Origin of the sequence: Massilia sp. CT11-108 (assembly GCF_047302915.1) — a bacterium.
Classification (GTDB): Bacteria; Pseudomonadota; Gammaproteobacteria; order Burkholderiales; family Burkholderiaceae_D; genus Telluria; species Telluria orientalis.
On sequence record NZ_JBKYMO010000008.1, the window covers coordinates 1 to 44,396 of the forward strand.

General features: G+C 63.1%; 37 protein-coding genes and 1 pseudogene. 11 read left to right on the top strand and 27 right to left on the bottom strand.

All coding sequences use genetic code 11. The features are described from left to right. From ACEN88_RS02010 to ACEN88_RS02070, 13 genes and pseudogenes are all read right to left on the bottom strand, one after another. Positions 1 to 506 (bottom strand): WD40/YVTN/BNR-like repeat-containing protein (locus tag ACEN88_RS02010; RefSeq protein WP_413337147.1); only part of this gene is annotated, 506 nt, incomplete at its 3' end. A gap of 13 nt (positions 507 to 519) precedes the next feature. After that, positions 520 to 2,877: an efflux RND transporter permease subunit gene (locus tag ACEN88_RS02015; protein ID WP_413337182.1), complete on the bottom strand. Its 2,358-nt coding sequence runs from the start codon at positions 2,875 to 2,877 to the stop codon at positions 520 to 522. Between the two features lie 43 nt (positions 2,878 to 2,920). Beyond that, positions 2,921 to 4,546, bottom strand: a complete 1,626-nt coding sequence (locus tag ACEN88_RS02020; RefSeq protein ID WP_413337148.1) for a DUF1302 domain-containing protein — start codon at positions 4,544 to 4,546, stop codon at positions 2,921 to 2,923. A gap of 316 nt (positions 4,547 to 4,862) precedes the next feature. Next, positions 4,863 to 5,350 (bottom strand): annotated as a pseudogene (locus tag ACEN88_RS02025) (MFS transporter); the annotation flags it as partial. Positions 5,351 to 5,451: 101 nt separating this feature from the next. Continuing rightward, the gene (locus ACEN88_RS02030; RefSeq protein ID WP_413337149.1) at positions 5,452 to 6,906 is read right to left on the bottom strand and encodes an NAD-dependent succinate-semialdehyde dehydrogenase; all 1,455 of its coding nucleotides are present in this window, start codon (positions 6,904 to 6,906) and stop codon (positions 5,452 to 5,454) included. 10 nt (positions 6,907 to 6,916) lie between these two features. Further along, on the bottom strand, positions 6,917 to 7,711 hold the full coding sequence (locus ACEN88_RS02035; protein ID WP_413337150.1) for an aldolase/citrate lyase family protein: 795 nt from the start codon (positions 7,709 to 7,711) through the stop codon (positions 6,917 to 6,919). A gap of 9 nt (positions 7,712 to 7,720) precedes the next feature. Further along, on the bottom strand, positions 7,721 to 8,524 hold the full coding sequence (hpaH, locus tag ACEN88_RS02040; protein ID WP_413337151.1) for a 2-oxo-hept-4-ene-1,7-dioate hydratase: 804 nt from the start codon (positions 8,522 to 8,524) through the stop codon (positions 7,721 to 7,723). Positions 8,525 to 8,541: 17 nt separating this feature from the next. Beyond that, positions 8,542 to 8,937, bottom strand: a complete 396-nt coding sequence (locus tag ACEN88_RS02045) for a 5-carboxymethyl-2-hydroxymuconate Delta-isomerase (protein ID WP_413337152.1) — start codon at positions 8,935 to 8,937, stop codon at positions 8,542 to 8,544. 8 nt (positions 8,938 to 8,945) lie between these two features. After that, the gene (hpaD, locus tag ACEN88_RS02050) at positions 8,946 to 9,794 is read right to left on the bottom strand and encodes a 3,4-dihydroxyphenylacetate 2,3-dioxygenase (RefSeq protein ID WP_413337153.1); all 849 of its coding nucleotides are present in this window, start codon (positions 9,792 to 9,794) and stop codon (positions 8,946 to 8,948) included. A 22-nt stretch (positions 9,795 to 9,816) separates the two neighbouring features. After that, positions 9,817 to 11,280, bottom strand: a complete 1,464-nt coding sequence (gene hpaE, locus ACEN88_RS02055) for a 5-carboxymethyl-2-hydroxymuconate semialdehyde dehydrogenase (protein ID WP_413337154.1) — start codon at positions 11,278 to 11,280, stop codon at positions 9,817 to 9,819. Positions 11,281 to 11,283: 3 nt separating this feature from the next. Further along, positions 11,284 to 12,033 carry a fumarylacetoacetate hydrolase family protein gene (locus tag ACEN88_RS02060; RefSeq protein ID WP_413337155.1) on the bottom strand — a complete coding sequence of 250 codons (750 nt, stop codon included), beginning with the start codon at positions 12,031 to 12,033 and terminating at the stop codon, positions 11,284 to 11,286. Beyond that, positions 12,030 to 12,428: a fumarylacetoacetate hydrolase family protein gene (locus ACEN88_RS02065; RefSeq protein WP_413337156.1), complete on the bottom strand. Its 399-nt coding sequence runs from the start codon at positions 12,426 to 12,428 to the stop codon at positions 12,030 to 12,032. The genes ACEN88_RS02060 and ACEN88_RS02065 overlap by 4 nt, the downstream gene beginning before the upstream one ends. Continuing rightward, positions 12,371 to 12,598, bottom strand: coding sequence for a hypothetical protein (locus ACEN88_RS02070; protein WP_413337157.1), 228 nt, complete (start codon positions 12,596 to 12,598; stop codon positions 12,371 to 12,373). The genes ACEN88_RS02065 and ACEN88_RS02070 overlap by 58 nt, the downstream gene beginning before the upstream one ends. Before the next feature lie 110 nt (positions 12,599 to 12,708). Here ACEN88_RS02070 and hpaR point away from each other — a divergent pair, with 110 nt between their 5' ends. Beyond that, complete coding sequence (gene hpaR / locus ACEN88_RS02075; RefSeq protein ID WP_413337158.1) at positions 12,709 to 13,206, top strand: homoprotocatechuate degradation operon regulator HpaR; 498 nt, start codon at positions 12,709 to 12,711, stop codon at positions 13,204 to 13,206. A 43-nt stretch (positions 13,207 to 13,249) separates the two neighbouring features. On the opposite strand, the gene ACEN88_RS02080 is transcribed toward hpaR, so the two are convergent. The 3 genes from ACEN88_RS02080 to ACEN88_RS02090 are packed head-to-tail and all read right to left on the bottom strand — an operon-like array spanning position 13,250 to position 16,143. Then, positions 13,250 to 13,480, bottom strand: coding sequence for a DUF2783 domain-containing protein (locus tag ACEN88_RS02080; protein ID WP_413337159.1), 231 nt, complete (start codon positions 13,478 to 13,480; stop codon positions 13,250 to 13,252). Continuing rightward, positions 13,477 to 15,168, bottom strand: a complete 1,692-nt coding sequence (locus ACEN88_RS02085; RefSeq protein ID WP_413337160.1) for an FAD-dependent oxidoreductase — start codon at positions 15,166 to 15,168, stop codon at positions 13,477 to 13,479. Before ACEN88_RS02085 ends, ACEN88_RS02080 begins: the two co-directional genes overlap by 4 nt. 12 nt (positions 15,169 to 15,180) lie before the next feature. Next, positions 15,181 to 16,143, bottom strand: a complete 963-nt coding sequence (locus ACEN88_RS02090) for an MBL fold metallo-hydrolase (RefSeq protein ID WP_413337161.1) — start codon at positions 16,141 to 16,143, stop codon at positions 15,181 to 15,183. Positions 16,144 to 16,238: 95 nt separating this feature from the next. Here ACEN88_RS02090 and ACEN88_RS02095 point away from each other — a divergent pair, with 95 nt between their 5' ends. Beyond that, positions 16,239 to 17,162, top strand: coding sequence for a LysR family transcriptional regulator (locus ACEN88_RS02095; protein WP_413337162.1), 924 nt, complete (start codon positions 16,239 to 16,241; stop codon positions 17,160 to 17,162). Positions 17,163 to 17,168: 6 nt separating this feature from the next. Here ACEN88_RS02095 and ACEN88_RS02100 read toward each other — a convergent pair whose 3' ends face one another. Next, positions 17,169 to 18,071, bottom strand: a complete 903-nt coding sequence (locus ACEN88_RS02100; RefSeq protein ID WP_413337163.1) for a LysR family transcriptional regulator — start codon at positions 18,069 to 18,071, stop codon at positions 17,169 to 17,171. Between the two features lie 111 nt (positions 18,072 to 18,182). Between ACEN88_RS02100 and hmgA the strand changes: the two genes are divergently transcribed. Genes hmgA through maiA form a run of 3 tightly spaced genes read left to right on the top strand, consistent with a single transcriptional unit; the run spans position 18,183 to position 21,448 of the window. Beyond that, positions 18,183 to 19,493 carry a homogentisate 1,2-dioxygenase gene (hmgA, locus tag ACEN88_RS02105; protein WP_413337164.1) on the top strand — a complete coding sequence of 437 codons (1,311 nt, stop codon included), beginning with the start codon at positions 18,183 to 18,185 and terminating at the stop codon, positions 19,491 to 19,493. A gap of 2 nt (positions 19,494 to 19,495) precedes the next feature. After that, complete coding sequence (gene fahA / locus ACEN88_RS02110) at positions 19,496 to 20,800, top strand: fumarylacetoacetase (RefSeq protein ID WP_413337165.1); 1,305 nt, start codon at positions 19,496 to 19,498, stop codon at positions 20,798 to 20,800. Between the two features lie 3 nt (positions 20,801 to 20,803). Beyond that, positions 20,804 to 21,448 carry a maleylacetoacetate isomerase gene (maiA, locus tag ACEN88_RS02115; protein WP_413337166.1) on the top strand — a complete coding sequence of 215 codons (645 nt, stop codon included), beginning with the start codon at positions 20,804 to 20,806 and terminating at the stop codon, positions 21,446 to 21,448. Between the two features lie 85 nt (positions 21,449 to 21,533). Here maiA and ACEN88_RS02120 read toward each other — a convergent pair whose 3' ends face one another. The 9 genes from ACEN88_RS02120 to ACEN88_RS02160 all read right to left on the bottom strand — a co-directional run bounded on the left by ACEN88_RS02120 (position 21,534) and on the right by ACEN88_RS02160 (position 31,414). Continuing rightward, on the bottom strand, positions 21,534 to 22,325 hold the full coding sequence (locus ACEN88_RS02120; protein ID WP_413337167.1) for an SDR family oxidoreductase: 792 nt from the start codon (positions 22,323 to 22,325) through the stop codon (positions 21,534 to 21,536). Between the two features lie 51 nt (positions 22,326 to 22,376). Then, positions 22,377 to 23,117 (bottom strand): 3-oxoacyl-ACP reductase FabG, encoded by a 741-nt coding sequence (fabG, locus tag ACEN88_RS02125; protein WP_413337168.1) that lies wholly within the window; start codon positions 23,115 to 23,117, stop codon positions 22,377 to 22,379. Positions 23,118 to 23,180: 63 nt separating this feature from the next. Continuing rightward, a complete protein-coding gene (locus ACEN88_RS02130) occupies positions 23,181 to 24,509 on the bottom strand; it encodes an MFS transporter (RefSeq protein WP_413337169.1) in 1,329 nt (442 codons plus the stop codon). A 49-nt stretch (positions 24,510 to 24,558) separates the two neighbouring features. Next, on the bottom strand, positions 24,559 to 25,497 hold the full coding sequence (locus tag ACEN88_RS02135; RefSeq protein ID WP_413337170.1) for a 3-keto-5-aminohexanoate cleavage protein: 939 nt from the start codon (positions 25,495 to 25,497) through the stop codon (positions 24,559 to 24,561). A gap of 200 nt (positions 25,498 to 25,697) precedes the next feature. Continuing rightward, positions 25,698 to 25,922 (bottom strand): hypothetical protein, encoded by a 225-nt coding sequence (locus ACEN88_RS02140; protein ID WP_413337171.1) that lies wholly within the window; start codon positions 25,920 to 25,922, stop codon positions 25,698 to 25,700. 157 nt (positions 25,923 to 26,079) lie between these two features. Continuing rightward, positions 26,080 to 27,699, bottom strand: a complete 1,620-nt coding sequence (locus ACEN88_RS02145) for a methyl-accepting chemotaxis protein (RefSeq protein ID WP_413337183.1) — start codon at positions 27,697 to 27,699, stop codon at positions 26,080 to 26,082. A gap of 111 nt (positions 27,700 to 27,810) precedes the next feature. Then, the gene (gene pcaC, locus ACEN88_RS02150; RefSeq protein ID WP_413337172.1) at positions 27,811 to 28,179 is read right to left on the bottom strand and encodes a 4-carboxymuconolactone decarboxylase; all 369 of its coding nucleotides are present in this window, start codon (positions 28,177 to 28,179) and stop codon (positions 27,811 to 27,813) included. 57 nt (positions 28,180 to 28,236) lie between these two features. Further along, entirely contained in the window at positions 28,237 to 29,319 is a 1,083-nt protein-coding gene (locus tag ACEN88_RS02155; protein WP_413337173.1) for an SMP-30/gluconolactonase/LRE family protein, read from the bottom strand. A gap of 163 nt (positions 29,320 to 29,482) precedes the next feature. After that, positions 29,483 to 31,414: a helix-turn-helix domain-containing protein gene (locus ACEN88_RS02160; RefSeq protein ID WP_413337174.1), complete on the bottom strand. Its 1,932-nt coding sequence runs from the start codon at positions 31,412 to 31,414 to the stop codon at positions 29,483 to 29,485. A gap of 220 nt (positions 31,415 to 31,634) precedes the next feature. On the opposite strand from ACEN88_RS02160, the gene ACEN88_RS02165 reads away from it, so the two are divergent. From ACEN88_RS02165 to ACEN88_RS02175, 3 genes are all read left to right on the top strand, one after another. Beyond that, positions 31,635 to 32,447 carry an EAL domain-containing protein gene (locus ACEN88_RS02165; protein WP_413337175.1) on the top strand — a complete coding sequence of 271 codons (813 nt, stop codon included), beginning with the start codon at positions 31,635 to 31,637 and terminating at the stop codon, positions 32,445 to 32,447. A gap of 181 nt (positions 32,448 to 32,628) precedes the next feature. Continuing rightward, positions 32,629 to 33,723 carry a porin gene (locus tag ACEN88_RS02170; RefSeq protein WP_413337176.1) on the top strand — a complete coding sequence of 365 codons (1,095 nt, stop codon included), beginning with the start codon at positions 32,629 to 32,631 and terminating at the stop codon, positions 33,721 to 33,723. Positions 33,724 to 34,172: 449 nt separating this feature from the next. Then, entirely contained in the window at positions 34,173 to 37,313 is a 3,141-nt protein-coding gene (locus ACEN88_RS02175) for a TonB-dependent receptor (RefSeq protein ID WP_413337177.1), read from the top strand. On the opposite strand, the gene ACEN88_RS02180 is transcribed toward ACEN88_RS02175, so the two are convergent. After that, complete coding sequence (locus ACEN88_RS02180) at positions 37,310 to 38,347, bottom strand: LacI family DNA-binding transcriptional regulator (protein WP_413337178.1); 1,038 nt, start codon at positions 38,345 to 38,347, stop codon at positions 37,310 to 37,312. The genes ACEN88_RS02175 and ACEN88_RS02180 overlap by 4 nt on opposite strands. Before the next feature lie 517 nt (positions 38,348 to 38,864). Here ACEN88_RS02180 and ACEN88_RS02185 point away from each other — a divergent pair. The 3 genes from ACEN88_RS02185 to ACEN88_RS02195 all read left to right on the top strand — a co-directional run bounded on the left by ACEN88_RS02185 (position 38,865) and on the right by ACEN88_RS02195 (position 44,287). Further along, positions 38,865 to 39,752: a LysR family transcriptional regulator gene (locus ACEN88_RS02185; protein ID WP_413337179.1), complete on the top strand. Its 888-nt coding sequence runs from the start codon at positions 38,865 to 38,867 to the stop codon at positions 39,750 to 39,752. Positions 39,753 to 39,869: 117 nt separating this feature from the next. Next, positions 39,870 to 41,210: an enolase C-terminal domain-like protein gene (locus ACEN88_RS02190; RefSeq protein ID WP_413337180.1), complete on the top strand. Its 1,341-nt coding sequence runs from the start codon at positions 39,870 to 39,872 to the stop codon at positions 41,208 to 41,210. Between the two features lie 140 nt (positions 41,211 to 41,350). Beyond that, the gene (locus ACEN88_RS02195; RefSeq protein WP_413337181.1) at positions 41,351 to 44,287 is read left to right on the top strand and encodes a TonB-dependent receptor; all 2,937 of its coding nucleotides are present in this window, start codon (positions 41,351 to 41,353) and stop codon (positions 44,285 to 44,287) included. The last annotated feature ends 109 nt before the right edge of the window (positions 44,288 to 44,396 follow it).

The window sequence follows — 44,396 nt, forward strand, 5'->3', positions numbered from 1 at the left end:
ACGCACGACGGCGGCGCCGGCAGGGTCAGGGGTTCCCAATGGGCGCCGCCGTCGTGCGTCGCCAGCACCAGCGACCACAGGCCCACGGCGATGCCTTCCCGCTCGTCGAAGAAGTGGACGCCGAACAGCGGCCGGTCCTCGTTCGTGTCGCTGCGCTGCACGGTCCAGGTCTCGCCGCCGTCGGACGTACGCAGGATCACGCCCCAGTGGCCGACGGCCCAGCCGTTCTTCGCATCGGCGAAGGACACGGCCGTCAGGGTCGACGATACCGGCACCGCGCGCGCCTGGCGGAACGTCTTGCCATGGTCGTCGGACAGCAGCACGACGCCGTAGTCGCCGACGCCGACGATGCGCGCGCCGGCATGCGTCGCGCCGAGGATGGTGGCTTCGCCGGCGTACGCGGTCGGCACGGCCGGCTGCTGCCTGAGCGCGGGCGCCGTCGTGCCTTCCGCATGCGCGCAGGCGGCTGCCAGTGCCAGTACGAGGGAAAGAGAAAAGCGTGTCATGTCGGTTCCTCGATCAGTGGGCAAGAATGCCGGGTGCCTGCACGGGCTTGCGGCGCGGGAAAAGGCGCTCCAGCCAGACCGCGAACGCGGGCAGCGCCGTCATCGCCATCACCATGTTGATCATGAACATGAAGGCGAGCAGCTTGCCCATGTCGGCCTGGAACTTCAGGTCGGAGAACGCCCAGGTGGCGACGCCGATCGCGAGCGTGATCGCCGTGAAGATCGTCGCCGTGCCGACTTCCAGGATCGAGTGCTCGATGGCCTTGACGATGCCCTGCCCCTGCGACAGGTGCAGCTGCAGGCGGTTGTAGATGTAGAACGCGTAGTCGACGCCGATGCCGACCGCCAGCACCATCACCGGCAGGGTGGCCACCGTCAGGCCGATGCCTTCCACTTTCATGAACCAGTAGCCGATGAACGTGCCGACCGTCAGCGGCAGGCAGCACGCCAGCACGGCGCGGAAGTCGCGGTAGACGACGGCGACGAGGATCACGATTGCGGCGTACACGTACAGCATCATCGGCAGCTCGCTGTGCTCGACTTCCTCGTTGACGGCGGCCAGTGCGCCGGCATTGCCCGACGCGAGGCGGATCGTCACGCCCGGCAGCACGTTCGCCTGGCGGAACTGCTTCACCGCCGCGATCACGCGGTTGATCGTCGTCGCCTTGTGATCGGCCAGGAACAGGTGCACGGCCGTCATGCTGCAATCCTTGGTCATGAACCCGCGCACCCGGCCGATCTCGGTCGACAGCGACGCATAGTTGGCCGGGTCGATCGGCACGACGGCCATCTTCGGATTGCCCTCGTTATAGCCTTCGTTGTAGCTGCGCAGCTGGCCCGCGTAGGAGCTCACGGACAGCACGCCCGGCGTATGCTGCAGGGCCCACACGAACTTGTCCTGGTAGGTGCCGATGGCGACGTTCTCGCAGGAGCCCGGCGGCGCCTCGAAGATCACCGTCAGCCAGTCGAGGCCCGTGTCGTAGCCGGTCGAGATGGCGACGGCGTCCTGGTTGAAGCGCGCTTCCGGACGCAGTTCGGGCGCGCCCGGCTGCAGGGTGCCGATCACGCGGTCGCGGCTCTCCCAGGCGGCCAGGCCGAACACGCCGGCGGTGATCACGATGACGACCAGCGCATTGCGCGGCTCGGCCACGCGTGCCAGCGTACGGAGCCAGTTCGAACGCTTCTCGCGCTGTTCCATGGCCTTTTGCGCATATTCCTTCGTGAACGTGAAGTACGACGCGGCGATCGGCAGCATGGCGAGGTTCGTCGTGATCTTGAAGAACACGCCCAGCGACGCGGTGATCGCCAGTTCGCGCACCATCGGGATCGGAATCAGGATCAGGGTGATGAACGAGACGAACGCCGTCACCAGCGCCAGCACGCCGGGGATCAGGAGGCCGGTAAAGCTCGCGCGGGCAGCCTGCTCCGTCGTCTTGCCGTGCGAGAGCTCGCGCATGATGAAGTTGATCTGCTGGACGCCGTGCGACACGCCGATCGCGAACACGAGGAACGGCACCAGCACGCCCAGCGGGTCGAGACCGAAGCCGAGCAGCTTCAGCGCACCGAACTGCCAGACGAGCGACGTCAGCGAACAGACGATGGGCAGCAGGGTAAAACGCACGGAGCGGCAATACCAGTACACCGCCAGTGCGGTCAGCAGCAGCGCGACGACGCAGAACTGCAGCACGGACCGGGCGCCGTCCGCGATGTCGCCGATCTGCTTGGCGAAGCCGATGATCTGGATCTCGAAGTCCTTGTCCTCGAATTTTTTGCGCAGCTGCTGCTCGAGCAGGTGGTTGTACTGGACGTAGTCGATCTTGTTGCCGTCCTTGTCGACCTCCGCCAGCTCGGCGATGATCATCGCGCTGGTCTGGTCGCGCGAGACCAGCGTGCCGACGAAGCCGCCCTGGTTCGTCGAGCGCTGGATGTCCGCGATCAGTTCCGGCGTCAGCAGCTCGGGCGTGATCGTCCCGGCGATCACGGGATCGGCCCGGAAGCCCTCCTCCGTGATCTCGTTGACGAAGCTGTTCGGCGTCCACAGCGACTGCACGCCGAGGCGGTCGATGCCGGGCAGGTAAGTCACGGCCTGGGTGACGTCGAACAGGCGTTTCAGGCCCGGCGCCGTCCAGATCGTGCCGTGGCGCGCCTTGACGACGACGTTCAGGCGGTTCGCGCCCAGCACGTCGTTGCGGTATTTCTGGAACGTGGTGATGTATTCATGGCCGATCGGCAGCTGCTTTTCGAAGCCGGCCTCCATGCGCAGCTGCACGGCGAAATACCCCATCGCCGCGGTGAACAGCGCGAGCCAGAGCAGGAACGGCGTGCGCCAGCGGAAGCACGCGTCTTCCAGGGATTTCAACAGGCGCGGCAGGCGGCCGGGCGTGCCGGGTGACGTGGACACGATGACGCTCCCTTCAGAAGTTACGGGAGACGTAGGCGCCGACGAAACCGCGGTCGCGCAGCGGCTGGTCGAACACGCGCTCGCCGCCCCAGAAGCGGCCATAGTTCACGGCGAACTGCCACGTGGCCGGATTGCGCATGAACGTGAGCGTCAGGTTGGCGGACTTCGCGCCGTTCATGAACAGGCCCATGGTGTTGGGCGTGCGGCCGTTCACGGCCTGGAAATAGTAGATCTCCGGGACCACCTGCCAGCCCGGCACGATGGTGCCGTCGTACACCCAGCTGAAGTCGACGTTATAGCCCCACGACGTCTTCGTGCCGACGGATTCCGGCGTGCCCGCGGCGTTGAACTCCTGGCCCCAGCCCCACAGCCCTGCCGCGACGGGATCGGCGCCGTACATCGATTTCAGGTGCGGGTAGCGCACGACGACGGTTTCGGCCATGAGGGTGGCCGTATCGGCACCGCCCAGCGCCTTGAGGATGCCGCCGTATTCGCTCGGCGTCAGGCTCAGCATGCCCGTCACGTGCCACTGGAATTTCTTCTCGTCGACGTAGCAGTTGCCGCGGTTGTAGCTGCAGCCGCTCGCCGCCGGGTTCAGCGCCACCGGATCCTTCGGCCGGTACGACAGCTCGGTGCCGATCGACCAGTCGCCGACCGGGAAGTTGGCGCTGATGCCGTACAGCGTGCGGCCTTCCGGGAACACCCATGCCGGGCCATTCGCGACGCTGAGCTGCGGCGCCTTGTCGTGGTAGCGCATCGCATAGAAGCCGACGTTCAGCGACGTGCCTTCCGGCTGCCAGCGCAGCGACGCGCCGTACTGCCCGCCGTTCTTCGCCTCGTGCTTCGCGAAGCCATATTCCGCATAGCCCTTGCCCAGGCCGTTCGCGACCGACCAGTAGCTGCCGGTCGGCGGGAAGTAGTTGTCGTTCCAGTTGGCCTGGACATAGCCCTCGAAGTTCAGGCCGTGGCCGAGGCCCGTGGCGAAGCTGGCGATGGGCGCCGGCAGGAACACTTCCTTCAGCTGCGTACCCGGCTGCGACAGGCGCATGATGTCCTGCGCGTTCGTCTGGTTGATCCCGCCCGGCAGGAACAGGCTTTCGCCCCAGCTGATCACCTGGTTGCCGACGCGGACGCGGGCGCGTTCCTCGCCCAGCGAGAATTCCTTGCTGACCCAGAAGTCGAGCAGGCGCGCCTTGAAGCGCAGGTCTTTTGCGGCCGAATCGGTCAGCGAGCCTACGTCCGGCGGGTTCGCGGCGCTGGCGTGGCCGGTGGTGCGGGTCGACGCGAAGTCGCGGATCCAGCTCACGCGGCCGAGGAATTTCCAGTCGTCCGGCAGCTTGAGCAGCAGGTCGTGCGTGCCCTTCAGGTACGTGGTGAACGCGTCGCCGCGGTCGTAGTTCAGGTCCCCCTGGTCGCCCAGGCCGCTGGTCGGCGCCAGGCAGCCGGCCGGTGCGCCGTCGCCCGTGGCGCCGGCCGTGACCAGCGTGCAGGCCTGCTTCTGGGCGCGGATGCCGATGCCGGCCGTGACCGTCGAATCGAAGGAGCCGGAAATCGATCCGGACTGGAACGTGGCCGCCTGGGCTGCGCCGGCCCAGGCAAGGAACACGGCGAGTGCTGCGCGCGTCTGTTTGGTTGTCATCCTGTTTCCCGTCTTGTTATGCATGTTGTGGTTCGCTGTCGATGCCGGCGGCTGCCGGGGTACGATGCATCCTAATGGTGGTGTTTCGGGCGCCGGTATCGAAAACTGGCAATTCGCCGCTCACGCCCGGCACGATGAGGACGCCGAGGATGTGGAGTGCGTTGTCCATGCTGCCGGTGGCCGTCTTGATGCCGCTCGCGCGCGCCTCGGCCGACAGGTGCGACGCCGGGATCGCCCAGAAGATCGGCATCGCGGCGAACAGCAGCACGGTCGCCGTCGACAGCAGTGCCAGCGCGCCGATCGCATTCGGGATCACCGAATACAGGCCGCCCAGCACGCCCGCGACCATCACGCCGGCGAAGAAGATCGACATGACGGACGCGCGCCGGCGCGGCGGGAACCAGTAGGTCAGGTACAGCACGATGCCGGGGAAGAAGCCGGCTTCGAACACGCCGAGCAGGAAGCGCAGCAGATAGAACTGGTCGGGCTCGCGACGAACATCATCGCGACGGAAGCGGCGTCCCACGACAGCATGATGCGCGCGAACGTCTTGCGTGCGCCGTATTTCGCCGGCAGCAGGTTGCTGGGCACCTCGAACAGCACGTAGCCGACGTAGAACACGCCGGCACCCAGGCCGTACATGGCGTCCGTGAAGCCGATGTTGATGCGGTCGAGGAAGGATACGACGTAGCAGATGAAGAGGAACGGGATGATGCGGCGGGATATCTTGCGGTAGAGCGCGTCGTCGGTGCCGTCGGCGGTTGCAAACGGCCCCCCGTTCGCTCGGGCGGTAGCGTGAGCCATGCGTGTCTCCGGATTTTATTATGGAATCCATGGCAGGAGCGCATGAGGTATGTGACAATCTCATAGCGCTCATACCTGTTATGAACGCCATGAGTGCAGCGTCAGAGTCCGCCCATGGCGACGTACTTCAGTTCCATGTATTCCTCCAGCCCGTGGCGCGATCCCTCCCGGCCGATGCCGGACGACTTGACGCCGCCGAACGGCGCAACCTCGGTCGAGATCAGCCCCGTGTTCACGCCGACCATGCCGTATTCCAGGCGGCGCGACACGCGCCAGGCACGCGCGTGGTCCTTCGTATAGAAGTACGCCGCCAGGCCATATTCGGTGTCGTTGGCCAGCGCAATGGCCTCGGACTCGTCGGTGAAGCGGAACAGGGGCGCGACCGGTCCGAAGATCTCTTCCTTCGCCACCGCCATCGCTTGCGTGGCGTCGGCCAGCACCGTGGGCTCGTACCAGCTGCGGCCCAGCGCATGACGGCGGCCACCGGCCAGCACGCGCGCGCCCTTGCCGAGCGCGTCGCCGACCAGTTCCTCGACCTTGGCCACGGCCGCGTCGTCGATCAGCGGACCGACAGTCACGCCGTCGTCGCGGCCGTCGCCGACCTTGAGCAGGCCGACGGCGGTTGCCAGCTTCCCGGCAAAATGGTCGTAGATACCGTCCTGCACGAGGAAGCGGTTGCTGCACACGCAGGTCTGGCCCGCGTTACGGTATTTGGACGCGATGGCGCCGGCGACGGCCGCGTCGACATCGGCATCGTCGAACACGATGAACGGCGCGTTGCCGCCCAGTTCCAGCGACAGCTTCTTGACCGTGTCCGCGCATGCGCGCATGAGGTGGATGCCGATCGGCGTCGAGCCCGTGAAACTCAGCTTGCGCACGACGGGGCTTGACGACATCGCGCCGCCGATGGCGCTCGCCTTGCCCGTCACGACGCTGAACACGCCGGGCGGCACGCCCGCGCGCACGGCCAGTTCGGCCAGCGCCAGCGCCGACAACGGCGTCTGCTGCGCCGGTTTCAACACGATCGTGCAGCCGGCGGCGAGCGCCGGCGCCACCTTGCGCGTGACCATCGCGGCCGGGAAGTTCCAGGGCGTGATGGCGGCGCACACGCCGACCGGTTCGCGCGTGACGACCAGCTGGCGGTCGCGTGCCGGCGACGGGATCACCTCGCCGTACGCGCGCCGGGCTTCCTCGGCAAACCATTCGATGTACGCGGCCGCGTAGGCAATCTCCCCCTTCGCCTCGGGGAGCGGCTTGCCCTGCTCCGCCGTCATGATCGCGGCCAGGTCGTCCTGGCTGGCCAGCACGAGGTCGTGCCAGCGGCGCAGGATGCGGGCGCGTTCGGCCGCCGTCGTGTCGCGCCACGTCTGGTACGCGGTATCGGCCGCCGCGATCGCGCGCTGGGTCTCGATGGCGCCGCAGAACGGCACGTTGGCGATGGTGGTGCCGTCGGCCGGATTGACGACGGGCGCGGTGGCGCCTTCGTCGGCGTCCACCCAGGCGCCGCCGATGAGGCAGGACTGGCGCAGCAGCGCCGGATCGTTCAGTTCGAGCATGGGATTCCTTTCAATATGCGGCGCCGGCCTTGACGCCGTCTGCCTTGAAACGCGCGGCCAGCGCGACGGCGGCATTGCGCAGCAACAGCGCGTCGACGCCGACGAGCACGAAACTCGCGCCGATGTCCCGATAGCTTGCCGCCAGCGCCGGATCGGCCGAGAACACGCCGGCAGCCTTGCCCGCGGCGGCGATCTGGCCGATGGCGCGGGCGACGGCGTCCCTGACCTCGGGGTGGCCTGGATTGCCGAGGTGTCCCAGCGAGGCCGCCAGGTCCGACGGTCCCACGAACACGGCATCGACGCCGTCGACGTCGAGGATGGCGGCCAGGCCGTCCAGCGCGGCACGCGACTCGATCTGCACGATCAGGCATTGCTCGTCGTCGGCACGCGCGACATAATCTGCGACGCCGTTCCAGCGTGCCGCGCGCGCCATCGCCGTGCCGACGCCGCGGATGCCGTGCGGCGGATAGCGCATCGCGCGGACCAGCGCTTGCGCCTGTCCGGCCGTCTCCACCATCGGCACCATCAGCGTCTGCGCGCCGGCGTCGAGCAACTGCTTGATGGCGCCCGGGTCGTGGTCGCGGGTGCGCACGACGGGCCGCACCGGGTACGCGGCCAGCACCTGCAGCTGGGCGATGATGATGCGCAGGTCGTTGGGACCGTGCTCGCCGTCGATCAGCAGCCAGTCGAAGCCCGTGCCGGCCACCAGGTCGGCGACGTACGGCTCGGCCATCCCGAGGAACAGCCCGATCTGCTGCTCGCGCGCGGCGAGCGCACGTTTGAAGAGGTTGCGTGGCATGTCCATGCGGCCTCCTTACACGAAGCGTGCGCCGATCGCGCCCAGCGTGCCGTAGTCGATGTGGAAGGTGTCGCCCGGACGGATCTTGACGGGGCGCGTGAACGAGCCGGCGAGGATGACCTGCCCCGGTTCCAGCGCCACGTCGAACGGCGCGAATTTCTTCGCCAGCCACGCGATGCCGTTGGCCGGGTGATTGAGCACGCCTGCCGCGACGCCGCTTTCCTCGATTACGCCGTTGCGGTACAACAGCGCCGCGATCCAGCGCAGGTCGACGTCCATCGGCTTGATCGGACGGCCGCCCATGATGATGCCGACGTTGGCGGCGTTGTCGGAAATGGTGTCCATCACCTTGCGCGGGCGCCCGGTCTCCGGATCGATGCGGTGGCAGCGCGCGTCGATGATCTCGACGGCCGGGATCACGTAATCGGTGGCCGACAGCACGTCGAGCATGCTCACGTGTTCGCCGGCCAGGCGGTCCTTCAGGATGAACGCCAGTTCCACTTCGAGCATGGGATCGATGAAGCGGTCGCACGGGATGTCGCTGCCATCCTTGAACACCATGTCGTCCAGCAGCGTGCCGTAGTCCGGTTCGTCGATCTGCGACGACATCTGCATGGCGCGCGACGTCAGGCCGATCTTGTGGCCGATGATCCTGCGGCCCTCCGCCAGTTTCAGCCTGATCCACTCGCGCTGGATCGCATACGCGTCGGGGATCGTGATGTCGGGATGGTCGAGCGAGATCTGGCGCACCTGGCGGCGGCTCTTCTCCGCTTCGTGCAGGCGCCAGGCGGCGTGTTCGATGGTGGTTTGGTCGAGCATGTTGGTCTCCTTCCGTGTCACGCGGCGGGCTTCTTGTAGCGCGCGTGGATGTTGTTCTGCTTCCAGGTGCCGGCTTCGCTGAACTCGGCGATTTCCAGCGACAGCGCCAGGCCACGCCGGGCGTACAGGTCGGCGAAGTGTTCCGTCATCAGGCGGAACAGCGCGTCGCCGGTCCGCTGCTTCGTTTCAGGCGACCGGCCGCTGCCGATCTTCAGCGTGGCGTGGACGAACGCGTCGTCCTGGCTGCCATCGGCCACGCACCAGTCCAGCAGCCGGATGGCACGCGAGCGGATGCCGCCCGTCGGGTAGACCCCGCCCTGGGCGATGAGGACGTCGTTGGCCCGCTTCAGCAGCGCGGGCAGCGCGACCTCGTCGTAGATGTTGTCGGTGCACTCGAACGTGAGGTGTGGCATCGCATGCCTCACACGGGCAGGATGGCGTTCAACTGCCCGGTGCCGGACGAGCCGAAGTAAGGCGTCACGATCTCCGCCCTGCCTTCGTAGTCGTCCCAGCCGAGGGCACCGAGCAGCATCGCGGTGTCGTGCATGAAGCCTTCGCCGTGGCACTTGGTCGCGTACTCGGGCAGCATGCCGCAGAAGGTCTTCCAGTCGCCGTTCTTCCACAACTCGACGACGTGCCGGTCGGTCGTTTCGAGGAATGGATCCCAGACCTTGTGCAGGAATTGCTCGGACACGCCGTTCTGCGCGAAGCGGTGCGACAGCGAGCCGCTGGCGAAGATCGCCACGGTGCCGTCGTACTCCACTTCGATCGCGCGGCGGACGGCACGGCCGAATTCCACGCTGTCCGGCAGGTTGTGCGCCATGCACAGCGCCGCCGCGGAAACGATTTTGAAACGCTTGTCCCCGTTCATGTAGCGCATCGGTACCAGCGCGCCGTATTCGAGGCCGAGGCTCGTGTCGTCGTGGGCGCGGGTGTGCACCCCGGCCCGCGTCGCGGTGTCCGCGACCAGCTTGCCCAGCTGTGGATTGCCGTGGTACGCGTACGGCAGGTTCTTGATGAAGTGCGGCAGTTCGTTGCTGGTGTAGATGCCTTCCCAACGCGGTGCGCAGTTGATGTGGTAGCCGCTGTTGACGAGCCAGTGTGTATCGAACACGACGATCGTGTCGACGCCCAGTGCGCGGCAGCGGCGCGCGATTTCCTTGTGGCCGTCGATGGCGGCCTGGCGGCAGCCCTTGTGCGGTCCGTCCTGCTCGGACAGGTACATCGACGGCACGTGCGTGATCTTGGCCGCGAGTGCGAGTTTGCCCATGTCGGTCTCCTCCTTCGTTGTGTCAGACGCCCCAGCGCGGGATGGGATGGTTGCCGTACGAGATGGCGACGTTCTTCGCCTCGCAGAACACCTCGTAGCTGTAGTGGTTGCCCTCGCGGCCCGTGCCGGACGCCTTGACGCCGCCGAACGGCTGGCGCAGGTCGCGCACGTTCTGGCTGTTCACGAACGTCATGCCCGCTTCGATGGCCTTCGCCATGCGCATCACGCGGCCCGTGTTCTCGGTCCACAGGTACGAGGACAGGCCATACACGGTGTCGTTGGCGAGGCGCACGGCCTCTTCTTCCGTCTTGAAGCGGATGATGCAGGGCACGGGTCCGAAGATTTCGTCCTGTGCGATCTTCATACGGTTGTCGACGTCGGCGAACACCGTCGGCTGCACCCAGTTGCCGCCCTTGAGGTGGGCGGCAACGTCGGGCGTGCCGCCGCCGTAGACCAGCTGCGCGCCCTCGCGCTGTCCGAGCTCGATGTAGCCCGTCACCTTGTCCCAGTGGCCGCGGCTGATCAGCGGCCCGATGATGGTGTCCGGATCGAGCGGATCGCCCACCTTCAGCCGTGCCGCGCGGCCGGCGAAGTCGGCGACGAACTTGTCGTAGATCCTGTCGTGCACGAGGATGCGCGACCCCGCCGTGCAGCGCTGACCGTTGTTCGAAAAGATCATGAAGATCGCCGCGTCGAGCGCGCGCTCGTAGTCGGCGTCGTCGAAGATGATGAAAGGCGATTTGCCGCCCAGCTCCATCGAGAATTTCTTCAGGCCGGCCGCCTTGACGATGCGGTTGCCGGTGGCGGTCGACCCCGTGAACGAGATCGCGCGCACGTCCGGATGCGCGATCAGCGGCTCGCCCGCCGTGTGGCCGAAACCGTGGACGACGTTGAACACACCCGGCGGAATGCCGGCTTCCAGTACCAGTTCGCCGAGGCGGCTCGCGGTCAGCGGCGACAGTTCCGACATCTTCATCACGGCCGTGTTGCCGAGCGCGAGGCAAGGTGCCGTCTTCCACGTCGCGGTCATGAATGGCACGTTCCACGGCGAGACGAGCGCGCACACGCCCACCGGTTGCCACAGCGTGTAGTTCAGGTGGCCCGTGTCGGAGTCATATGTTTCGCCGTGCTGGTGCTGGGCCAGTTCGGCGAAATAATAAAAATTGTCGGCGGCGCGCGGGATCAGCGCCTTCTTCGTCTGGCCGATGACCTGGCCGCAGTCGCGCGTCTCCAGCTCGGCCAGTTCAGGCACGTTCGCGGCGATCAGGTCGCCCAGCTTGCGCAGCAGCCGGCCGCGCTCCCTGGCGGGCGTCGCGGCCCAGCCGGGAAACGCCGCCCTGGCCGCGGCGACGGCAAGGTCGACCTCCGCCTGCCCGCCACTGGCGACGGTGGCGAGCACCTCGCCGGTGGCCGGATCGATCGTGTCGAACGCATCCCGGCTGTCGACCAGCTTCCCGCCGATCAGGTGTTGTACGTGTTGGGTCATGGTTTACTCCTTGTCCTGGACGATGGTGTTGACGAGCGTGCCGATGCCCTCGATCCCGGTCTCGACGACGTCGCCTGCCTTCACGTCGGCGAGACCTTCGGGTGTGCCGGTCAGGATCACGTCACCGGGGTATAACGTCATGAACGAGGACAGATATTCGATCAGCGTCGGGATGTCGAAGATCATGTCGGCCGTCGTGCCCCGCTGCGTGGTCATGCCGTTGACGCGCGTCGTGAGCTTCAGATTCATCGGGTCGGGCACGTCGGCGCGGTCGACCAGCCACGGCCCCAGCGGCGTGCAGCCATCGCGGTTCTTCACGCGCAGGTTCGGGCGGTACCAGTTTTCGAGGTAGTCGCGGATCGCATAGTCGTTGGCGACGGTATAGCCGCGCACGATGTCGTAGGCGTGCTCCTTCGGGACGCGGTAGCCCTGCTTGCCGATCACGACGGCCAGCTCGCACTCGTAGTGCATGTAGCTCGCGTCGGCCGGCCGGCGCGTCGACGCGCGGTGGCCGACGATGCCGTTCGTCCCCTTCAGGAAGACCAGCGGCACCTCCGGCGCCTTGAACGCGAGTTCCTTCGCGTGGTCGGCGTAGTTCAGGCCCAGTGCGAAGACGGTGCCGGCCTCGATCGGCGCCAGCCACGCCACCTTGTCTTCGTCGAGCCGGCGGCCGTCGGCGAGGCGCACGCGCCCGTCGGCGGCGTGGGTCACGTCGTGGATGGCGCCCTCGAAGGCGATGCGTCCGTGTTTCATCGTGCGCCTCCTTCGATCGTGAATGCCAGCGTGCCCAGGCCGTGGGCCGACACGCGCACGCGGCTGCCGATATGGGCGCGCGGGGCGCCGTAGCGCACGCCGACCAGCAGCACGTCACCGGCGCGCAGGGTCATGAATTCGGTGACGTCGGCCAGCAGCTGCGCCGGATCGCGCAGGAGGCTGGACAGCGCCCAGCCATCCGCCACGCAGCCGTCGATGTCGATGCCCAGCGCCACGCGCGACAGGTCGCGCAGCGGATGGATGGTGCCCAGCGGGAGCGCGCCATCGAAGCATTTCTCGCGTATCGCCGGGCGGTAGTAACTGGCGTGCGGCAGGCTCAGGTCCGCCGCCAGCACGATGCCGGCCACGGCATCCAGCGCATCGCGCGGCGCCACGATCGGCCTCGTGATGAGCCGGCCGGCTTGATGTACAACACCGGCGCCCTGGGCGCCCCCTTGTAGGGCGCGGCATCGAGGTCGCCGAGCGCCCTCGCCGACGCGCTGTCGTTCAGCACCACGCCGTACACGGTGGCCGTGGGCGCGACGCTATCCCGGATGAATTGCATGAGATTGTCTCCTTCGCGAAAATTCATTAAGATGTTAATCATTAAGATGTTAACGAGTCAACCGGTTTTTCGCGCAGCGTGTCGGGCGAGGGATCGACTACAATACGGCCATGGTCAAGAAAATCGAGTATCGCAACCTGCCCAACATGTTCCTGAAAGCCAGGGAAGTCCTGCTGGGCCAGTTCCGTCCCATCATCACGCACTTCGGGCTCACCGAGCAGCAATGGCGCATCCTGCGCGTGCTTGCCGACGCGGGCGAGCTGGAACAGCGGGAGATTTCGGAGACATGCGTGATCCTCGGTCCGAGCCTGACCGGCGTGCTGTCGCGCATGGAAGACATGGACCTGATCGTGCGCACGCGCATGGAGGAAGACCAGCGCCGCGTGACCGTGCGCATGACGAAGCTGGGCGAGAAGATCGTCGACACGCTGAGCCCCCTGATCACGCAGCAGTACCGCAACCTCGAACAGGCGTTCGGGCCGGCGCTGATCGCGGAGGTCTTTTCCGTGCTGGACAGGTTTGTCGACGCGGACCGGGAAGCGATCCGGCAGGTCGAGCTGCCGGATCGGCGCGCCGTCGACAAGGAGATCGCGCGGCTGATGAAGTAGCGCGCAAGGAAACGCCCCGCGCGTGGCGGGGCCTCGTGCCGCGTTATTGCTGCGGAGACGGCGCCTCCACATTGCGCCGTGCAATCGCGAACGCTGCGCGCAGCACCTGCAGGTCGCCGATGTGGTTCGCCAGCAGCAGGATCAGCTGGGCGTTGAGCATCTTGCTCTGCCCGTCGTCCAGGTCCTGGTGCGTGTCCACCAGCATCTCGTAGAAGGCATCGTGGTCGGCGATGTTCGGCTCGACGTTGAGCAGCGTGTCGGTTCGGGCGTTCATGCGTGCTCCACCTGGCGTTCGGTTTGAGGAATGGCGTGCGGCGCCGCCGCGTTGCCGGTGGCACGCGCCACGGCCGCGCGGACCGCTGCCGTGTCGACGTAGCGCCAGCGGGCGCACACGTGCTGGTCGGGACGCAGCAGGTACAGCGTCCCTGGCCTGGCGTCGTAGCGTGCGGCGAGCACGCCATCGACGTCTTCCAGCATGCCCGGCTGCGCCTGGCCGGCCGGGGCCACGACGAGCGTCTGCACGGGAATGCGTTCGCCGCTCAGCATCTCGAGCTCGCGCAGCGTCCCGGCATCGTTCTCGGCGCCGGCGAAATACAGGCCGGTGAACTCATTCCCCGTCTGCCACAGGAGCCAGTCCGCTGCGCCCTGCATGCGCACCGGCGCATCCGAGGCCGGCGAACCCGGACGCATCGCCGCGCTGAACACATCGCTGTCCGGCGTGTTGAGCGCCGTGTCGCCATACACGGACGGCATCGACAGGCGGCCGCTGTTGACCAGCTTGCGGGCGAACGGGAACTCTTTCGACAGTTGCAGCACGGCGTCGCGGAACAGCCGGCTCACCGCGCTCTTGGGCGTGATGAAGTCGGTGGCGCGCGTCGAGTTCAGGATGTTCTCGTCGGCCGCATACTCGCGTTCGCGGGCATACGTGTCGAGCAGCGCGTCGGGCGCCTTGCCTTCGATGACGAGGCGCAGCTTCCAGGCCAGGTTGTCCGCGTCCTGGATGCCGCTGTTGGCGCCGCGGGCGCCGAACGGCGAGACGCCGTGGGCCGAGTCGCCCGCGAACAGCACGCGGCCGTGGCGGAAGTCGTCCATGCGCAGGCAGCAGAACGTGTAGATGCTGACCCATTCCAGTTCGAACTGCGTGTCCTTCCCGAGCAGCGCCTGGATGCGCGGGATGACGCGTTCCGGCTGTGTTTCCGCGACGGGATCGGCATCCCAGCCGAGCTGGAAGTCGATGCGCCAGACGTCGTCCGGCTGGCGGTGCAGCAGCACCGACTGGCCCGGGTGGAACGGCGGATCGAACCAGAACCAGCGCTCGGTCGGGAAGTCGGCCGTCATCTTGACGTCGGCGATCAGGAAGCGGTCGCGGAACACGCGGCCGTGGCTTTCCAGACCCAGCAGGCGGCGCGTCGCGCTCTTGGCACCGTCGGCGGCGACCAGGTACTGGCCTTCGAGCACGTATTCGCCGTCCGGCGTCTCGACGGTCAGCACGACGTGGTCCGGATGCTGCAGCAGGCCGACGACCTTGCTGCGCCAGCGCAGGTCGATATTCGGCAGTTCCTGCGCGCGTTCGTGGAGGTAGCCTTCCACGTAGTACTGCTGCAGGTTGATGAACGCCGGGCGCTGGTGGCCCTGTTCCGGCAGCAGGTTGAATTCATAGACCTCTTCGTCGCGCATGAACACGCGGCCGACGTTCCAGCTGACGCCCTTGTCGACCATGCGCTCGCCGCATTGCAGGCGGTCGAAGATCTCGAGGGTGCGCTTGGCGAAGCAGATCGCGCGCGAACCGGCGGAGAGCTTGTTGTCGTCGTCCAGCAGCACGACGGGGATGCCCTGCTGCGCCAGGTCGATCGCCGTGGCCAGCCCGACCGGGCCCGCGCCGACGACGATCACCGGATGGCGCCTGGCGTCGCCGGTGGCTGGCGCGTAGTCGAATACGCACCGTTGGTAGTCGATATCCATGTCTACTCCCGGTCAGGCCTGCAGCGAGTGCCACATGTCCTTGTCGCGCTCCGCGGTCCAGATGCGCGGATGCTTGATGCCGCTGGCCTCGTCGTAGGCGCGCGTCACGTCGAACGGCAGGCAGTGCTCGTAGATGAACACGTGGCCGAACTTCGGATCCATCTTGCTGCGCGTGTGCGCCATCGCTTCCTTCAAGGTCATCCTGGCGGCCACGGCTTCCTTCGCGGAATCCAGCAGCGTCGTGACGAAATCCTTCGTGTAGTCGATGCCGGCGTTGACCTCCTGCGGGTTGACCAGGGCGGGACCGCGGCCCGGCACCAGCTTCTCGGCGCCGAGGGCGCGCAGCGCTTCCAGCGTGGCCGGCCACTCTTCCAGCTGGGCGTCGCCCGTGTAGGCGGCGGCGTCGAATTCGACCAGGTCGCCCGAGAAGCAGATCTTCTGCGACGGGATCCAGGCGATGGTGTCGCCCTTCGTGTGGCCCATGCCGATGTGCGCCAGGCGCACTTCGAGCTTGCCCATGAAGATCGTCATCTCTTTTTCGAACACCATCGTCGGCCAGGACAGGCCCGGCACGGATTCGACGCCCGCGAACAGGCGCGGGAAGCGTTCGATCTCCGATTTCATGTCCTGCTCGCCGCGCTCGGCGATCAGTTCGTAGGTCCCGCGCGATGCGATGATCTGCTCGCCGCCTTCCTGGAAGTAGGCCGATGCGCCCAGCACGCGCACGGCGTGGTAGTGGGTCAGCACGACGTACTTGATCGGCAGGTCCGTGACGCTGCGGATATGCTTGATCAGCGACTGGGCCATGATCGGCGTGGCGGTGGTGTCGATCACCATCACGCCGTCGTCGCCGATGATCACGCCCGAGTTCGGGTCACCTTCCGCGGTGTAGGCATAGGCGTTGTCCGACAGCTTGATGAAGCTGGTCTTCTTCTCTTCCAGGTCCGCTTGCGAAGCGAATTTTTTTTCTGCCATGATGCAATCTCCTCGATGATGCCGAGCTTGTTGTCGGTAGGCAGACGATACGAGTTGCCGTATTATCCGTAAATCGGGTAACGTCGATAACCACTATGAACACCATACATAACGCGGACCTCGACCTCAATCTGCTGCCCGTATTCGATGCGTTGATTCGCATCGGCAACGTCAGCCGTGCGGCCGAGGAATTGAACATGTCGCAGAGCGCCGTCAGTCACGCGTTGAAGCGCCTGCGCGCCTTCTTCGGGGATCCGCTGTTCCTCAAGACCGGCAGCGGCATGCAGCCGACGCCGCGGGCGCTGGAACTGCGGCAGCCCATCCTGAACGTGATGGGCACGGTGCGCGGCGAACTGCTGGTGCGCGAAGGCTTCGATCCGACCGTCGCCCGACGGTCCTTCACGCTGTGCCTGACCGACATGGGAGAACTGATCTTCCTGCCGCGGCTGATTTCCCGCCTGCGCGGGGCGGCCCCCGGCTGCACGTTGCGTACGCTGCAGTTGCCGATGGACCGGGTGCCCGACGCGCTGGAAAGCGGCGAGGCCGACCTGGCGCTCGGGTCGCTGCACGCGATGCCGGAGGGGTTGTACCAGCAGCAGCTGTTTACCCGCTCCTTCGTCACCATCGTCAACCGGAGAAACCGCGCCATCGGCGACGTGCTGTCGCGCGCGCAGTTCTTCGCGCTGGAACACATCGTCGTGTCGATGTCGGGGCGCATCGAGGATGCGTACGATGCCGTGGTCGACGAGCTGGCCGGCCCGCGCCGCATCTATCTCACGACGCCGCACTTCCTCACGGTGCCGATGATCATCGAGCAGAATCCGCAGCTGATCGCGACCGTGCCGCGCGAACTGGCGACCAAGTTCGCCGGCTATAACAGCATCCGCATGGTCGACACGCCCGTCGCCGTGCCGCCGTTCGCGATCCGCCAGCACTGGCATCCGCGCTTCCAGCACGATGCGGCGAACACGTGGCTGCGCCGGCTCGTCAAGGAGACGTTCGACACGCACCCGGAGTGAAAACGATCACTCGGCGAAGTGCTCGGCAACCAGCGTGCGCAGCCAGCGGTTGCCCTCGTCCTGGTTGTAGCGCCGGTGCCAGAACATATTCGTTTGCAGCGCCGGCAGCTCGAGCGGCGATGTCACGGCCTCCAGCTGGAACGGCGCCGCGGCCCGCTCGGCCAGCTTTTGCGGCACGGTCGCGACGAGGTCCGTCGTGCTCACGATGTACGGTACGGCCGCGAAGTGCGGCACGCTGAAGCTGGCCGCCAGGTCGATCCCGGCCCGCGCCAGCGCCTCGTTGATGGCGTCGTACGGGCTTTCCATCGACGTCACGACGAGGTGACGCACTCCGCCCAGGCGCTTCATGCCGAGCGTCTCTCCCGCCAGCGGATGGCCGCGCCGGAACAGGTGCACGTACGCCTGACGGAACAGGCGGCGTTGATACAGCACGGCCGGGGCGTCGGCGAACGCGCCGATGGCGAGATCGACGCGGCCCGCCTCCATCTCCGTACGCAGGTCGACGAGGCCGGCCCGCACCGACGCGATGTCGACTTGCGGCGCCAACTGCGCACAGACCTCGACCAGCCGCGGCATGAAATACATCTCGCCGACGTCCGTCATCGCGATCGTGAAGCGGCGCCGGCTCGTGGCCGGATCGAACGCCTGCTCCGGACGCAGCGCCTGCTCCATCAGGCCCAGCGCGGCCGCCACCTGCTCGGACATGCGCTCCGCGTACGGCGTCGGCTGCATCCCCTCGGTCGTGCGCACGAACAGCTCGTCGCCGACGCTGCGGCGCAACCGCGCCAGCGCATTGCTGACGGCCGACTGCGTCACTTTCAGCCGGCGCGCCGCGCCGGAAATCTGGCGCTCGCGGAACACTTCATGAAAGACCACCAGCAGGTTCAGATCCAGTTCGCGCAGCTCCATCCGGGCACCCCATTTACATTGGAAATAGTCATAATTTTTCCATTTATATCGTAAAATCCACGCGACTGCACTACATTGTCCCTGTACGCAACGTCCAGCACAGGAGACAACGTGAGCCTTACCCAAGACCACGCCGGCTACCAGTCCGGCTTCGGCAACGAATTCGCCACCGAGGCACTGCCGGGCGCCCTGCCCGCCCACCAGAATTCCCCGCAGCGCGCGCCGTACGGCCTGTATGCCGAGCAGCTGTCCGGCACCGCGTTCACCGCGCCGCGCGCCGCCAACAGGCGCAGCTGGCTGTACCGCATCCGCCCGTCAGCGATGCACCAGCCATTCAAACAGATCGACAACGGCCGCATCGCCGGCGGCTTCGACGACGTCGCCGCCCCGCCGAACCAGCTGCGCTGGGATCCTCTGCCGATGCCGCAGGTGCCCACCGACTTCATCGGCGGCTGGGTGACGATGGCCGGCAACGGGTCGCCGGCCGCGCAAAGCGGCTGCGCGATCCACCTGTACGCCGCGAACCGCGACATGGGCCACCGCTACTTCTACAGCGCCGATGGCGAACTGCTGATCGTGCCGCAACAGGGCCGCCTGCACGTCGCGACCGAGATGGGCGTGATCGACATCGAGCCGCAGGAAATCGCCGTGATCCCGCGCGGCGTGCGCTTCCAGGTCAGCCTGCCCGATGGCGAGGCGCGCGGCTACATCTGCGAAAACTTCGGCGCCTTCCTGCGCCTGCCGGACATGGGCCCGATCGGCTCGAACGGTCTCGCCAATCCGCGCGACTTCCTGACGCCGCGCGCCGCGTATGAAGATCGCGAAGGCGATTTCGAGCTGGTCGCGAAATTCGGCGGCAATCTATGGCTTGCTTCGATCGGCCACTCGCCGCTGGACGTCGTCGCCTGGCACGGCAACTACGCGCCGTACAAGTACGACCTGCGTCACTTCAATACCATCGGCTCGATCAGCTACGATCACCCGGACCCGTCGATCTTCCTCGTGCTGCAGGCGCCGTCCGACACCCCCGGCGTCGACACCCTGGACTTCGTGATCTTCCCGCCCCGCTGGCTGGCGGCGGAGGACACGTTCCGCCCCCCCTGGTTCCACCGCAACGTCGCCAGCGAATTCATGGGCCTGATCCACGGCCAGTACGACGCCAAGTCCTCCGGCTTCCGTCCCGGCGGCGCCAGCCTGCACAACTGCATGAGCGGCCACGGTCCGGACGAACCCACGTTCACGAAAGCAAGCGACATCGACACGCGCTCCCCGCAGAAAGTCGACGACACGATGGCCTTCATGTTCGAGACGCGCGACGTCATCCGTCCGACCGCGTACGCCCTGTCCTCGCCGCAGATCCAGCCGGATTACTTCCAGTGCTGGCAAGGCTTCAAGAAGCTCTTCAATCCGAATAAGGCGTAATCATGCAACTCAACGAAACCCACGATCCGTCGCTCGCCAGCTGGGTCGATTCGGCCAACACGCCGGACACCGATTTCCCGATCCAGAACCTGCCGTTCTGCGTGTTCCGTCCGCGCGGCAGCGCCCAGGCCTTCCGTGGCGGCGTCGCAATCGGCGACCGGATCGTCGACCTGGCCGCGCTGGGCGACGCGCTCGACGATGCGGGCAAGGAAGCGCGCGCCGCCGCCGTATTGGCTGCGCGGGACAGCCTGAACGACTTGATGGCGGCCGGCCCGCAGGCGTGGTCCGCGCTGCGCCTCGCGCTGTCGCGCCTCCTGCGCAGTGGCGCCAGGCCGCGCCCGGAACTGCTGGTGGCGCAAGCGGACGCGGAATACGCGGTGCCGGCCCGCATCGGCGACTACACCGACTTTTATACGTCGATCCACCACGCGACCGCGGTCGGCCGCCTGTTCCGTCCCGATAACCCGCTGCTGCCGAACTACAAATGGGTGCCGATCGGCTACCACGGCCGCGCATCGACCATCGGTGTCTCGGGCCAGACCTTCACACGTCCGCGCGGCCAGACGCGCGGTCCCACGGATGCGGAACCGAGCTTCGGCCCGTGCAAGCGTCTCGATTACGAGCTGGAAGTCGGCATCTTCGTCGGCCCCGGCAACGACCAGGGCGCTCCCATTCCAGCGGACCAGGCCGAGTCACACGTGTTCGGCCTGTGCCTGCTGAACGACTGGTCGGCACGCGACGTGCAGGCCTGGGAATACCAGCCGCTGGGGCCCTTCCTGTCGAAGAATTTCGCGACGACGATCTCGCCGTGGATCGTCACGCTGGAAGCGCTGGCACCCTACCGCGCCGCGTGGCAGCGCGACGCCGCCGATCCGCAGCCGCTGCCCTATCTCGACTACGCCGACCTGCGCGCGCGCGGCGGCCTCGATATCGAACTCGAAGTGCTGCTGGAGACCGAGACCATGCGCCGCAATGGCGAGGCCCCGGCACGCCTGTCGCAGTCGAACTTCCGTCACTCGTACTGGACCGTCGCCCAGCTGATGGCGCACCACACCGTCAACGGCTGCGCGCTGAACCCGGGCGACCTGCTCGGCTCCGGCACGCAGTCCGGTCCGGAAGCCGCGGAAGCGGGCTCGCTGCTGGAGCTGACCGTCGGCGGCAAGCAGGCGCTCCTGCTACCGAACGGCGAGAAGCGCGTGTTCATCGACGATGGCGACCGCATCGTGCTGCGCGGCTGGGCCGCCGCCCCCGGCCGTCCGCGCATCGGCTTCGGCGAAGCGTCGGGCACCGTGCTGCCGGCGAGGTGACGCATGAAACTGCATACCTACTTTCGCAGCTCGGCGGCCTATCGCGTGCGCATCGCGCTGAACCTCAAGGGCATCGCGGCCGAGATGGCGCCCGTGCACCTGGTGAAAGACGGCGGCGAGCAGTTCAGCGCCGCCTATGACGCCCTCAATCCATCGCATCTGGTGCCGCTTCTGGAAGACGACGGCATGCTGCTGACGCAGTCGCTCGCGATCATCGAATACCTCGACGAAACGCATCCCCAGCCGCCGCTGCTGCCGCCGGATTCGCGCGGCCGCGCACGCGTGCGGGCGCTCGCGCAGGCCATCGCGTGTGACATCCACCCGATCAACAACCTGCGCGTGCTGACATACCTGAGCGACGAGCTGGGCGTGTCGGCCGAACAGAAAGGCGCATGGTACCGCCACTGGGTCGCGCTGGGCCTGCAGGCGCTGGAGACGCAGCTGGCGCGCGATCCGGGGACGGGCCGCTTCTGCCACGGCGACACGCCCACGATCGCCGACTGTTGCCTGGTGCCGCAGCTGTACAACGCGCGCCGCTTCGAATGCGATCTGGCGCCCTACCCGACCGTGGTCGCGATCGCGGAACGGTGCGAGGAACTGGCCGCGTTTGCCGCTGCGCGGCCGGAGCGGCAGGCGGACGCGCAGTAGGCTCGCCGTTACCAGTGTGCTCCGTTCAGCCCGTGATCGGGCCGGACGGCGTCGCGGCCGCATCGTTGCATGGTGTCAGGGCCGGTCACAAATACTCGACGTTGCCATCGACACTGATCGACTGCCCCGTGATGTTCGCCGCGGCCGGTGAAGCGAGGAACAGCGCCATCGCCGCAACGTCCTGCGCCGTCACCATGCGGCGTAACGAGATCTTCTTCAAATACTCGTTTCGCATCTCGTCGACGGTGACGCCAAGTGCCTGTGCCCGCGCCGCGATCACGCCGTCCATGCGGGGGCCTTCGACGACACCGGGCAGGATGGTATTGACGCGGATTCCCACCGGCCCCAGCTCCATCGCGAGCGATTTCATCAACCCCATGATGGCCCATTTCGTCGAGGCATACGGAGTACGATAGGGGTAGCCGAGCCTGCCGGCCACCGACGAGATGGCGATGATGCTTGCGTTATCGGAGGATTGCTTGAGTGCCGGGACGGCGTGCTTCAAGAAATAGAATTGGCTGTTCAAGTTGGTGTCGATCGTTCTTTCCCAATCTCCGGTGGCGATGTCTTCGACCGCCGCGGTAGGGCCGGCGATGCCGGCATTGTTGATCAGGACATCGATGCCGCCAAGCCTCGCAAGCGCTTGCGCGATGACGTGCTCGACCTCGTCCGCCTTGGCGACATTGGCCAAGCCGGTGAAACAGCCGGGATGTCGCGCCTGTATCGACCGCAGCGCCACGGGGTCGACGTCACACACAAAAACGGCGGCCCCCGCTTCCAGGAATGCTTCGGCAACGGCAGCGCCGATGCCGGCAGCCGCGCCCGAGATGAATACCCGCAGTCCCGCTTGAGGTTTCAAGAGTTGAAAAGTCTTCATGGCTGTATGGTTGTTTTAAGAACGCCTGGACCGCCAGGCCGCATGAAACGACTAGATGACGAGTCCGCCGGAGACCTCGATCACGGCACCGTTGATATAACTGGCGTCGTCGGACGCCAGGAAGGCGTACAGATTGGCGACTTCTTCCGGCCGGCCCAGGCGCCGCAGAGGAACCTGGCTGCGCATCTTGTCCAGGACCTCGTCGGGCACCGTGGCGATCATCGGCGTCTCCACAAAACCTGGAGCGATCGCATTGACACGGATGCCCTTGGGGCCCAGCTCTCGGCTCCACGTCTTCGTGAAGCCGATGACGCCGAACTTTGCCGCTGAATAATTGGTTTGACCAAAGTTGCCGTAGATGCCAACGATGGAGCTCGCGTTGAGAATCACGCCCTTCCCTATGGCAGCCATGCAGTCCGCCACTGCCTGCGACAAGAAAAAGACGGCCCGCAGGTTGACGTCGATGACGTCGTCGAATTGTTGCTCGGTCATCTTTTGCAGGCGCGCGTCGCGGGTAATGCCGGCATTGTTGACCAAGGTATCGATCCGTCCGTATTTCTTGCATATGAATCGGACGAGCGTTTCGATGTCGTCGCGCGAGGTGACATCCACCGCGTAGCCTTCCGCCGTACCGCCACCGGCGCGACATTCCGCAGCCACGGCGGCAACGCCCGCCGCATCCAGGTCGCACGCGATAACAGTCGCGCCTTCCCGTGCGAATTTCAGGGCAGTCGCCTTGCCGATACCCTGGGCCGCGCCGGTGATGATGGCGACGTTGTCAAATAGTTTCATCGTATTCCTCGGTTTTCAATCATTGGCAGGTCGCCGAACGGCGACGCTCCCGCTTTCAATGGCTCAAGCACGAGCCTCCAATCCGACCGCCACGCCGGACTCCCTGGCGAACGCGATGGCCAACAGCGGCACCAGCAGCAGCCCCAGGATGGCGGCGACCAGGATCACCAGGAAGCCCGATTCACTGCGTCCCGTCGCCGACTCCGCCATACCGAACAGATAGGGGCCGACGAAACCGCCCAGCAAGCCGACCGTGTTGATGAAGGCCAGTCCGGCCGCGGCCTGGATTCCGCTGAGACGCTTCATCGCGATGCTCCAATAGGACGGGAGGACGCCGCCGGCAAAGAAGGCGGTCACGGCGAGCAGCAGCACCTTGCCCACCAGGCTGGCAGTCAGGATGAAGGCGGCTGCGCCAAGGACCAGTCCGAAACTCAACGCGCCCAGATAGCGCGAATCGCTGGCGACGCGGCGATGAATGCGCGGCAGTACCAGTACGCCGAGCAGGAAGCCCAGGCCGACGCTCGCGGACAACAACCCGACCACCAGGGGAGAATCGATCTTCATCTGGCTGATCATTGCCGGGGCAAAGAAGTACAAGCCGACGAAGGCGACCTGGTTCAGGAAGTAGATCAGGCCGATGAGGATCGTCGTGGGACGCTTGATCGCCGCCACCCAGTCGCTGGAGAAATACTCGGCATGCTGCGGCACGTCGGCCTGCGCCTGGTTCTCCAACGCGGCCGCTTCATCCCTGTTCAGCCAGGCAGCTTCACTTGGGCGATCCGGCATCTTGAAATACAGCACCATGCCCAACAGGATGCTCGGGATGCCTTCGACCAGGAACATCCACTGCCAGCCATGCAGGCCGCCATGGCCATCCAGCTGCAGCAACGCACCACCGATCGGATTTCCCAGGAGAAGTGCCAGCGCCGGCGCGGTGTAGATCCACCCGATGGCGACCGGCCTGTCAGCCGTCCCGAACCACAGCGTCACCATGTACATCAACGCGGGGAACAGGCCGGCCTCCGCGATACCCAGCAAGACACGCATGATGTAGAACGACCGCTCGCCGGCGACGAACATCATGCCGACGGACAGGATGCCCCACGATACGGCGATCCGCGCAATCCAGCGGCGCGGGCCGATACGATGCGCCAGGAGGTTGCTCGGCACCTCCAGCAGGGCGTAGCCGAGGAAGAAGATGCCGGCGCCCAGGCCGTAGGTAGCTGCACTGATACCGACGTCGGCTGCCAGGTGCACTTTCGCGAGTGCGACATTGGTGCGGTCCAGAAAGGACATGAAATAGATCGCGCACATGAGCGGAATCAGTTTCAGGAACGCCTTCCTCGTGGCTCGTCGGTGCAATTCGTTGGAAAGGCTTGGAATCTGGTTCATGATGTCTCCTTGGATAGGCGTTGTTTTATTCTGCGCGGTCCGAGCAGGCTCAGGAATACAGGCCGGCATTACCCTTCAGGCCCAACATCTCCCGCGCCTCGTCGGGCGTGGCGATCTCGAAGGACAGTTCCTCGAGAATCCGCTTGATCTTGCTGACCTGCTGGGCGTTGTTCTCGGCCTTGGTGCCCTTGCTCAGGTAGACGCTATCCTCCAACCCCACCCGCACGTTTCCGCCCATGATCGCCGCCATCGTTACCAGCGCCATCTGGTGGCGCCCCGCTCCCAATACGGAGAAGTGATAATTCTCCCGGCCAAAGAGCCGGTCCGCCGTGTTGCGCATGATCGTCATGTTTTCCGGATCGGGACCGAGTCCCCCCAGGATGCCGAAGGCGGCCTGGATGAAGAACGGCGCCTTCACCAGTCCCTGTTCCACGAAATAGGCAAGGTTGTAGAGATGGCCGACGTCATAGCACTCGAATTCGAAGCGCGTGCCATGCTGGCCCAGCTCCTGCAGGATACGTTTGATGTCGTCGAAACTGTTCTTGAAGATCGTGCCTTCCATGCCCCGCACGAAGTCCCGCTCCCAGTCGTAGCGCCAGGAGGTGATTTTCGAGGCAATCGGATGGATGGAGAAATTCATTGTGCCCATGTTCAAAGAGCACATTTCCGGCTTGGCGAGACGCGGGTAAGCCAGGCGCTCATCCAGCGTCATGCGAGTACTGCCCCCGGTGGTGATGTTGATCACCGCATTCGTGCGCCGTGCGATTTCCGGCACAAACTGTTCGAACACAGCGGGTGCGGGCGTCGGACGACCGTCCTGCGGATCACGGGCATGCAGGTGAATGATTGCCGCGCCCGCCAACGCGGCATCAATGGCGCTGTCGCGAATTTCCTCAGGGGTAATCGGCAGATATTCCGACATGGACGGAACGTGCGTGGCACCGGTGATGGCGCAGGAGATGATGACTTTTCTTGTCGGCTTGCTCATGAATATGTTCCTGCCATGTGGATGGCGTTCTCGATGCCGGCAGCACATACGTCTCCCTCCCGGGGAACGAATGGGATGTACGCGGCGTGTCTCTGGTTTCTAATAAAGAAGCCCGCCTGCGCGGAGCTCCCGGGTTATGGACCAACGATAGTGAGTCGGATTACGTCAAGTTGCCTTGCTCAACGACTTCAGCGCTTTCTTCAAAAACCGACGGCACGGCATGCCACAGTTCCGATCTGATCTTTTCCAGCGGCGGGAGCGGTGATGGCCTGGGCGACCACGGAATAACGCGACCATATGTAATCGTTTGCCACTGCCGCCAGCAGCAACGGCGCCGCGGCCAACAACCATCCGCAGGCCGGAATGCTCCCGTCCACCTCCTGCTCCGACTGTTGCCAATCCCTGATGTCCACGTCGCTGATCATGCTGGTTCACCTCTTGCCGTGTAGCGGCTGTCTCCGGTTGCTGATAATGCTAGTGTCCTCAAAACGCTCCTGGAAAACTATGTATGACCGCACACATTCAATGGGTTCAAAGTGTGCGGTTATGACATTGCTGGTCCGGAACGCGTTGCGAGAAAAGTTATGCAGGCAATGATCGGGTGGTGCGCGCACGCGCCATTGGCGCCATAGCGGACCGGTGCCCCGGCGCAGTTGCCGCGGCCATGCGGAACACGCTCACCACCGCGGCCAGCTTCGCGGCCTGTTCCTGCATCGCTTCGGACGCTGCCGCCGCTTCCTCGACGAGCGACGCATTCTGCTGGGTCACCTGGTCCATCTGGGCGATGGCCTGGTTGATTTGCTCGATGCCCTGGCCCTGCTCCTGCGCCGCGCCGCTGATCGCGCCGATCATCGTGCTGACCTTGTTCACGCTTGCGACGATCTCCTGCATCGTCGCGCCCGCTTCCTCGACCAGCTTCGCGCCGTCGTTCACGCGTGCGACGGAATCGCCGATCAGGGCCTTGATTTCCCGGGCGGCCGTGGCGGAACGCTGGGCCAGGTTGCGCACTTCGCTCGCCACCACGGCAAAGCCACGGCCCTGCTCGCCCGCCCGGGCCGCCTCGACGGCTGCATTCAGCGCGAGGATATTCGTCTGGAACGCGATGCCGTCGATGACGTCGATGATGTCGACGATCTTGCTCGACGATTCGTTGATCGACGTCATCGAGTCGACGGCGCGCGCGACCACGGCGCCACCCCTTCCCGCCGCCTCGGCGGCGGAATCGGCGAGCCGGCTCGCTTCGCGCGCGTTGTCGGCGCTGTTCTTCACGGTCGACGTCAGTTCTTCCATCGAGGCCGCCGTCTCTTCCAGCGAGCTGGCCTGCTCTTCCGTACGGCTCGACAGGTCGAGGTTGCCGCTGGCGATCTCGCGCGATGCCGTCGCGATCAGGTCCGTGCCCGAGCGCACGTCGGCGACGATGCCGGCCAGGGCGTCGCGCATGCGCTTCATCGCGGCCATCAGGCTCGCCTCGTCGCCAACGCGCACGGGTACCTCCATGCCGAGGTCGCCGGACGCGATGCGCTGCGCCACCGTGACGGCGCTCTCCGGATCGCCGCCGATCGAGCGTTCGACGCTGCGCACGACGAACCAGACGATCGCCGTCAGCAGCGCGCCGATCACGGCCACCCAGGCAGCCGCGCTGGCCAGCTGGGCGTCGAACGCACGGTCGAGGTCGTCGACGTAAAGGCCGGTCAAGAAGTACCAGCCCCACGGTGGATACGCCTGGACGTACGTCAGCTTGGGCTCCGGTTTCTGCGAGCCTGGCTTGACCCACACATATCTGATGAAACCGGCGCCGCTTGCCTTCGCAGCGGCGATGCCGTCCACGTACGGCCTGCGCCCTTCCGGATCGACGTTCTGTCCGACCGGCGTCCCATTCAGTTCCGGCTTGATGGGGTGCATCAGCACGATATTGTCGTTGTAGCTGACGATGTAGCCGGTGGCGCCGAAGCGCAGCGCGCGGATCCGGGCCAGCGCCTCCTTTTTCGCGTCGTCAAGGGATAGCGTGCCCGCGGCGGCGAGGGCCGCGTACTCCTTGGCGATGGACGCGGCGATCTCGCCGGCGTTGGACAACTGGATCTTGCGTTCCTCGAGGCGTAACGTCCGGCTCTGCAAGATATTCACGCTGAACACGGCCAGCAGGCAGATCCAGCTGAGGAATAGAGGAACGAAGAGTTTTTGGCGAAATGTAATTTTCATGATAGTGACCCGTCATTTTGGTGCATCGCCGGCCGACGTAGCGTGGGCGTGCAAACGTCCTCGATCACCCGCTTGCAGATCGTTGAGGTATTTCGGTTGCACCGAACGTATTCGTCAAATTGACTCGATGATTTCCGCAGCTGTGCGAAACCCATCTGCAGCAATCGGGACGCCGCAATAGATGGCTGCATGCAGCAGGACTTCCCGTATTTCCTCTGCCGTGGCGCCGTTATTGAGGGCGCCACGCACATGACCTTTCAGTTCATGTGTGCGCCCGAGCGCAGTCAGCATTGCAATCGTGACCAGGCTTCGCGTCTTCCTATCGAGCTCGGTGCGGCACCACACGGTTCCCCAGGCATTCCGGGTAATGAATTCCTGCAGCGGCATCGTGAAGTCGGTTGCATTGGAGAGCGCGTCGTCCACGAATGACTTGCCCATGACTTCCTCGCGCACCTGCAAGCCATTGTCATACTGTTGATCCATGAGGTTGCCTTACCCGGACGAGTTACCCGAAGGATGCTCAGCCTGGTCTCCAGTTACCTATTGATGGGAATACAGCGTCGTGCCTTTTGCAAAGCCCTTGGCATGGAAAATCCACGACCCCTCGCCACCTTTTCCGTCGTTGGTAAGGATTAACATGTCATTCGTTCCAGGCACGAATCCGATGCTGGTCGACCTCATGTTGTGGCCCGTTTCCCGCTTGGGCAGGAGGATCTGTCCGATGGCGATACCGTTCGGATTGAACACAAGGACGCGTCCTTGCGAATACATCGCGACGTAGATATTGCCGTCACTGTCCGAACGCATCGAGTCGGGCGCAAAACCGCTGAAATAGTAAGGTACCGCCGTGCCGAATGGAGCGATCGTCGTAGCTCCGCTCAACTCGACCTTATGGAGGCGCCCCGCACTCAGTTCGGTGGCCCAGAGGACGCTTCCGTCGGGGCTCAGGCAAACGCCATTTGCAATCGCCATGTGGCTCAGTATGGGCGTGATCGTCTTGAAATCCGGCGAGACGTAATGCACGCCGCCGACCGGATTGTCCGAACTGCCCCGGAAGTCGGTGAAATAAAAGCCGCCGTTCTTATCGAACACCAAGTCGTCCGGCAGGTAGCCTGCGCTCGCGGGAACGATGGTTGTCAGGCCGGAGCCGTCCGGATTCAACCAGAAAATACTCCCGGTATCCACGAAGTTGCCGAGGCCCGAGACAAAGATCCTCCCATCCTTGTGAATGGCAATGCCGGCTGAGCCAAGGGAATTCGGTGGCAGCACGGTGCTGAGAACCTTGTCGGGCGTAAGGCGAAAAATCGTACCGCCAAACACGTCGACAAAAAGGAGGTTGCCTTTCCGGTCAAACGACGCGCCTTCCAGTTGCAGACCCTTGTCCGATACCTTGAAGTATGGGGTGGCCGTGATGGTATGCAGCCCGCGCTCGTTCTGCGGAATCGGGAAAGGACCTCGGATATCCGGAGTATAAGCAAGCCCGCGATCCGGGGTCTTCGTGCTGGCGACGCTGTCAAGCGCCACCAGGGCTCCCAACGACCCGACAAGCCTGGTCAGACAGGCGCGACGACCCGACGACGCCGGCGTAAGTAATTCGTTTTTGCTTCGATTTCCCTGGTCCATGTATTGTCTCCTTCAGGTGGGTGAGTCTCACTCTTGGTTTTCCCGTGGACGGAAGCCACGATGTGTTGGCAGTCCGTGCACAGACAGTATGTGAGGCGAGCGGAGACAGAACAATGTGTGGATGAGCCATAAATACGCGATTTTTATGGCATAGAGTTACTTTTCAGGTGAGGCGCCACAGCCGCAACGCAACGTGGATTTCAAGCGCGCGATTAGGATTGCCCCAGTAGCCGAGCATCTCCTCGATACTGCTCAAGCGCTGTCGAACGGTATTCACATGGATGTCCATGCGCATCGCCGTCGTCCTGGCGTTCTGGTTGCTGTCCATGTAGCACAGCAGCGTCTCGGCCAGTTGCGTATTGCGCTTTTCGTCGTAGGCAACCAGCGGGCCGATCGTCGCCTGGAGAAAGGCCTTCAAACTGGCCTCGTCGTGGGTTTCGAAAATCACGGAGTACAGCGCCATCTCGTTTTGATCGACGATCTGGTTCTTCACGCCCAGCCGTCGCAGCACCGCCAGTCCGCGCCGCATCACCGTGCAGGACGCCGGGATTTCCGCCGGCGACAGGATGGGCCTCGAGAGAATGCCGCTGAAGCTGTCGACGAATTCACGTTTGGCGACGGCTGTGAATTCGGTCAAGATGTGCTGCACTTTGGTTGTCGATACAATCATCGCCAGCGTGCCATCGATCTCATCCAATACGAGTTCGGAAAGCGCCGAGCCGGCGCGCAAACGCCGCGCCAGCGAGTCCGGTCGCAAGCCTTCCGTTTCCACGAGTATCAACGACACGGGTTGCGACAAGTCGAGCCCGAACCGCTTCGCCAGCTCCGAGGTCGAGGCCATGTCATCGCGGTGACCGCCTGACGTCAGCGAACGCACCAGCGTCGACACATCGCGGCTTTTGCCGGCTTCCATGCGTTCCTGCGACAGCAGCACGATCCCGATAATGCTCGAACTGCGTTCGAAGGTGCGCACCGGTATCTCGCCGAGGTCTTCCTTGCGAAACAGGAGCACGGCACCGAGCAGGTCATTGCCGCCGATAACGGCGATCGCGCGGCACAATTCGCCATCGCCTTGATACGCAACGACGGAACGGCCGCCTTGCCGGCTGTTCCGTATGGCATTCGTGATGTCCGCACTGATGGCGCCGTGCGGCGTGTACGTGCTCGCCAGCTTGCCGCTATAACCGGGCGCGGCGGCATGGCTGATGACCTGGAATGCCTCATTCAGCACGACGACGCCGCCATTGAGTAGCTGGGCGATCGTTTCGGACAGCGTGTCCAGCGAAGCGCCTTTCGCCAGCGACGACGTCAATTGCTCGTGCGCTTCGGCGGCATTCTGGATCTCACGCACATGGTGCTCGAGCTCGGCGCGTGCCTGGTCCGCGCGCTGGAATGCTTCGTTGGCCTGCTTGAACGCCCGCGCATTGTTGATTGCCACCGCCGCGTGCGTGGCGAGCGTGCTGAGGATGGCAATGTTCAGGGCTGTGTAGGTGCGGTTGTAGCGGTCGGCGATAAACAGCAGGCCGAGGACTTTTTCATCGAACAGGAGTGGCACGCCGGCCAGCCCCGCGATCCCCTCGTCGCGAAAGGTGTCGTCGATCACCGGATCGTGCGGGAAGCGCTTGTCGAGCAAATAGTTGGGCGTATAAAAAGGCAGACGCGTCGACATCACCACGCTGGCAATGCCCAGCCGCCGGCTGACTTTCATTGTCGTCGTATTGAACGAGATCGCGCCGTCCGACGCCAATACCTGGAACTCGTCCTTGTCGGCGTCGTACACGGTCAGCCAGGCGACATGCGAACCGAGCAGGTTCCTCGCGCGAGTGACGATGGCGCCGAGCAGGCTTCCCACGTCGAGGCGGCTGGTCAGGTCCTTGGCCGATTCGAACATCGCCAGCATGCCTTGCTCGCTCAACTGGTGCAGGTCGAGCCGGTTCTTCACCGCCAATGCCATCCGGGCAACCTCAATCGATCCGGCATTCCCTTCGTCTTCCTTGCCCAAGGCCTCCGCGCGCGCGAGGTGTGCCGAGAATTCCTCGATCGGCGCATTGCGGTGCAGCAACGTGATCAGTTCGGTAGCGAGGTCCGGGGACATTTTCATATGCAAGAGAAACCCTATGGAAGCGTAATCCAAATGGTGCACGCCAACCGCCGGCACCGTTGTCGCGTGGACTTTAGTTTATCCCACTGCAGCCAGCCATGTCATAACCGCACACTTCCAACGTGTTGAATATGTGCAGTCGTACATAGTTTTTCAAAGCTTATTTGGGGACACTAGCATCCAACAAGCACGCGGCAGTCGTACAGGAGACATCATGGAAAACCAGCGAAAACCCAAATGGTCCAGGGATGACATGGCCAGGGCAATTCGCCGTAATGAATTCATCCCTTTCTTCCAGCCCAAGATCGACCTTGCTACCGGCACTGCGTCCTGCGTGGAGATCCTGGCGCGATGGATCCATCCTGACCTGGGCATTCTGCCACCCAGACAATTCATCAGCCTGATTGAACAGGCCGGCTTGATCGACGAATTTACCGATAGCGTCTTTCGGCAATCGCTGCTCGGTGCCCGCGACAACAAGCTCATGGATGGGGTGGGAATGGCCATGAACTTTTCATCGGCCACCCTGGAAAATCCCCGTTTCGCAAGCCGCATATGTTCGATGGTCAACGAGCACGGCATACCGTTTGATCAAATCACCATTGAAGTTACCGAGACCACCTTTCCGGAAAATTTTTCCTCAGTCCTGGCGTCGCTCAGCATCTTGCGCGACAGAGGCTTTCGCATTTCAATCGACGATTTCGGCACCGGCTACTCCTCGCTGAAATTGCTGAGCAAGCTGCCTTTTACCGAGTTGAAGATCGATCGCATCTTCATCGCAGGGATTTCCGAAGACAGAAAACTGACCGGAATTCTGGAGGCCATTGTGCAGTTAGCCAGAAAAATGCACTTGCGCACTGTCGCCGAAGGGATCGAAACGAAGGCACAGCTGGATTTCATTCAGAGCCTCGGTTGTAACGTCGGCCAGGGATTTTATTTTAGCGCCGCAATGAGAAATATCGATGCTGCCATGAGAAACGTCGAGCGCCGGAAAGTTCGCAACGAGGCACTGCTGATCGCAGCCTGAAGGCCTTTTTTGTTGCCGGCCCATTAATCCCGATTACACGCTGCTTATTTTGCCAGGCACCTCGGGTGCCTGATTGCACCCTCATTTTCTTTCGGAGGCATGCGCGTTCAATCGTCGTGGAAATCGCGAATCCACAAAGTCACGTTGAAGATAATTAGACCAACATATTTTGGAGACAATAATGAAAAAACAATTCATGGGGATGGCCTTGTTCGGTTTGTGTGTTGCGCCCGCATTTGCGGAATCGTCGACGACGTTTTTCGGCGCAGTCGATGTCGGGATTCGCCACATTCAATATTCCGGGAGCGGCTCGGCCACTTCGGTGAGTACGTTCGGCAACTCGCCATCACTGTTCGGCGTCCGCGGCACGGAAGACCTGGGCGGGGGCATGAACGCCATCTTCCTCCTCGAAAGTGCATTTACACCGGACACCGGGCAATCCGCGACCGGTGCATTTGGCGTGCCATTCTTTAACCGTAGTGCCTGGGTCGGACTGAACGGCAACTTTGGCGAAGTGCATCTCGGTCGCGACTGGTCGCCGAACTACGTGAACATGTACTCGTTCGACCCGACTTACAACCTTGGCGTGGGCAATGTTTCGCACTATTCCAATCTGCTCAACCAGGGGCTGGTGCCGAACTACTACTGGACTACGAATGCGATCACCTATTCGACGCCGGGTGGACTTGGAGGCATGTATGGATCCTTCCAGGTGTCCGCAGGCGAAGGCGGAAATGGTTGCAACGGCAACACGGTGTGCGGCACCACGATCCGCCGCTCCGTCAGCGGCCGGCTGGGGTATGCGGGAGGTCCGTTCGAGATCGCAGGCGCGCTCGCGCAAACCGATATCACGTCGAATACCCGCGCTACTTCGTCAACAGGAAAGTGGACCCAGGCGAATGCAGGCGTGAGCTATGACTTCAAGGCCGCGAAGATCATGTTATGGGCTAATACGGACAAATTTGTCAATCTGCGCGAATCGCGGGCAAGTATTGCTGCGGTAATTCCGGTCCAGAACGACCATGCCTGGATTTCCGCTGTGGCATCGCGTTCCGACAATGCCGCAAACTCTGCAGGCGTGTACGGAGCACATGGTTTTGCGGCAGGTTATGTACACAACCTTTCCAAACGCACGGCGCTGTACGCGGCAATCGCACGATTGAGCAACCACGGACAAGGGCGATTGAATATCGAAGATATCGGATCTTTTTCGTCAAATACCGTCGCGGGTGGAAGAAGCACGGGCGGGGAAATCGGCATCCGTCATAACTTTTGATTGAGCTTGGCTGCCTGGTCAAAATGCTGGACCGAGGCGAGGATATCGCCTCCAATCAATTTGCCAGGGCGCTTCCAACCTCAAACACTTCATAACATTACTTCCGGCAGGCTAACAGTCACCCCGGATCAAAACGCCTACATCTATCTACGATTGATATCCATGCAATTCAATATGTGTATTTATCCGGGGTCATCCCCTGTGAGGGAGTAGAAATTCGCGTACACATCGCGACGACGAGTGTTGCATGTTAGCGCACAACATTTTTTGATATCACCAAGTCTTCCGCGTCCTTACAGAGCGTAGAACATAGGAATTCAAATATTGTATTGACTGAATCAAAATTAGAATTGGCATTTTGTTAAAGCGAAAAGATACCGTTATATGGCGCCGGCGCGAACCCGCTCTATTCCGCCGGAACAAAAAATATTCAATAAACGGAGATAAGCTTGAAAAACCATAGAACACCATGCCAACCCCGCAGCCGCGTCGGATCCAACGTTTTTACGCTCACGCTGCTGGCAGCGCTCATTTCGAACGCCTACGCACAATCCGCGTCCGAATCGGATAAAACCGCCGGAAAGGAGAATGTCGAGAAAGTCACCGTGACCGGTTATCGCAGTTCGCTGGCCCTGTCTGCGAACGAAAAGCGCGAGAATATCGGCTTGAGCGATACCGTGTTTTCGGAAGACATGGGCAAATTTCCCGATCCGAACATCGCAGACGCGTTGTCGCGCGTACCCGGTGTGACGGTCACCCGGGCGTCGATCGATGGCGAGGGCATGAACGTCTCGATCCGCGGCATGGGCCCGGCATTTACCCGGGTGCTGCTGAACGGTGCGCCGATGGCGTCCGCATCGGCGGGCAGCTGGGGCGGCAATATCAGCGCCAACCGGGAAGTCGACATGGACTTTCTTCCGTCCGAACTGTTCCGCAGCGCGACGGTGTACAAGAGCCAGCAAGCCAGCGTCATCGAGGGCGGCATCGCGGGAACCGTGGACATGCGCAGCGTCCGGCCATTCGATAAAGCCGGCTTCCGGTCGGCCTTTACGCTCAGCGGCAATTACCGCGACAGGGACAAGAAGCCGGGTACGACGGGTTCGGCCCTGATCAGCAATACCTGGAACACCAGCAGGTTCGGCAAGTTCGGGATTCTGGGCGGCGTCGCCTGGGGCATGACCAAGTACCGTACCGACGCATTCGACACGGTCGACATGCGGAACCTCCAGTTGAAATCGTTCCAGGCCAACGCCGCGGACAACCCGAACAGCACGGGGGGCGGGTCGCAATCGACACCGGACAAGGTACCGGCGGGCCTGCCTTTGAACCTGTTGCCGGACTACGCCCGTTCGGTCCTCGTGCCCGGCGCGACAATCGACCGGGCGATGTTATTGGCGCTCAACCCGGGTGCCACCATCCAGCAGATCGACAATGGACTGATGGGCCGCCTGGGCCGGCATCAGGTGTTCGAAGGCCAACGCCGCCGCGCAGGCGAAGTGATCAGCGTGCAATGGCAGCCGAACGAGGACTGGAACCTCTACTTCGACACGGTGTTCGCGCAAAAGCGGAATGAGATGGAATGGCAGGCAATGAACGTGGGCACACGTGCCAATACGCCGATCCCCATCGGCATGGAATTCGATCGCAGCGATTGCACGATCGGTTGCGTCATTACGAAAGCGACCCTGGCCAACACGTTCTGGGGACTGGAATACCGCCCGGATATCGACAAGACCAAGTTCCGCAGCCTTAACCCCGGCTTCGAGTGGCGGCCGAGCGACAAGTGGACGATCGACGGCGCATTCAACTACACGCTCAGCAAGTTCTCCCGCGACATGCCGCAGGTTAAGGTCGCGACGATGGCGGCGCCGTCGGTCATCACCTACGACAACACGACGCCCGGCCAACCGCCGACGTTCACCGGCAACCTGAACCCCAACGATCCAAGCAACTTCGGCTGGTACCAGGCGGGCCAAGGCATGTCGGGCCTGGTCATGGATTTGTACGAACGCAGCAATTCGACGCGCGGCACGCGCCTGAACGTCAAATGGGGCGACGACGACTTCAGTATCAAGGTCGGCGGCACCTACGACGATATCGAACGGCGTTACCGCAGCTATACGGTCGCCGATGCCTGGGCCAACGTTACTTGCGGCAACAACCTCAACTATACGTTCTTCGGTCCGAACACCCAGATCCAGTCCCCCGGTTGCGACGGACGGTACGCCCCGGGGCCGATGACGAATGCCGCCACCGCCTATCCGGGCTACGGTACGGGTTCTTCAGCCGGCCAGACCACGCCGCTGGCGTACCTCGGCTCCCTCGTCCCGAATAGTGCACTGGCAAATTACCTGCAGCCGACGGACCATGGTTTCATTACCCTAGACTGGAACAAGTTCGCCAAAGACACCAATTACCAATATTTCCGCGACAACATTTACAAAGGTTTCTTTAGCGGCAGTGGCGGCTACATCCGTGAAGCCGTGGGTGGCGCCTATGTCGAAACGAATGGCCGGCTGAACGTGTATGGCCGGACCCTGCGCTTCAACGCCGGCGTCCGCTATGCCCGTACGCGGCAGACGATCGGCGACCTCGCGGCCACTGCGGATCCTCGCAACGCGACGCTGCAAAACGGCGGCCTCTATCCTTCCGTTGGAACCTGGTCGTACGAAACCGTGACTTACCACAACCTGCTGCCGTCGGCGACGCTCGCCTATAACATCACGCCGAAGATGATTGCCCGGATTGCCGCGTCGAAATCGATGACGCGGGCGAATCCCGCCGACCTGCGCCAGACCAGGCTCTCCATCGGCGACCAGGGTGCGCGCCAGGGCAGCATCACCAATCCGGATCTCAAACCGTTCCAGGCCAATAACCTGGACCTGGGTCTGGAATACTATATGTCGCGCGACTCCTATCTGGCCTTGGGCGCGTTTGCCAAGGACATCGTCGACCGTCCCGGTACGCATATCGTGCAGTACACGCTCGCCCAGCTGAACCAGATCTATGGCACGGTCGGCCTGACGGCAGCGCAACAGCAATCCGTCGATGCGAGCGGTGGCCCGGACAAGCACCTGGTCGAGATCACCGAGCCCTACAACATCGCGACGAAGCTGAAGATTCGCGGTGTCGAACTCACCTGGCAGCAAGCACTGGATATGTTGCCGGTGAAGGGCTTCGGCTTTACCGGTAACTTTACCTACACCAGGCAGAAAGACGAGACCCCGAATGCGCCGCCCGTCTCCGGCGTGCCGCCACGCACCAACAACCTGACCCTGTATTACGAGCGCAACGGTGTGAACCTGCGCGTGACGCGCCAGTATCAGGCATCCACGGTCGTCAACGTCAACACCGGCCTGACCGTGGCCGGGGGCGCCTACGCATACAGTACCGGGCGCCAGCAGGTGGACTTGTCAGCAGGCATGAATCTGAAAAAGGTCTTCGGTTTCGGTTACAACACGGACCTGACGTTGAGTGTATGGAACGTGAACAACGCGATCAGCCAGACCTACACGCAATTCAACGGCGCCGTGTTCAACCAAAATATCCCTGGCCGCAGTTATACGTTGTCACTGCGTAGTACCTTCTAACACTTTTTGCCGCCCCGCAGTCGCGGGGCGGCGTCCGACTGTCTCCGCACGATGTCAAGGCTCATACTGGATCGCTCTACACTCGGAGCCCGTCCCTCGCGTACGGCCCGCACTTGCCGAAGAAGCGCATGTATCGCCAGACCCGCCATGTCGGCAACTGGATATTTCAGCGTCGTCAGTTCGGGCCAGTTCGATGTTGCAATCGTGGTGTTACCGAAACCCGTAACAGTCAGATCGCCGGGGACAGTCAAGCCGAGACGAAACGCGACCGCGATTGCCGCAGCTGCCATGTCGTCGCTGCTTGCGAAAATCGCCGTTGGACGTTTCGATAAACCGAGCAATCGTTGTGCCGCATCCAGGCCTGATCGATAAGTGAAGTCGCCGCACACGACAAGATGCTCGGAGCCGTCTACCCCATGTTCGTTGACGGCGCGACGATATCCTTCCAGGCGACGGATGCCGACCATATTATCCCTGGGTCCGGATATGAAGCCGATTCGATGATGGCCGAGACGAATCAAGTGGCTTGCCATTTTGTATGCCGCCTCGCGATCGTCGCCATAAACGGCGCTGACATGCTCGTCGCTGAATGCGGACCCAACCACTACGGAAGGCATGTCCGGCTCGCAGAAAGCTCTTGTTACCATTTCGTCCGAATAGGGTGATGGCAAAAAGATCACCCCGTCGACCCGTATGTCCCTGGCGACGACCAGATTCACATTATTGGCGACAGATTGATTAAAGAGATTCAGCAGGAATTCGCTCAGAAAACGGGAATCCTGGTTGTGAACGACACCGATCCGGACAGTTCTGGAACCGGCCAGAATGCGCGCCTGATCATTCGGCGCGTAGTGCAGTGCCTCGAGCGCAGCGGCGACCTTGCGCCGGGTACGCTCGGTGACTGCCGACTCTCCGTTCATGGTTCTCCATACGCTCATGACGGAGACGCCGGCGAATCTCGCGACGTCGGCAAGCGTTGGAATTTCGCCGTGATCAAAACTTCGGCGCGTATCGTCGATCCGAGATTTTTTCATGGTTCGAACCCAGGGAGGTTTCGTGCGGATCTGCGCGCTACCACAAGCAACAACATGTCAAAAAAATGCCCTGTCTGCCTTTCGGTGAACAGGGCATTAATACCCGATTCCGGGCGAGAGGAGACGAGAAACTGAGGTACGAAACCATATTACAGCAACGCACCGAATAACCCGATTCAAATCGTATTCCTGCCGATACAACGAATGAATTGAGTGAAATCCGGTATTGGACCGTTCAATGGACAGGCCGGGAGCGGCGAAGTACCCGGTAGAAAAATCAGCACAAAAAATACCATTATTGTATTTCACCATACAATAAATGCATGGATTAGTATTGATAACTGCACTACCCTAAGTATGATCGGACCAAACGGCATCCACCCCGAACCCGATCTGTTTTTTCAATACGCCAACCGGTACGCTGTGCTCGCGTACGGCAGGTCTTTCCTGGAGGAACCAAAATAAACAATCTTGATAATCTTCACGTCGGCTGACTCATGATTTAAGGAATAAATCGATGTTTGAATTAAGTCAGCTCCGTTGTTTCGTTGCCGTGGCCGAGGAATTACATTTCAGTCGCGCCGCGGAAAGGTTGAATATGACTCAACCTCCCCTCAGTCGCCAAATCAGGCTTTTGGAACACCACGTTGGCGCGCAACTTCTCGAACGAAATAGCAGAGTAGTACGTCTTACCGCCGCCGGGAAAGCGTTTTTACCCGAGGCAACGCAGATTTTACGCTTCGCGGAGCAGGCCTCTTTAAAAGCGCGTCGTGTCGCAAAAGGAGAGCAAGGGGCGCTGACGATCGGTTTCACGTCCGCTTCCGGATATAGCCTGCTTCCGGAAGTCGTCCGTCGCTTACGCGATTGCCGTCCCGGTATTGCACTTTCGCTTAAAGAGCTGGTCAGCACCAGCCAGGTCGAGGCCCTGAATGCCAGACAACTGGACATTGGCCTGATGCGCCCTCACCTTTTGAATAACGAGCTGGAAAGCAAGGTCCTTCTCAGCGAACCGCTCATGCTCGCCGTGCCTGCCGAATCCGTTGATCAGTGGCCAACAGAACCGACGCTCGATTGCCTTCACGGAAAGCCGTTCGTCATGTATTCACCACAGGAAGCCAGACCCTTTTATCACATGCTGAACGCGCGTTTTCAAAGCGCAGGCGTGATTCCGGACATCGTCGAGCATGTCGGCCAGGTCCACACGATGCTGGCGCTCGTGCGCGCCGGACTCGGCGCCGCACTGATCGCCGAAAGCGCGACGAGCCTGCAATTCAATAACGTTGCTTTTCTTCCGATACAAACGGAGCCTGTCGAGACGATTGGCGCCTGGCGGCGGGACAACGACAATCCCGCGCTTGGTCTTTTCCTGGAAGAAGTCTTGCCGTCGTTTGGCTCGAACGAATAGCCGAGGCCAACATTCAATTAGTGGATCAATCGAGTCATTGATTGATTTGGACAGAATAAGCTAGAAGTATAAGATCGTTTCAGCTTGTCAACGCCATCGATCACTTCCAGCTTACTCATGAATAGTGCCGTCAAGAATGCTCCCGTCGTAACCGATCTGCGCGTCGTACCTGTTGCCGGCCAGGACAGTATGCTGCTGAACCTGAGCGGCGCCCATGGCCCCTGGTTCACACGCAACGTTATTATCCTGACCGACAGCAGCGGCAATACGGGCCTCGGGGAGGTACCTGGCGGCGAGAGCATTCGCCGCACGATCGACGATGCGCGAGCGCTCGTCGTCGGCAAATCGCTTGGCGAGTACAACAGCGTGCTGGGCGCCATGCGGACGGCGTTTGCGGACCGCGACGCCGGCGGCCGGGGCACGCAGACCTATGATCTGCGTACGGCCATCCACGCGGTAACCGGCGTCGAATCGGCGTTATTGGACTTGCTGGGCCAGTTTCTGGGCGTTCCCGTAGCGGCCCTGCTGGGAGACGGCATTCAACGCGACGCCGTCGACATGCTCGGCTACCTGTTTTATATCGGCGACCGTGACCGGACAACGCTGGGTTACCGCGCTGAGCCCGCTGGCGAGGATGCCTGGCTGCGGCTTCGTAACCAGCCGGCCCTGACCCCCGACGCAGTCGTGAAGCTTGCGGAGGCGGCCCATGCCCGCTATGGCTTCAATGATTTCAAGCTCAAGGGCGGTGTGTTTTCCGCCAACGAAGAGATGGATGCCGCGATCGCCTTGCATGAGCGGTTTCCCGATGCCCGCGTCACGCTCGATCCAAACGGGGCATGGTCGCTGAGCGAGGCGATCCGGGTCTGCCGCGACCGGGGCAACGTGCTCGCGTATGCCGAGGATCCCTGTGGCGCCGAGAACGGCTTTTCGGGTCGTGAAGTCATGGCGGAGTTCCGGCGCGCGACGGGTCTGCCGACCGCCACCAACATGATCGCGACCGATTTCCGCCAGATGGCACATTCGATCCAGCTGCAGTCCGTCGATATCCCGCTGGCGGATCCCCATTTCTGGACGATGCAGGGATCCGTTCGTGTCGCGCAGCTGTGCGAGATGTTCGGCCTGACCTGGGGATCGCACTCGAACAATCATTTCGATATTTCGCTCGCCATGTTCACCCATGTGGGAGCGGCTGCGCCTGGCCGTGTCACCGCGATCGACACGCACTGGATCTGGCAGGACGGCCAACGCCTGACGAAGGAACCCCTGAAGATCGAGGGAGGCGCGGTACGGCTGCCGCAAAAACCGGGGCTCGGCATCGACATCGATATGGTCGAGCTTGAAAAAGCCCATCAGGATTACAAGAACCTGGGGACGGGCGTCCGCGACGACGCGGCCGCAATGCAATTCCTGATCCCCGGCTGGAAATTCGATAACAAGCGCCCCTGCATGTTGCGTTGATTCCAGCAAGCGCCGGCGCAATGCATTGAACCCTCGAGGCCTTTTCCGCATGTCGCGAATCGAACGGTTGCGTGAATACGCATCGCCGACAGGGTTTGTACTTTTTTATTTTGTTTATAAAAATAAACTTTGGAGACTATATGAACAGCAGCAAGAATCGTTCACGATACGACGCCCGTACGGGCACCCGCATCCTGCAACTCACTATCCTGGCAAGCATGGTGTCCACCGCCTATGCCCAGGAAGCGGCGCCGATGGCCCCGCAGACGGTGACCGTAACGGGTTACCGCGCCTCGCTGGCCTCCTCCGCGCGCGACAAGCGCGAAGCCACCGGCTTCCAGGACTCCATCTTCGCCGAAGACATCGGCAAGTTCCCGGATACGAATATCGCCGAATCGCTGAATCGCATCCCGGGCGTCCAGGTATCGCGTGAAATCACGGGCGAAGGCGTCAACGTCCAGATCCGCGGTCTCGGTACGAGCTTCACGAAAGTGCTGTTGAACGGCGCGCCCGTCGCCGTTGCGTCGACCGGCACGACCGACGCCCAGAGTTCGAACCGCGAGGTCGACCTCGACCTGCTGCCGACTGACCTGTTCACGAAACTGACGGTCAGCAAGAGCCCGACGGCATCGATGCTGGAAGGCGGCGCTGCCGGCGTCGTCGACATGCGCAGCGCGCGCCCATTCGACCACAAGGGCGACTTCAATTCGTTCAACGTCGTCGGCACGCGCAGCCAGGTCGCGGGTAAATGGGGTAACCGGGGTTCGCTGGTATCGAGCCGCACCTGGAACAACACCTGGGGCTTGCTGGGCGGCATTGCCTGGGGCAGCACCAAGGTCCATACGACCGGCTACGAGACCATCGGCTACACGAACCCGAATCTCTCGGCCGCACAAAACAACAGCCCGACGCGCAACAATACCGGCGGCGGCAACTTCACGATTCCGGCCACCGTGCCGTCCAATGCGGGCAACGGACTGACGCCGGGCGCCCCCATCGACCAGGCGTTCCTGCTCGCCCACAACCCGGGCCTGACCATCCAGCAAATCGACAACGCCCTGATTCCGCGCCTGGGACGCAGCATGGCCGAGTACGGCGACAAGGGCAAGATCACCGCCGTCCTGTCCGGCGAATATCGCCCGAGCGACAGCTTGCACTTCTATGTCGACTCGATGTTCAGCGAAAAACACAATACGCTGGAGCGCACGGACACGTCCTGGGTCGGCCGCAACGGCGCCGTCATTCCGCTCAACATGAAAGTGTCGGGTGGCGACTGCGCCAATGGCTGCGTGGTGGAAAGCGGCACGTTCGCCAATGCCCAGTACTTCCTCGAGTATCGTCCCTATAACGAACGTGTACGCCTGATCGGCGTGAACCCCGGCTTCGAATGGAAACTGTCCGACAAACTGAAGATGGACGGCCAGGTGAACTACACGCGCTCGACCTTCACGCGCCAGTCGCCCACCGTCGGTCCCGTCACGGCACAGAATTCGGGCACGACCATCGATTATCAGAACGGCGCGCTCCCGAGCATTACCAGCAACGTCGACACCTATGATCCGGCCAGCTGGGTCCTCAATACCTCGCAAGGCGGTCGCGTCAGCATCAATGCCGAAGAGCGCATGACCAGGACGCAAGGCGTGCGGTCGTCCCTGACGTGGGGCGACAAGGCCTTCAGCATCAAGGGCGGCTTCGCGTATGACGACATCATGCGCCGCATTACCGCACGCGACAACACGACGGCATGGCAGAACCTAGTCTGCGCCAACTCGGCCAATTGCCAGGGCCCCGGTTCGCTCGGCCTGGGCATTGCCAACTACCTGGTCCAGGGTCCGGACAACCTGCTGTCGGTCGACTTCAACCGCTTTGCGGCCGCCACCGGTTACGATGCCCTGCTGCAGTCCGCGCCGGTCGCGGGCTCCTCCAATACGGGTGCCAGCACGGGCTATATCGACGAGAAGACCACCGGCCTGTTCCTGCAGGTCGACGGTACGGTGCCTGTATTCGACCGTTCGCTGCGTTACGACGCGGGTGTGCGCTACGTGCGTACCAAGCAGAATGTCGGCGCCTACAACTCCACGGTGGACCCGCGCAACGCGACCCTGCCCGCGGGAAGCACGCCTTTCCCGAACATCAGCCAATGGGTCTATATCGACAAGACCTACAACAATACGCTGCCCTCGGCCAGCCTGGCCTACGACCTCGCCAAGAACCTGGTGCTGCGCGCGTCGGTATCGCGCAGCATGACCCGTGCGAACCCGGATGCGCTGCGCCCCGGCATCAACTTCTCGTCGCCGTCGGCCGATACCGCGACGCTGGGCAGCCCGGATCTGAAACCGTATATCTCGGATAACTTCGATTTCGGCGTCGAGTATTACATGGGGCGCGAGGGCTATCTGTCGGCCACGGTCTTCCAGAAAAACCTGAACGGGTTCACGTTGAACCAGAACGTGACGGTGCCGTTCAGCGCCCTGGCCGCCTACGGCATCACGTACAGCAACCTGACGCCGACCCAGCAGGGCTCGCTCGATGCGCGCGGCGGCCAGAACGCCGCGACGATCGTCACGACGTCGCAGCGCAACGCCTCGGGCCTGCTGAAGGTGCAAGGACTCGAGCTGGGCTGGGTGCAGCCGCTCGACAAGCTGCTGCCGTGGCGCGGTTTCGGCTTCTCGGAAACGCTCACCATGATCAACCAGAAGGCGAGCGGCGAAGGCTCCGCGGGCTTCGTCGCACTGGGTGTGCCGAAGAAGAGCAACAACTTCCAGGTCTACTACGAAAACCATGGTTTGCTGGCACGCCTGTCGCACACGTATTCGCAGGGCAGCCAGAATTCCGGCCCGAACCAGAACGGCATCACGAACGCCGCCTTGTTCGGCGATGATTTCAAACAGCTCGACTTCTCGTCGCAGGTCGACCTGGCGGAAATCATGGACCGCGACAACTATCCCACGCTGACGCTCGACGTCGTGAACCTGACGAACACGACGCGCCGTGCCTACTTCCAGTACCCGAACGCGACGTACACCAGCTACAAGCCGGGACGTACCCTGGCCGTCGGATTGCGCATGAAGTTCTGATGACCATGCCGTGGGGGGGGGGGGGGCGGGCCCCCCCCCCCAAACCCGGGAATTGTGCCGCCAGGGGGGGGGGGGGTTTTTTGGGGAGGTGAACCCGCGCCGGTTTTTT

Excerpts from the sequence above, each read along its gene's own strand:
- ACEN88_RS02020 (WP_413337148.1), bottom strand. The coding sequence starts at position 4,546 with ATGACAACCAAACAGACGCGCGCAGCACTCGCCGTGTTCCTTGCCTGG.
- ACEN88_RS02030 (WP_413337149.1), bottom strand. The coding sequence starts at position 6,906 with ATGCTCGAACTGAACGATCCGGCGCTGCTGCGCCAGTCCTGCCTCATC.
- ACEN88_RS02035 (WP_413337150.1), bottom strand. The coding sequence starts at position 7,711 with ATGGACATGCCACGCAACCTCTTCAAACGTGCGCTCGCCGCGCGCGAG.
- hpaH (WP_413337151.1), bottom strand. The coding sequence starts at position 8,524 with ATGCTCGACCAAACCACCATCGAACACGCCGCCTGGCGCCTGCACGAA.
- ACEN88_RS02045 (WP_413337152.1), bottom strand. The coding sequence starts at position 8,937 with ATGCCACACCTCACGTTCGAGTGCACCGACAACATCTACGACGAGGTC.
- hpaD (WP_413337153.1), bottom strand. The coding sequence starts at position 9,794 with ATGGGCAAACTCGCACTCGCGGCCAAGATCACGCACGTGCCGTCGATG.
- hpaE (WP_413337154.1), bottom strand. The coding sequence starts at position 11,280 with ATGACCCAACACGTACAACACCTGATCGGCGGGAAGCTGGTCGACAGC.
- ACEN88_RS02060 (WP_413337155.1), bottom strand. The coding sequence starts at position 12,033 with ATGAAACACGGACGCATCGCCTTCGAGGGCGCCATCCACGACGTGACC.
- ACEN88_RS02070 (WP_413337157.1), bottom strand. The coding sequence starts at position 12,598 with ATGCAATTCATCCGGGATAGCGTCGCGCCCACGGCCACCGTGTACGGC.
- hpaR (WP_413337158.1), top strand. The coding sequence starts at position 12,709 with ATGGTCAAGAAAATCGAGTATCGCAACCTGCCCAACATGTTCCTGAAA.
- ACEN88_RS02080 (WP_413337159.1), bottom strand. The coding sequence starts at position 13,480 with ATGAACGCCCGAACCGACACGCTGCTCAACGTCGAGCCGAACATCGCC.
- ACEN88_RS02085 (WP_413337160.1), bottom strand. The coding sequence starts at position 15,168 with ATGGATATCGACTACCAACGGTGCGTATTCGACTACGCGCCAGCCACC.
- ACEN88_RS02090 (WP_413337161.1), bottom strand. The coding sequence starts at position 16,143 with ATGGCAGAAAAAAAATTCGCTTCGCAAGCGGACCTGGAAGAGAAGAAG.
- ACEN88_RS02095 (WP_413337162.1), top strand. The coding sequence starts at position 16,239 with ATGAACACCATACATAACGCGGACCTCGACCTCAATCTGCTGCCCGTA.
- ACEN88_RS02100 (WP_413337163.1), bottom strand. The coding sequence starts at position 18,071 with ATGGAGCTGCGCGAACTGGATCTGAACCTGCTGGTGGTCTTTCATGAA.
- fahA (WP_413337165.1), top strand. The coding sequence starts at position 19,496 with ATGCAACTCAACGAAACCCACGATCCGTCGCTCGCCAGCTGGGTCGAT.
- maiA (WP_413337166.1), top strand. The coding sequence starts at position 20,804 with ATGAAACTGCATACCTACTTTCGCAGCTCGGCGGCCTATCGCGTGCGC.
- ACEN88_RS02120 (WP_413337167.1), bottom strand. The coding sequence starts at position 22,325 with ATGAAGACTTTTCAACTCTTGAAACCTCAAGCGGGACTGCGGGTATTC.
- fabG (WP_413337168.1), bottom strand. The coding sequence starts at position 23,117 with ATGAAACTATTTGACAACGTCGCCATCATCACCGGCGCGGCCCAGGGT.
- ACEN88_RS02130 (WP_413337169.1), bottom strand. The coding sequence starts at position 24,509 with ATGAACCAGATTCCAAGCCTTTCCAACGAATTGCACCGACGAGCCACG.
- ACEN88_RS02135 (WP_413337170.1), bottom strand. The coding sequence starts at position 25,497 with ATGAGCAAGCCGACAAGAAAAGTCATCATCTCCTGCGCCATCACCGGT.
- ACEN88_RS02140 (WP_413337171.1), bottom strand. The coding sequence starts at position 25,922 with ATGATCAGCGACGTGGACATCAGGGATTGGCAACAGTCGGAGCAGGAG.
- pcaC (WP_413337172.1), bottom strand. The coding sequence starts at position 28,179 with ATGGATCAACAGTATGACAATGGCTTGCAGGTGCGCGAGGAAGTCATG.
- ACEN88_RS02155 (WP_413337173.1), bottom strand. The coding sequence starts at position 29,319 with ATGGACCAGGGAAATCGAAGCAAAAACGAATTACTTACGCCGGCGTCG.
- ACEN88_RS02160 (WP_413337174.1), bottom strand. The coding sequence starts at position 31,414 with ATGTCCCCGGACCTCGCTACCGAACTGATCACGTTGCTGCACCGCAAT.
- ACEN88_RS02165 (WP_413337175.1), top strand. The coding sequence starts at position 31,635 with ATGGAAAACCAGCGAAAACCCAAATGGTCCAGGGATGACATGGCCAGG.
- ACEN88_RS02170 (WP_413337176.1), top strand. The coding sequence starts at position 32,629 with ATGAAAAAACAATTCATGGGGATGGCCTTGTTCGGTTTGTGTGTTGCG.
- ACEN88_RS02180 (WP_413337178.1), bottom strand. The coding sequence starts at position 38,347 with ATGAAAAAATCTCGGATCGACGATACGCGCCGAAGTTTTGATCACGGC.
- ACEN88_RS02185 (WP_413337179.1), top strand. The coding sequence starts at position 38,865 with ATGTTTGAATTAAGTCAGCTCCGTTGTTTCGTTGCCGTGGCCGAGGAA.
- ACEN88_RS02190 (WP_413337180.1), top strand. The coding sequence starts at position 39,870 with ATGAATAGTGCCGTCAAGAATGCTCCCGTCGTAACCGATCTGCGCGTC.
- ACEN88_RS02195 (WP_413337181.1), top strand. The coding sequence starts at position 41,351 with ATGAACAGCAGCAAGAATCGTTCACGATACGACGCCCGTACGGGCACC.